This is a genomic window from Shewanella scandinavica (genome assembly GCF_031932065.1).
Lineage (GTDB): Bacteria > Pseudomonadota > Gammaproteobacteria > Enterobacterales > Shewanellaceae > Shewanella > Shewanella baltica.
In genome coordinates this window covers 173,015-230,685 of the sequence record NZ_JAUOES010000003.1, presented here as the reverse complement: position 1 = coordinate 230,685, position 57,671 = coordinate 173,015, and the positions used below count along the sequence as shown (strand labels likewise).

Below are 57,671 nucleotides of genomic sequence, written 5' to 3'. Positions count from 1 at the left end.
TAGAAGCATGGAAAATGGTAACACGATTTCTTATTCAGTTAACAAAGCGAATTTGTATATTGAGTCTATTTATATAAGTCCTGGGGCGTCGTCAGCAATGCACTTATTTGGAAATGATAGGCTCACAAGCAACTAATAAACCGTTTAAGAATGATTCGCAAAGCATGGCGTTTTTACTATGAGTTGCGTTTAGAGTTTAAGGGAGCAACGGTGTTACGTTGCTCACACTTTAAAAGGGTGTTACCCCATAGAAATTTTTATGTGAAACTCACCTGTTATAGCTGATGACCTAACACGATTTTGTCCAAAAACGAGTCACATATCTTTTTTAAAACAAACAGGCTACACCGATGTTAAACAGGAGATCCATGGTGATTAGCGAGACGACCGTCCGCCCCATGGATGGGGCGGTCGAGCATCCACGGATGGACTTGAACAACATCCGTGTTTAACTGCCAGTTCGCCCTCCATGGCTCTCGTTCATAAACTCAGAAACCCTAGGTTTCTATTCACCGTGTCGTCGAGCAAATACCATGGATCGCCCTTCTATATTTAACGTTCTTCTATCCCAAAATGAATTGCATGGGTATCCAGCCAAGGTTGTACTACATAATCAAAACTGCCCGTTCGGGTATAAATGAGTCGGCTTAATGAGATGGTGCGACAGGCGTCATCTCTATCCCACGAAACAGCTGATAGCGGTCGATATCATCATCGAGATATTGGATATTCTGCGTCCATTGCCAACCACCCGCTTGATTTTGAGCCTGAGCATCGAAGAGTAACTGGATCAACGCGGGTCTCGCATTGACAACCCCTTCCCCTAGCAGGGAATAATCCCCATTTTGTCGATATAAACTAAAGACTTGCTGTTTATCTTCTGCCACACCGTCGTAATAGGTCAGTAATACTTGATCGCCTTGTTCCCTAAACCACCAAGTTTCGCTAAAGGGCGCCCGCGTGCCGATACTCACAGATAAGATCAACTGGCGCTGATCGTGGGAGCAAAAGCCCGTAACGGCCACTTTTCTCGGAATCTCCCCCGCTTTGGCAGCATCACCCGCCCATTGCCCCACTAAATGTGGACAAAATTCCTTGAAACTGACCTTAGCGGCCATGACTGAGAAGGACGAAAACACGCTCAGTACAATGGCAAGACCCAGCATAAGGTTCAAACGGTCGATTTTAAGCGGCATATCTCTAGCACCTATCCGAAACAGATCAATACATTAGCGTTAAAAGCATCAATCGACAAATCCCCTAACGCAAACGATTCCTTTAACTACGGAATGAACGCTTTTGTATTGCAGTTAGCCTGACTGTTTACCGCCTACATCAACCTCTTTTGAGCTGAGATGCCCAACAAAGATTCACAGTTGCTTACATAACAGCTTATTCAGGCATAGCGGGGTTTCATGCTAACTTGCCACTTAGCAAAAATACGCAACATCATAATCCTAGTAACTGTTTGTATCACAAGGAGACTCATAGTGAAGAATACAGGCATTTTATTACTCTGTTTACTGATGCCCTTTAGCTCGGCATTTGCAGAACAGGGCAAACCACTCTCAGCAGAATTGCTTTGGCAACTCAAACGTATCGGTAGCCCGATTGTATCTCCAACGGGCGAACACATTATCGCGCCAGTCACAGAGTACGATCTAAAAGCCGATAAAGGCTCAACCCAGCTGTGGCATTTCGATGGCAAGCATAACCGAGCCATCACAGCCAAAGGTTTAAGGGTGAGCGAGCCCGTGTTTTCCCCCGACGGCAAAACCTTGGCATTTGTGAGTAAGCGCAATGAAGACGAGGCGAGCCAAATTTACCTGCTGCCGATGGACGGTCCGGGTGAAGCGCAGCGCTTAACCGATATTCCTACTGGCGTTAACAGCATTAAGTGGGTTGGCAAGCATCTGTATTTCATCAGCAATATCTTTCCTAATCAAAGCTGGGAAGAAATGAAAACCCAGCTCGCCACAGATACAGACAATAAGGTTTCCGCCCATCAATGGAACACCTTACCCTATTCCCAATTTGATCACTGGTTAGATGAACGTCGCCAAGCCCACGTATTTAGAATTCCGGCCAAGGGCGGTAATGTCGAAAACATCACCCAACCTGCGGGCCATGAATTACCACGCTCAGATCAAAGCAGTGCAAGCTATGATGTTTCCCCCAATGAGCGCTGGATTGCCTTCAATGCCTATGGCTCAGAGAATAAAGTCGATCCTAAAATTGATATATTTCTCGCTGCGATTGGGGGCAACAAGGCCGAAAATCTCACCGCAGATAATCAAGCGCCGGATCTGAATCCGAGCTTTAGCCCTAACGGTAAAACGCTCGCCTTTACCCGCCAAAAAATCCCCGGTTTCTACGCCGATACCTCAAGGCTGATGCTGCTGGATATCGACAGCCGTAAACTCACAACACTCACATCTGACTGGGACCGTTCTGTCTCTCAATTCAGTTGGACACCCGACAACAAGGGCTTTTATGCCACTGTGGAGGACGCAGCCACAAACCGTATTTACTCTATCGATGCCAAGAACGGCAAAGTAAAAGCCATCACAGAGGCAACCGATTTTAGCCAACCCGCCATAGGCAAAGATGGCGAACTGATTGCCACCAATCAGAGCTTCTTGTATCCCGCTCGCTTAGTCAGCATCAATCCCCGTAATGGTAAGATTGAACGCCTAGAAAACTTTAACGACGATATTCTTAAAGATGTTGACCTAGGCACTTATGAATCAGTTACCTACAAAGGCTATCAAGGTAAAGATATTCAAATGTGGGTTCACTATCCCGCAGGGGTTGATCGTAGCAAAAAATATCCATTGTTTATGCTCGTCCACGGCGGTCCACACAATGCCATTACCGACGGTTTCCATTACCGTTGGAACGCGCAAACCTTTGCTTCTTGGGGTTATGTCACTGCGTGGCCAAACTTCCACGGTTCGAGCGGCTTTGGTCAGGAATTTGCCGATTCCATCAATCCCGATTGGAAGACAAAACCCCTTGAGGATGTGCTCAAGGCGGCAGACTGGTTTAAACAACAAAGCTGGATAGACAGTGATCGCATGGTGGCGGGTGGTGCAAGTTATGGTGGTTACCTGACCTCGATTATCTTAGGTCAGCCGCATCCCTTTAAAGCGCTATTGATCCATGCTGCGGTCTACGACATGTATGCACAAATGGCGTCGGACTTTGCCGTACACAGCACCCGATTTGGCAACTATTGGGATAATCCAGAACTGTATAAAGCCATTTCGCCCCATTACTTTGCGGCTAACTTCAACACTCCAACCTTAGTCAGTCATGGCCAACTCGATTACTTAGTGCCGGCGACCCAAGGGTTCGAACTGTTCCACACCCTGCAAAGTCGACATGTTGAATCGCGGATGATTTATTTCCCCGATGAAAATCATTGGATTATGAAGCCTAATAACTCAGTCTACTGGTATAACGAAGTGAAGAAGTGGATGACCCACTTTGCCGAACCTGGCGCGCGTTAAACGCGATCCATAGATACAAAAAAGGTCTGCAATGCAGACCTTTTTAATGGGTTAACTTAAACTAAAGCGTAAGCTAACGCCTTAGTTTGAAAAGACTTAGCTTGAAATGACTGAGCTTATTGGCCAAAGCCCGTGGCTTTAATATCCACGGTTTGCACTTTGCCATACTTAGCGGCGATAGGTGCAATTTTAGCCGCGTTACCAATCAGCACAAATTGCAGGTCTTTTTGCGGGAAGTAAGTTTTCACCAGTCTTTGGGTTTCTTCTAAGGTCAAACCATCCACCTTAGCTTGGAACTCATTGATAAACTTATCATCGAAGCCATACAGATACATGCCTGACAACAATCCCGCCAGTTGGCCTGAGGTTTCAAACTTAGGTGGGAACTGGCCCTTCACATAGGCTTTAGCCGAATCTAAAGTGGTTTGATCAACGCCTTTCTCCCATAAACGAGCATAGGTTTTCAGTGCGAGATCAATCGCTTCTTGAGTGGTTTCCGTCTTAGTAAAAGTGCTGATAGTGAACACACCCGAGTCGGTATAAGGGCTAAAACCTGAGCGTGCGCCATAGGTTAAGCCAGCGTTTACCCGCAGCTCGTCGTTAAGCCAAGAGGTAAAACGACCACCTAAAATAGTGTTCACTACTGTTAAACCGACATAGTCTGGATTGTCACGACTAATGCCTAAACCGCCGATAACAAAGGTGGTCTCGATGGCATCGGGTTTATCCACCAGCAAAACTTTCGCTGCAGTTAACTGAGGCAAGCCTTGATTTAAGTCAGGCTGCACCAGCTTTTCGCTGCCTTTCCACTGACCAAAGGTTTGTGTCAGCTTGGCCTTCATCGCAGCAACATCAAAGTCACCCACGACGGTAATCGCAGTATTGACCGGTTGGTAGTAACTCTTATGGAAAGCACGCAGTTGCGACACTGTCACTTGTTCAAGCGAATCGCTTTTACCCGAAGCCGCATTACCATAAGGATGGGCACCAAATACCAGCTTATCGAAGTAACGACCAATCACCGCCCGTGGGCTTTCTTTATCTTGCTGCAATCCCGCAATCGCGCGTTGCTTGAGTTTATCGAACTCGGCGGCGTCAAAGTCCGGCGTTAACATCGCCGCACTAAATAAGCCCAGCATGACGTCAGTGTCTTTCGCCATAAAATCGGCGCTGAGATAGCTGCCTTCTTTATCCGCTTCAGCGCCTAAACTTGCACCGAGAAAATCCACTTGCTGCTCGATATCCGCCTTAGATTTACCCGCCGCCCCTAGCAACAAACCTTCTGCCGTCATTTGCGCCACGCCTGCGGTGGTGTCATTAACCGCACCCGCACGTACTACGGCATTTAAAGTGACTAAAGGCACTTCGCGCTGCGGCATTAAATACACAGTTAAGCCGTTATCCAGCACGAACTTGTCGTAACTTGGCATCACAAAGCTGCCAGTTTCGACACGTTTTGGCGCCGATGTCGTAGCACAACCCGCTAAGGCTAAAGTTGTGCCTAGGGCTAATGCGGCCATTAACTTAGAAGGTTTGCCGAGTGATGCCATCTTAAGTGATTTCATTGCTGTCGATTTCATTGCCATCGATTTCGCTGCCGTTGATTTCATTGAGAGATCTCCTCGTTTGCCGCCAGCACAGCTACAGTGCGATTCGATTTACGTAAATAGGTTTGGGCAACACGTTGAATATCCGCTGGCGTCACCTTGTTATAGGCTTCTGGCGCATTAAATAGCTTGTCATAACTGCCCAAATACATCTCATAGGTGCCTATGGTATTGGCCTTGCCATTGATGGTTTCCATCGAACGATAAAAATCCATCAACTTGATATTTTTAACTTTATCCAGCTCTTGCTGGGTAACACCCGTTGTCGCAATCGCATCGATTTGTTCAATCAGTGCCTGCTCCAGCGTCGAGGCTTTCACCTCAGGCGTGGCAACACCCATCACATAGAAGAGGTTAGGGTCGACCGACATCGGCATATAGGTTTGCGCTTCTAAGGCCACTTGTTTATCAACCAGTGATTGATATAAACGCGAGCTATTACCTTGGCTTAGAATCGAGCTTAATAAATCCAACGCATAAAAATCTGCGTGAGTCGCCGCCGGAATATGATAAGCCAGCATCACATTAGGTGTGCTCACCGATGCCTTTTGCACAAAGGTACGACGCTCGCCCTTTTGCTCAGGTTCTACGGTGCGAATCGCTTTAGGCGGAGTTTGTGCAGGAATAGGCGCAAAGTATTTGTCGGCCAAGGCTTTAACTTGGGCAACCTTCACATCACCGGCAATCACAACCACGGCATTGTTCGGCGCATAATAGGTTTTGTGGTACTGCACGAGATCTTCCAGCGTCCAAGCGGCAATATCCGACTCATGGCCGATCACCGACCACGAATAAGGATGAGCTAAAAATGCCACGCCTTTGATCTCACCTTCAAGGGCATTCCAGTTAGAGTTTTCTAAGCCAGTGGAGCGCTCCGACTGCACTACGCCACGTTCGCTATCGACCATAGTTTGGTTGATATCTAAGTTAGCGATACGGTCGGCTTCGAGATCGAACATAGTTTCAAGCGCATTGGCAGGGAACCAATCGGTATAAACCGTCATATCTTCAGTGGTATACGCATTGTTCGCGCCACCTGCGGCTTCCATAGTGCGGTCGAACATTTTCGGGCCGTACTTTTTTGAACCGTTGAACATCATGTGTTCGAAAAAGTGCGAAATACCGGTAATGCCGGGCACTTCGTTACGTGAACCGACTTTCCAAAACAAATACATGTTGGCATTGGGAATTGAGGCATCTTCTAGCACTATGATTTTCATGCCGTTATCTAGCGTGAAACTCTTAATGTCTTCTGCCGTGGTGGCCTGTGCTTGGCTTAGGGGGTTAAAAAGTCCCATGGCCAACACAAGAGCCGATAGCGTGCGCTTCATCTTGTTCGCTCCTTGCTGTAAATATCCACATATAGAGGTAAATTGTTTAACAAATCAAGCTCTGGATGCTTATCCCGCGCCGATTTTTTGTAAGCTCAAGTTATACCGAAGAGCTTACGGAATAAGGCTTGCGTGGCTTATTGAGCGTTTAACGCAGTCAGCGCCACTTTAGTCATGGCCTCAACACCCACTTTTAGCGCACTTTCATCCACATAGAATGCCGGAGAATGATTGCTGGCCGCGGTTTCTGGGTCAGTTCCCTTTGGCGTCACCCCGAGGAAGAAAAACATCCCCGGCGCTTCTAAGGCGTAATAAGAAAAGTCTTCGGCACCTGTGATTAACCCAGGTTCAATCAGCATCTTATCGCCCACCACACTGGCAAGCACTGGACGCATGCTAGCGACTAACTCGGGATTATTGACCACAACAGGATAACCTGGGTGGATCTTTGTGGTCGCACTCGCACCAAGCGTTTTCGCCGACAACTCGGCCATTTCAGCTAAACGCACTTTGATATCGGCGCGCATGGGCTGGTCGAAGGTGCGAATCGTACCAATCAGCTCGACTTCATCGGGAATAATGTTAGAGCGAATGCCACCATTAACCGCACCAAAACTCACCACAGCAGGGGCTTTAGTGATATCCACCTGACGGCTGACGATCGTTTGCACGTTGGTGATAATTTGTGCCGCAGCGACAATAGGATCGACCCCATTCCAAGGGCGCGAACCATGGGTTTGGCGACCTTTCACTTTGATCGTAAAGGAATCTTCACTCGCCATCGCCGGGCCACTGCGCACACCAATCATGCCACTCGGCATGCTGGAGGTAACATGCATACCAAACACTTGGTCAGGTTTACGCTTAGCAAACAACCCTTCTTTAAGCATTAACTCCGCGCCGCCTTCTTCCCCGTCTGGCGCGCCTTCTTCGGCAGGTTGGAAGATAAACATCACATCACCCGCGAGGCTGTCTTTCACTTTCACGAGGTTTTCAGCCACGCCCATCAACATGGCCACATGGGTATCGTGGCCACAGGCATGCATCACCCCCACTTTTTGATCACGATAGGTATCGGTCGCTTTAGAGGCAAAGGGCAAATCGACCACCTCAGTCACAGGTAAAGCATCCATATCCGCCCGAATCGCAATCAAGGGACCAGACTTGCCACCTTTCAGCTTTCCGCCTTTTAAGATAGCCACCACGCCCGTATGCGCCACACCCGTTTGTACTTCTAAACCTAATGATTTCAGATGCTTTTCAATAATCTTGCTGGTGCGAAATTCACGGTTAGACAACTCAGGATGTTGATGTAAATCGCGGCGCCAGTCGATCACCTTTTGCTCCACACCCGCCGCCAACTTAGCCGCATCCGGCATAGCACTGGTCGCCGCTTGCGCCGAACTCAAACCCGCGCCCATAAAGCTCAAGGCTAAGGCCGAAGCGAGTAAGGTCTTGGAAAAACGGGATTGGTTTGCAGAAAAGTTAAACCCAAATGATCTTGGGATCGATGATGTTGAGATAGCAGATTTTGAAATAGCAGATGGTGATACAGAGGGTAAAGTCATAGCGATAACCTATTGTTGTTTTTATAAGCTACCTAAACTACACGGACATTGAGGAATTGTTAACAGATTTAATGATGAAGGTAAAAGAGACAGTGCTTTATTGGAGACGGTCTCTAGTCGTCATTCCCGCAATACTTCTGAGCGGGAATCCAATTTAAACCATCATTCCCGCAATACTTGTGGGCGGGAATCCAACGTTGAGTAGAGCCAGCCCAAGGAAAAAGGTAAAATAGATTAGCTACTTGTCGCTCAACAGACTCAGCATTTATCTATACTTTCACCATCAACCCAGCTTTGAATGAGTTTAGTGGTATCAGACCAACTGTCTGACATACCATAAGCTTCGACAAAGGATGGACAAGTACTGAGTGCGCTGATATCAACACGCATTTGATAGAAGCGATTCCAGTTGGCATGTACTACCGAGGCTAGTGTGACTGTATTCTTTCCAGTATCTAGTTTCTCAATAAATGTATTACTTGTTCCACCAACAATTTCTTGTACTCCATGAGCAAAACAGCGATTCAATTGTTGTTCTATAATTGCAACGGTTTCTTGATGGCTTTTGCCAGAACAAAACGAATGCTTAGCCTTTCCAGCCGCTTTAATTTCATCAACAGACTTAGGGACTGATACACATCCCGCTAAGGTCATGACCAAACATATAGTCAAACACTTTCCCATGATATCTCCGTAACGTATTAATTTTTTATTGTAAAATGTATTCTCAAAGACAAGTTAAGCAACGTAACATTAACAATTTACATTGCCTACAAAAATCAATGTGATCTCAACAACTAGAGAAATAAATCAGGGCATGCATTAAAATACCCATCCCATACCTGTTCATCAAGAATAGGGCTGATAGCTCTATGCTGAAGAAGAACATGCGATATTACTTCTTTATAATCTCAGCGATTAAGCACTGCCATTACAATGACACGCAGCCAGTCCATCAATGGATAAATGACTATAACTTTAGGCGCAAATTTGCATGACCATAGGCTGATATGCATTCTCTATGTCTCGCATTGAATCAGTTCTCTAGAGATTTGATTCATCTTAAGGGAAAAAACCGCCCCAGAATAGCCGCAAACTGGGCAATAGGACGGGGTTTAGCGGCTGACGTGAATCAGTCTGGTGTAGAGTGATTCACGGGCGAGTTTTTGACGCTCAAAGCAGCTGGGCGGTACGCGTAGGCAGCCTTTGCTTATTAAATGCTGGACGCTACTGAGGAATTTTAATATTAGCCAGCTCCATTTGCTCTTTCGGGTTCCAGTTTGGCGGAATCAACTTTTTATTGCCCCACCATTTACAGTTATCTTGTTTAACCCACTTGCGACGGATCTTAGCAAGATGCTCGGGTGTAGAGTGCAGATCAAATTCTACACCTGACTCAGAGCCACAACACGCGCAGATTTCAAATGTGGTGCAGCTGAAATCATCTAGAACCGTTATATCTGCATAACCGCAGATTGGACACCCTTTCTTGTTCATACTCATGGCATTTAACGCCCTGTTAAGGGGGGGTAATGCATGGCTATAATCGTGAGGAACGAACGTCAGCCATGCGTTAGATGTCCATGCCTTAAACAGCTTGTATGGTTTTAGTAACTTACAGCCCAGATAAATATAGCTATTTGACAACAACTTACAGTGAATATTACTTTACCGACTTTTGAATAAGTTACAATCAATTGCTTACCTAAATAGGCACCCAATATAGAAAAAGGTAAAGCATAAAATGAAAAGTAAGCCACTAAAATCAACGCTTCATGCCTAAGGGAGTGTTCGGGATTTACATAAAAGCTATATACCCAAAAACCTTGAAGGGATAATACTGTGATTAAACCAAGCGCGATTATAAGTGCAATTATTAAAGAGTAATTCCGCATTCGTCCTTCTTAGTATTTATGCGCTGCGCGTTTATTACATTAGACCTATTAAAACGCGCAAACTAATCAGTTTGAAAAACACTTAAAAGCATCTACATTTCAATACGACTGTATATCCATGCATTGTAAGTCACTTTACGATAGAGCCAAACATTAGGCGCATAGATGAGATTTTGTCGGGCAACTCGTTCGTCAGTTTTCGATTCACTCAACAAGTGCTAGCAAAAATGGGTTATCCCGAAACTTCGAAAAATGATCGTGTGCAGGGCGTGAACCAGACTAGGTAAATCTGATTCACAAATTTTAACGTTCATGTATTTCAATCGCGTCCTAAAGACATTTAATAAAACCTTCAGGTCACATATTTTTATTGATAAATTTCTTCAAACCATCGGACTGGCGGCGCGCTGTTAAACAAGGCCAAGACGCTATATATCATTGGTAAAATAGACCAATTTACCTTGTCTATTTTGTCGCAATGCCATAGTCAGCACGAAAGGATTTCAACCCTCGGCTTGAAAATTGTAGGGCACGGGTGTCGAGGGCTTTCTCTGCCCAGCCTTTAGCCAAAATATCCTTAAGAACCCATTGACCTAGAACACCAGCAAGATGACTGCGACGCTCGCTCCAATCGAGGCATGACTTACATAAAGGACGGCGAGATTGACGACTTTTCGGTACATCGAATACATCATCTGGTGCACCCAGCAACGAGTGTTCTACGCCACGTTTGGCAAAAAAGGTCATCCCTGCTGCGGTGATTTTTGTTTCGCCCCCTTCATGGACGATCAAATTCTGCCGACTTAAGCTGTCGTAAAGTGCAACACCCAATTCACCCGCGAGATGGTCATAACAAACACGAGCCAGTCTCAATCTAGGGTCCGCAGGTCCATGAATGACCTTAGAGTTCGTAATGGCTGCGCTCATGTTGAGCAAACTTTCCAACAGTTCGGCCACTTGGCGGCTCTGGAGCTGAAAATACTTATGCCTCCCCTGCTTACGCACGAGCAATAGTTCACCTTCAACCAACTTAGTTAAATGGCTGCTAGCAGTCTGCGGTGTGATGTCTGCTTCAAGAGCCAGTTCTGTCGCCGTCAATGCCTGTCCGCCCATAAGAGCAATCAACATACGTGAGCGGGCGGCGTCACCAATCAAGTTGGCAATAAAGGCAATGTTAGGTTCCATGCTTGTAATCTCATTCGGGAACAGTTCGATAACCATCGAAGCATTAAGTTTTCAGGTAATTACAATGCAACTAAAACCTTTAGCACACAAGTCAATGGCGCCAAACACTATGAAAATTACCTGTTTTATCGAATACAAAATAGATCCGTTCAAATTGGAACAATTTGCCCAATATGCTGAAAACTGGGGCGATATTATTCCAGCCTACGGCGGCGAACTCCTTGGCTACTTTCTGCCACACGAAGGCACCAATGATACTGCATATGGTCTCATTAGCTTCGATAGTCTGGCCCACTATGAACGCTATAGAGACAAACTGAAGACAGAAGCCGCAGGCAAGGCAAATTTTCAGCTGGCCAAGCAAGGAGAATTTATTTTGAGTGAAAAACGCAGTTTCCTAAAGCCGATAGCCAAGACCTATCAAAGAGCTGCGGAGACAAAACTATGATGGTCGTTATTTTTGAAGTCGTGCCGAATCTCGGCTGCCAAGAAAGGTATTTAGAGATAGCCGCCGACCTGAAATCGAGCCTGAGTGAAATTGCAGGATTTATTTCAATCGAACGGTTTCAGAGCATGGTCAATCCAGAACGCTTATTATCGCTGTCATTCTGGGAGAATGAGGCTGCGGTACAGGCTTGGCGACAACAGATATATCACCGCGAGGCACAAACTCAAGGACGCGAACAATTATTCGCCGATTATCGCCTGCGGGTTGCCGAAGTTGTTCGTGATTACGGCATGTTCGACCGCGCTCAAGCACCTAAGGGCAACTGATATGCTGCGACTCGAGTAGCGTGCTTTGCAGGCACTCAGCCCTAGCAACAAAGAGTGTATTCGCCAGCGAAATTGGCCCCACAATACTAAACGCTAGGCGCCACTCTAAAAGGTTTTTTTATGTAAATACTGGGGTTGTATCTTGGCTTATATAGCCCCACACCCGAAAACAAGAGCCTTCAATCGAGTATTTAATGCCGTGTCTATTTAGAATGGTAAGAATTTCACAGCTCCTATCGGTCTCCTGAGGTGCAACTAAACGACCACGATACTCGGAAACTATTGGATTAAAGTCTAGCCACTCGATACCGGAGCTTTCTTCATAGATCTCGTTCCACCAAACGGCACTAAATCCTAAAACATCATCTGATGAAATCAGTTTGTACCTTACGCTAATAGATAGAAAATGAAGCGCTTCAAAATCATTACAAAGCTCGCGCCACTTAGTTTTATTCATCACTGAGACTAACTGGCGGTCATTAATTATTTTTCGATATCTCTCGTGCATGATTTCAAGTCCAACTCATTTTTAGGACGTGTGTATCCAGAAATGAGCCAGAACGATCCTCCTTAAATAGAAACTAAATCACAATCTCATTTTAACTGGTTAATTTTGTTTGGGTTATTCGTGGCCATTTCTGTGAGAATGTGCTGTTAATGAATGGATTAGCGCCAGCGTATTTGAATCAATTGGCAGATCATTTAACTCTCGCTCAGCTAAGGGATCGAAAGATATCTCAATGGACTCGTGACCTGTGGTAAAAAATCCGTGTAATTCATGCTGCCATGGTAAGGGAAAATCAAGTGGGGGTAGTGGCGCATTGGCCGTATGGAACCGCCACAGATTGACTAAACCATGGGCATTAACACAGTAACATTTTTCCAGTGGCGAGAACTCCTGCTGCAGCCGATTAGACTTGACCATAATGGCGATATTGTCGATAAACGAGGTCATATCCTGATTGATTATGGCGGCTAGGCTGCGCAGCATCGCCATGCTGTATTTCGAGTCTTTTAGGTTTGTAAGTTGATGGCGTAACTTATCTGTCACGGCTGTGGCACCTAAAATGGCATATACGGCATTGCAGGCCAAGAGTGTCACCTTATGCCCCGTTAAAAAAGGCGGCACAAATCGCTGTTTATAGGCTGTAATAGCGGGTAAATCATGTATGGCTAGCGCCGCCAATAAGGGCCAAATATGTAGGCTATCCGTCCCCGAATAATCCCCACCCCGCACTAATCGCGTTAAACAACCAAAGCGCCCCGCTAATGTCAGGCTGTTTATAAACTCATCGAAGTGATTAAAGGCCACCCGTTGGATTATGGCTAATTGGGTTAAATCATTTTCTATGTAGCTGATGCGATTAATCCATTCGTTAGCGACGAGATGACGACTCTCTTTTACACCCTGCTGTAGGATAGCGAGTTTGGCGACTTGAGGCTCAGTTAACTGCTCATCATTTTCAGCCAATCTCTGCAATGCGTTTAGTGCTTGGTCTCTGTCTTTTTTAGGGTAGCTTTTCACATCATACCTCACTTCATATTGCCCTGAAGTTCAAAATGTAATCATAGGTTTACTAGGCTTATCGAGTAGTGGGCGTTCATTTTCGTTACCCTTAGTCCTCAATTAATTCATCTGGATATAAACTGATTTGCGCTAAGGATTGTTCAAAAAATTGGCTTAGGTTTGGACAAATAAAGTCCATCATATCGGGGTCATGGGTGTATGCGATCACTTGCCCCATTTGGCCTAGTGCTGAGGGTGAATGATCCGCAATCAAGAGTAATGTGCCGCACCCAAATTGAGCGAAGGGCAACCAACCTTCTTGATACCATCCGGATTGGATTTTAGGATCTCGAACTTCTGGCTCGTGGTAACCCACATAGTGCTGAGCCTGTTTTTGCATTCGGTCACGATATTTAAGTGACGAGGCTAATGACAAAAAATCATATCGGCAAAAGTAATCTTTTCGGGCAAATACCGTGCTCCACTCGTTGCCACCATTGGCATATCCCCAAAGCTCCCTGAGCGGGAGAGCAAGTGTAAAACCTAATTGTTTTTCAGCTTCATCTAAGGCTGAGTTGGATAAGCCATTATTCAATGCGAATGTTTGATTCACATTGGCGTAGAGAGCGCTCAATGCCTGTAGATAGGTCTTAACGTCCATTGTATTGACTCCTTCATCCAGACACTTAGCAGCAGTGTTAATCCTTTTGGTTTATACCGCTCGCATATGCACTTTTGGAACTCATGTAATCGAATTAGACATATAAATTAAGGTGTTGCATTACAATTCTCAACTTTATGCATCTCTTTATATAAGAATACGACGTCTTTATCGATAATTTCTAATCGCCAGCCATAGTGCTGGGCGAGCCATTCGAAGGTCGCTTCGGCGTAAAAATTGATATGAGTTGGATCGTTTTTATAGTGCCAACTGGCAAATGCGGTTTGATTTTGTACGCGCTTGGTCATCACTGCCAAAATGCCATTGGGTTTTAATAGGCTATCGAGTTGGGCAAGCAAACCTGCGGCATCGCTTACGTGCTCTATCACTTCTGTTAAGGTAATAAAGTCGTATTGGCGGGCTAAAATTTCGGGGTTATTGGCGTAATAAAGGTCGTAGTTCTCTATCCGATAGCCACGCGCCTTTGCCATAAGACTCAATGCCTTGCCTTCACCGCAGCCAAAATCGAGCCCCACTGCTAATGGGCTAACACGATTCAGTAGCGGCTCGAGTGTGCGGTTTAAAAATGTTTGATAGCCTAGATCATCGGCATGGTTCTCGTGCTTATCGTACTCGGCCTTTTCTGCCTCGGCCGAAAGATAAAATTCGGGAGGCACGCTAACCAGTTGGCAGGTTTGGCATTGGCGATAGTCGCGCTTTTTATCCTGATGATAAGCGAGTAATTCTGTGCCGTGGCATAAGGGGCAGATATTCAACAACAATTCCTAGGGTAGTAAGGTGCATAGTAATGAGGATAAGGATAGTAGCAATGCCAACAAATAAGGCTAGCACTGCCTAGCTGAAATCGACTGCGTCGATAGCCCGCTTAAGGCTTTGGGATTTTACGCTCTTTTGCTGCGGCTTCTTTTGCTTCCCGTAAATATTTTTGCTCGCGACTTTCCCTCTCGTCGAACTGTTTCTGTGCCTTGAGTTTTTGCTGAGCCTCCCAATCATGGGTTTGGGACTGCTGTTTGATTTTATCTTCTCGCTCTGCTGTCTCCTTGGCGGCTTGGCGCGCCTTCTCTAATTGGGCCAGCTCTAATCGCTGGGAGTCTATACGGGCCTTATCAGCTCTTTGCTCTAGGGTTAATTTTGGCTTTGGCGCATCGGCGGCATTAGCCACGGCAAGATGAATGCTGGAAATCAGTATGAACGACATCAACATTTTAGAGATGAGCACCTTAGATAAATGTGCCATTTCCTGCCTCCTTTATTTGGTCATCGGATGGATGAACGATAACAGCCAACTCAAACACGATGCGAAAAACATAGCATAAAATCTGTCAAAGTTTGAAATATGCAGCAGGTGTTCTTAAAAAATATGCTTAAATACAAGTCTTAAACTACACTTTTTGAGTTTCTATTTGAGTGAAACAACAATTAGGTTTATTTTTAACCCCATTGGAATGATGTACTATTGGGCAACTTCGTATCAACGAAGACCTAAAAAATAGGATGTGACCTTATATGTGTCACAAGGGAGTATCCTAAATGATCAGATGGCAACACTTACTTAAGAAACTCAGTACGGATGATCCAGTACTGCAAGAAAAGCTGTCGCTCTGGCAAGCACATCCCCACAAAACTCCCCTAGCCTTAATTCAAGGCTTCAGCTTTATTAGCGCCAACCAAGCGACACTCGGTTATTTTGAGACTGAGTATGATGCGTTTGTGAATGCGACGCCCTATGACTTTTCTCCGAGAATTCAATCATCCGGCCGCAACAGTGTTGAATATGCGAGGGAAATGATCCTCGAAGCCATTGCAGGAAATAATGTTGAATTCAACTGGCTACACTTGAGTCAACTCGGCAATGAACTGCCGACTCGAGTGAACCTCTATCGCTGCTATCTGCAGCAGCAGCCCGTTGTGCTCGTGGAATTTCAAGCTCTTAATCGTCGCAATCAAATGCGCGCAAACATTTCTGATGGTTTTGCCCATATTCCCAAAGAGATTTTGTCGACGACACTCGAAGAAAGTGCAGAAGCTGTGTATATCACAGACTCAGATGATCAGATTTTGGCCGTTAATAAAGCCATGTGCCGTATTTGCGGTTATAGCGCCGAGCAGCTTATTAGTAAAACCCCTGAATTTTTAGAGTTGAAAAGCCATCATTTGGGAGAAGAAACCGAATGCCAAATTGCACTGAAGCAAAGAGGCTTTTGGCAGGGTGAGACGTGGAAAAGACGTTCAGATGGTAGTAATTTCCCTGCTTGGCAAAGTAGTCGAAAAATTATTACCGAAGATGGCGCTCATTATAATGTGAATATTTTCAGTGATATTAGCACGAAAAAGTTGTTAGAAACTCAGCTGACGACCCGTGCTATGTACGATACCTTGACTGGATTGCCTAACCGATTCCACCTTAAGCAGATCCTCAATAAAGCACTAGAGAAGCTCAAAACGGATCCTCTCACATTAGGTGCGCTGATGTTTTTAGATCTCAATGGGTTTAAAAATATCAATGACAGCTTCGGCCACTCCATGGGCGATCGGGTGTTACAACTCGTCGCCGCCAGACTCGAAGCCGGTTGTATCGAAAAAGCCGACATAGCCCGCATGGGTGGAGATGAGTTTACCTTAGTACTGCAAGACTGCAGCTGCAAAGATGAAATCCAACTGTTTGCCGAACAAATTTTAAGTCTATTTGAGAGCCCCTTTGAAATTGAAGGGCAAAAGTTCTTCCTCGGCACGAGTATCGGCATTGCGCTATTTCCAACCCACAGTGATAAAGCGGGACAGCTGATAAGTCTTGCAGATACGGCCATGTATTGTGCTAAAAAGAGCTTACCGCACCTCGTGTTTTACGATAAGGCCATGAGCCAAGCAGCAGAATTAAAGCTACAGTTAATCAATAGTCTAAGGCATGCTCATAGCTTAAAACAATTCACTCTCGCCTATCAGGCCATAGTGGATTTACACACAAATCAAACGATTGCAGCCGAAGCCTTACTGCGCTGGCAAAAATCACCTACCGAGTATTATGACGCCGCCGATTTTGTGCCATTGCTGGAAGAGACAGGGTTAATTGTCAGTATTGGTCAATGGGTATTAGAACAGGCTTGCATGCAAGCGGCACAATGGCGGGCACATAATCAGGCGGACTTTAGAATTTCAGTCAATGTGTCGCCACTGCAATTGGAACACTTAGATTTTATCGACCAAGTGATTAATGCCTTGGAAATGGCTAATTTACCTGCTGAGGCACTGATTTTAGAAATCACCGAATCGGCACTGCTACGCCAACCTGAGCAAGCACGACTCACACTCAATCGCATCAAAGCCTTAGGTGTCAGCATTGCCATTGATGATTTTGGGACTGGGTTATCTTCACTCAGTCGCTTAGGCACTTTGCCCATAGACAGTGTAAAAATTGATGCCGAGTTTGCCCTACGTTTAAACGAAGTGTCAGGACAAAAGCTCTGTAATGCCATAGTGCAACTCGCGCAGGCACTCGATATTCACTTCGTCGCCGAAGGCATAGAGACTCAACAACAAAGGGACATAATGACAGACATGGGCCAAGGTTTTGCCCAAGGATTTCTTTTTGGCTACCCGAGTTCAGTCGATAACTTCACCCAAACCTTTCTTACGGAAAAACATATAGCTTAAAGCTCGATAGCCCTGCCAGCACGCCATTAACTAATTGTGATTAACAATGGAATCACTCCCCTGCAAAGCAATTGGCTGGCAAAGCTATCTCATCATTTGCTGCGCAAATGAATCCTTGTTATTAAACCGTATTTCACACTAAGTTAGCGTGATCTGAATAAGATTTTGACTAATTTAATTCGTACGCAGTATCAAAACTGCAATAACTTAAAAGCATTAATTCAGACCTAAAACCTCTAAGACTAAATAATGTCAAAACATTCACTTAGTCTCGCAGTTAGGTTTGTTTGAGTTCTGATAACGAGCCTGCACAGTGCTCGGCATCGCCTTAATCCGCAGTTCAACCATAGCATCAAATGCCGTCATTAAGGGTTGAACATCAAGCCGAGGATCAAGGGCGCTTAGCATATAAGCACAAGCTTCTAAGGTCGATAAACTGTCGCTACGACTCGACTTACGGATCCGGTAGCGCGACTCATAACCTTCAGCCAAATGCACCGCAGGATACTGGGTTAACCAAGGATTCAGCTGCAACATCTTAAACGCCTTGCGCCAAGTACCATCGAGTAAGAGCAATACACAATCTGGATTGATAGGCTGCTGTTCAACACTCACACTTTGCTCAGAGGGATAGACGAGATAAATCGGCTTATTACACGCCGTTAAATGTTCCCGTAAACCATTGAAGTCGGCCTCGCTTTCGCCCACATAAACTTGCGTTTCAGCGACCACAAGACTCAATACCCGCACACTATTTTTTTTATGTTCGACTTCACTCGGGTGCTGTAAAACCACCAACTGAGTCATTGGAGAAATAGGCTGAACACTCGCGCACAGGCAAGCATTCAGGGGATAACGACAAATAGCACAATAGTGACGGGACAAGCTTTACCCTCGGTTTGAGTAAGTTATTTTACGAGTATACCAAAGGATAAAGGGGTATTAGGCACAATAAAAAATACCCACAGTTCGCGGTCAAACAAACTGTGGGTAAAGGGTGTGCTCTGTAATTAACGACTTTGTAATTAACCTGTGCCGCGAACTAATGCTCGCCAGCTAACTGCTCTTGATGCCAGTGGTCAAATCGACTCAGCGCCATCATCAACAATAAACCAATAGGAAATACGCCCATCACTAAGGCCACTGCATAAGGTGCGGTTAAATTCGTTTGCTGTACGAGTCCAGCGAGCACGGATGCACCGCTCATCTGAATAAAACCTAACATAGCCGCCGCCGTTCCAGCTCGTTCACCGAAGGCCGACAGGGCCATACTGGTCGCAGGGCCAAGTAAGAAGGAAAATCCCACGCCTAACATCAACATGGGCAACATAAAGGCAAACGCTGCCATCATTCCAGTGCTCGGACCGAATTGCTGACCCGCCACAGTGATAGCGGCAGACAGAACGAGTATGGACAGCGCCAAAATCGTTGTCGGACGATTGCCGAGTTTGCGAATGACCAGCGGCGCCGTAAAACAGGCCACGATATTAAACACGGCATTGAAACCGAATAGACCACTAAACATGAGCTCAGAAAGCCCTAAATGCCCAATCAGCCACACAGGCGCATACGACACGTAACACAAAATCGCCGCCATCGCCGACATACAAGCAAAGGCATAAAACAAAAAGTGAGTGTTACCCAGTACAGGCTTGTATCGACCCCAACGGTAAAGTGGCCCTGTGGTAACCGTATTAGCAGGTCGAGTCTCGGGTAAGCGATACCCGACAACGAGCAACATCAACATGGCATATAACGTCATGAAAACGAAGGTTGAGCGCCAACCAAATTGCATTGCCAATAAACCGCCTAAGGTCGGCGCTAATGCAGGAATAACGCAAATGGCACCATTTAAGTAACTGTAAATCTTAGCGCCTTCTTTTTGATCGTAGCAGTCACGCACCGCGCTAAACACCACGATAGAAGTCGAACAGGCAGCTAAACCTTGCAGCAAACGGGCAATCTGTAACCAATGGAACTCGATAGCCGCAGCGGCTAAAAGGCTGCTCGCACCGTAGAGTAAGACCCCAAAGATTGCCACAGGACGGCGGCCATAACGGTCGGCTAATGGCCCGATCAACACTTGGCCTAAGCCCATGGCAAATAAAAATAATACGATCGTAGATTGCACATCACTGGCAGATACGGCGAATTCTGCCGCCATAGTTGGCATTGAAGGTAAGTAAATATCGATTGCCAATGGGCTGAGAAGCACCATAGACATCAGGATAGGTAATAGATTGCGCCGCATAAATAATCTCAGTTGATCAGGAAAAGGTATTTCAGTGGGCGCTATTTTAATTAACTCAAGGTATGAACAGAAATGGTATAATTTCCAAAGTAAATTTCCTCTGAGGAATATCTGTGAATATCGACAACTTAGCCAGAATCGATCTTAACTTGCTGGTCATACTCAAAGTTCTGCTAGAAGAGCAAAGCGTGACTCGCGCCGCCAGCCGATTACATATAAGCCAGTCAGCTCTCAGTAAGAGCTTAAATCGGCTCAGAGAAACCTTAGATGATCCCCTATTTCAGCGCACGGCCCACGGCTTAAAACCGACGGCGCACGCCCTAATTCTTGGGCAAAAACTGCCGAATATTTTGCAAGACTTATATCAACTCACCCAGCCTCCGACCTTCAATCCCGCCAGTAGCAATCGACAATTCTCCTTTGCCATGGTGGAAAGCGCCTATGAAACCTTAATCCCGTATTTTATTGGCCCTATGCTAACCACGGCGCCCAACGTCAAACTTGACTCCTATGTCTGGACCGAAAAGTCGATGCAGGATTTGCAACAAGGGCAAATTGATTTTGGTATTTCAGGGCGGGATTTGCATCCTTTGTCCGATTTTCAGGTGGATCGCCTACCTGAAGGGATTGCCTATCAAACACTATTTACCGATCAACAAGTGTGTTTAGTACGTGAAGATCACCCATTGATGGCTGCGCTGACTTCAGACCAATGGGATCTCCCACTCTACCTCGACATGGCCCATGTGCAGGTTCGCTGTGAAGGCAGCGATTGGTGGGCGTTGGATTACTTTCTTGCCGATCTCGGCCATCGACGCCGGATCAGTACAACAGTACCCGATTTTTATGGTGCCGCCAGTGTGTGCGCCCACAGCAATTTAATTTTCACTCTGCCTTCGAGCTTTGCACGGCACGCCTGCCAGCTCTATCCGCTTAAACTACTGCCCTTACCCTTCGAATTTATGCCCATGGCCTATGTATTGTTATGGCATCAAAGAAATGATGAAGATCAAGGGCATAAATGGATTAGAGAAACGATTTGTCAGAGTGTGGCTAAGTTATTTACTCCCGCAGAAATGCTTTAATACCAAATCACTATCAATAAAAAAGCCCGATAAAGCAAAGGCGTTATAGGGCTCTTATCAAAGTGAAGCGCTACAAATAGTGGCTACAGAATAAAGGTCGCGACTTGTGCATTAAGATCATTAGCACGGGCTTTCAACCCACGCGCCTGTGCCAAATCAGCCATGGCCGATGCGGTGATCTCATCGGTCACATCTTTAATCGCAACAGTATTTTGGGTGATTTCACCCGTCACTTGAGTCTGCTCTTCCGCTGCGGTAGCAATTTGGCCTGCCATATCTGAAATCACGTTGACCGCTTGAGTAATTTCTTCAAGGGCTTTTGCCGCCGCATTCGCATCTTCAACACTGTGACCCGCTAATGCTTGGCTGCTTTCCATCAAGCTGACGGCTCTGGCGGTTGTGCGTTGCAGTGTTTCAATCGTGGTATGCACTTCTTGAGTCGAATCTTGAGTACGGCGCGATAACACGCGCACTTCATCCGCGACCACGGCAAAACCACGGCCCTGCTCACCAGCACGCGCCGCCTCAATGGCAGCGTTAAGCGCCAACAAGTTGGTTTGTTCTGCAATCCCTTGAATCGTCGCTAGAATGCTTGAAATTGATTGAGCGTGACGGCTCAAATCCCCAATGACATCGGTCGCTTGAGTGACTTCATCGGCCAACGAATTAATCGAGTTACGGGTTTTATTGACTAACTCTTTACCCTGTAAACTGCTGGCTGCAGATTGTTGAGCGGCCGTCGCTGTGTTTTCAGCATTGGCCGCAATCTCATTGGTCGCACTCGCCATTTCAGTTACTGCGGTCGCGACCATAGCCACTTCCTGTTGCTGACGTTGCAGTTCAGCCACCGAGGTTTGCGTGGTGGTAAGACTACGTTCAGCATCAGCATCTAATTCATTCGCTAACTGACGGATATGGCTGATCAACTGATGTTGACTACCGACAAAACGGTTAAAGCTATCGGCAAGTACGCCCACTTCATCTTGAGTATCGACGGAAATACGCTGAGTTAAATCACCGTTACCATCGGCGATACGCGCCAGTGCCTGCGATACTCGGCTCAACGGGCCCAGTAACATGCCAACTAACCAAGAAATCGCTAACACACTCAAGAGCAATACAAGTGCCGATAGCCCCAGTTGGGTAAGTAACAGGCTCGTGAGTGGCGCTTCTAGCGTTTCCTTATCAAGCACTAACACTAATTCCCAATCTGTATTAGGAATATCAACGCTCCAAACTAACTTGTCGCGTCCTTCATTTTCAAAATACATAGGTAACAGAGTGCCAGATGCACGACTCTGTTCAGGCAAGTTACGATTCAGCTCATTGTCGATATCACCTATAGGTTTCATCGTCTTAGCTTGATCTTTATAAGCGATAACCGTGCCGTCTTTGTGCATCATGATGGCATAACCGTTGGCCGGTAACTTCATCCGGTTAACACCGTCCACTAGGCTTGCGATAGATAAGTCACCACCGACAACACCTTGTGCGGTAGGCTGCGCCATAGTCACAACCAGAATGTTATAAGCTACATCCACGTATGGTTTTGTCAAAATAAGACCGCGCTCACTGGTGGCTTGTTGATACCAAGGGCGGCTACGGGGATCATAGCCCGTTCGGTCTATACTCGGATCAGAATCCAGCATTTGCCCCGCTTGACTCCCAAAATAAGTTAACTGGAAACGGCCCGACGCTTGTGCTTGTTGTAATGTATTTAGGCTATCACCCTCAACTTTACTCGCCAGTGCCCCCATAATATCTTGGCGGCCAGCCAACCATTCTTGAATACGCTCTGCCTGCTGCTCACCTAAGCGTTGCACTTGTTCTAGGCTGTTTTGTAACAGCTGGGACTTTTGGCTGGAATAACTTTGCCATGACAACAAACCAATCACGAGTGAAAGGGCTACCACGACGGAGAACAGAATTTTTTGCTTGAGCGAATATGAGTTCATGTTGGCGTCTAATTTATTAACAAAGCAGTGAAATAAGAGGGTGTCTGAGCGAGTTGAACAAACATTTACATCCAATGTAATAAGGCGGCTAACTGAGTTAAAACTGCAGCTTAATCTGAACTGAATTTTCTCATACTCTGTACAGTTCGCAAAGAAGTTGCTCAGATTTACATCAAAAAGATTCTTGTTAAAACATATAATTAACCGACTGTTATTCGATGAACAACATGGGCGACCTCGAGATCACATCTCAAGATGATACGTAACAGCTCAATAGCCTCAGAGGTAAAATAAAGTAAATTAATCAAGATTAACGTGACCTAGACACACTCGCTATTGCACACTAAATGTCCACTGCCTATCGAGGAGTTCTTATGATTTATCACCAGTTCCAACAGAGCCCGCTGCAGACCCGAATTTCTGGCCCACGGGCTTGGTTAGCCATGGCGCTTAGCGTTAGTCTGATCTGTTTATCGCTATTTTTATTGCCCTTCGTGCTTTTATTTGGCGCTATTGCGCTCGGTTGTTTAGTCCTGTTTAGCCGTTTTTACATGGCACGTCAGTTGGCTAAATTTAATCAAGCACAGGCAAACGCCAAGCAACATGCCCATGCTGCAGAAGAGCCACAGAGCCAAGTTTATGGTTCAGAGACAATTGTTAGGGAAACGAATGCAACGCGCTATCAAGGGCGAACTTTTGAGCATAAAGAGGATGAACACTAGCAGCGATAGCATACTCCCCTTAAGCGAGTAATGTCTGTGCGCGATTAAGGCTATGAATTTCCGCGGGATCTTGAGTGACTTTAAGTACATTTTCAATCTGTAATGCAAGAGAACGCCAAAGAGGCTCGATAATATCAGCCTCTTTTTTATTGGCATTTTGTCGCGCCAGCTTCAGCAAAGCGGCGGCTCCCACAACATCAACTCGCCCTAAGATACCGTCGGCCAGCGCCATACTCAGCTCGATCATCGCGGGCACACTGTGGCCATATTTAATCACTTGGCGCAGATAATCCTCAGCCTGAGTCAAGTCACTACCAAAGGCATTATCATCATTAAGCATATGCTGTGCCCGCGTCAGCATGGCATCGAGTTGTCCTTGCTCGGCAGCTTCTGCCATCCAATACTCGCTGGCAATCATATCTCGAGTACAACCGTCACCATTGGCGAGCATTAATGCCAAATGATACTGAGCGTGGGGATAACCCGCTTGTGCGGCTTTGCTTATAAAATGATAGGCTTGGGCGAGATTTTTTTGCTGATAATACAGCACACCTAAATTTGCCATTGCTTCGGTTTGCTCACCCTCTGCGGCGCGTTGTAAGTATTTCAGTGCCAACTGACTATCGGGTCGAAACGACTCACTGCCGACAAGATAAAAATATCCCAATAACGCCATCGCATTGACGACCCCAGCCTCGGCCGCCGTCGCAATAAGTTGCTCACCTTTCGCCACCTCTGGCACACCTTGATAACCGTGGATCAAGGCTACGCCGTGCTCATGCAACGCTTCCATATGTCTGGGCGCCGCAAGGGCAAACCAATAGGCGGCACGGGCAAAACTGTCAGCGGCGCTAATGTGGGAAGTAAGAGGTGAAACGCCAGAAGATTCTGAATTAGAAGTAGCTTCAGCTGAATTGGCAAACTCTTGATCTTGTTGCAGCTCTTGCTCTTTCAGCATCAAGGCCTTGGTCTTAAAGGATATACCCACCAGATACTGAGCTTCGGCGTCATCTTCCATCACAGCGCGGTAGCATAAATCCTTCGCGGTCATGGCGTCAGACGCTTCATAACGATAATCAGGTGCGGCTTGGCCTTTAACCTTGGGATACAAGTGTTCGACTAGCGCCAAAACATCTTTAATAGATTTTTGCGCCAGCGCGAGCAACTGCGCTTGAGTCAGGTGATATTTTTCAGGATGAGCGCCGCGGTTACCGTCGGCCCGTAATCGATGCAGCGCGCGAGTCGTCTTAACATCGATAACGCGCTGCTGATTTAGTTGCTCGATCCTATCGTACAGATTCGGACTCGAAAACGCGATTTGCTTATCTTGCCCCAGTAACTCGGTGAGCTTATGGGTAAAACTGCGAATGTGCAGTAGCGACTGAGTCGGCACATCCTGCACATAGCTTTTTGCCTTGAGGTAGTCATCACTCAAGGAGGCCGAAAAATCTTGGATAAACTCACTATCCTTAATGACCGTTTTCGTCCCCATGAGTGATTCCCTGCAGGCTGAATTGAGTTTGCGCTATTCGACGCTTGGTTTTTTCGACACCATATATAAGCGGAACAAAGCCACGTTAACGAATAAGCCAATGAAAGACATAAAGGTATCCGATAGCATTTGCAGCGGTAATCCGCCCATAGAGGCAGCACCTGACAGCAGATTACCCACCACTGAAAGCGGCAAATAGAGCATTAATAGTGCAATAGTTCTCAGCACGATAGGACCACTAAAGCTAAAACTGCCCTTGATGGCTTCCAGCGGTGTTAAACGCTCAACCACGACCATAAAGTTCACATAGGCCAAACGGGCGAAGAGATAGAAGCTAATAACCAACCCCACCAGCCACAAAGGACCGAAGGCGGCAAACAGCATCACTGGCGCTAAAATCGCTAAACCAGAAAACACCCCAGCTAATAATAGTGGTGGAACGAAAGGTAAACTGGCCTTCAACACCATGCCAGCAGAAGGGCCATGCCCTTGAGAACGCAGCTCTAAAAACAGTGTCAGGGCGGCGATTAATACCGAAAAGGTGAGCAGTAACAGCATCATGGCGACCATGTGTGGTGCGCCAAACTGTGGATTTTCAAGATCGACTTTACTCATCTCTACGCCAAGCCACAACTGGATCCCTACTTGGATCAAAAGTAATGGAATCGTCAGCATAGCGAGTTGCGCCAGATGATTACGGAAGAAGTTATAGGCTTCTGACAAAATTGCGGACAGTGACATGCGACTTTCCAAATAATTGAAATGAATTAACACTTAGAATTGCGCTAAGGATACCGAAAATCCCGTAGCAATGCACAGCAGAAATCACCAGTGTGAATCGTAAATCACAGAAAACTACTGCAACAAAAGTTGCAAACCCGCTAAACTGTCCTGCGAACACGTGCGCAAACCATCAAAGGACGCTTCCATATGAAACACACTCTTACCCTCTCTATCTTCCTCGGCACTTGTATTTTAGCGGCGCCAGCCAGTGCAGGATGGTTAGATAACTTGGCCGGAACGCAAGCCAAAACTGAAAAAGCGGCCACGACGGCGACTGCAACTCAGTCAAATAATTTGGTTGGCAGCGTCATGTCACAATTGGGTTTAAACCAAACTCAGGCCGAAGGTGGCTTAGGCAGTCTATTAGGCTTAGCGCAATCTAGCCTAGGGACAACTGACTACTCAAAACTGGCTGCCAGCATTCCTAATGCCGATAGCTTGTTAGCAGCAGCGCCTAAATTGGACTCAAAATCAGGCGTTTCTGGCTTGTTATCCAAAGCGGGTGATTTAGGTTCATCACTGCAAGGCAGTGCGATGGTGTTCGACGCCTTTGAAAAATTGGGCATTTCTAAAGATCTTGCGATGCCGATGATCAACATCGCTAAGTCTTACTTGGATACCAATGGCACTGAAGGCACCTCAGACTTACTGATGAAAGGTCTGAACTCGCTACTGTAATCCCGTTGTATCTCACCCTAAGCAATACAGTGCTTAGGGTGAACTTTCGCCCCCCAATCGACTCTACCTTAACATTCCCTCCAACATGAGAACCGCCAAATATGATTGCGAAGTTAAGACGATTCTTTGAAGCACATACGCAAGCAGTCTCCCCAGAAGACAAGGCGCATCAACTTAAACTCGCCGCGGCGAGTATGTTACTTGAAGTGGTGTTTGCCGATGATACCTTAACGGCAGAGGAAGAAGCCTTATTGCCTAAGTTGCTGACAGATACGCTATCAATGTCAGAAGCTGACGCTAAGATACTGATTGATGAAGCCAAAAGCGTGCAAGGTAGCGCGACCTCACTGTTTGAATTTACCTCAGCCATTAACGCCGAATTTAGCCTAGCGCAAAAGCAGCAATTATTGCTCGCGATGTGGCAACTGGCCTATGCTGATGGGCAGTTATCCCAATATGAAGACCAAATCATTCGCCGTACCGCTGATTTGCTGTACCTCAAACACAGCGAGTTAATTCAAATGCGCAATCTTGCCATCGCCGCCAATCGACATACTGATCAAGCGCCTCAGTAATTCCACGGTTAAATCAAGGTACCAATCGATTAATCCGTCGCATAAAAAAGCGTGAATGCAAAACGCTATCTCGTTTCACATTCACGCTATAGTCTCAAGACTCTATTGATATCGCCTTTGACTAAAAATGATTTGTCCTGCCGCGCGATTGACTTAAACCCAACTCACTTAAACCCTAAGCTAAGGCTCTACCGATTTCGAACCCTGAGCCGCGTAACTCAGTCAACTTAGTCCGCAATCCCCCCATCTCCATCCTTAATCCTTTCTTGGTGGCTAACTGAGATAACCAACTGGTTTTCTCATCATCCTCAATCGTGTCCCACTCATCCAACACTTTGTAAGATAGGCATAATAATGCGGCAAGTTTTGAAAATGGGTCCGAATCCTTAGGGTGATCTTGATATAAAATACCTTCTACCAGCGCTGTGGTGAATTTCCAATTTTTAGCCAGCAGTGCGCCAATATCGGGGGAGTCATATCCAAGCAACTCACGTTCAAACTCATGCTTATCTTTACCCTGAGCCACAGCTTCAGCTATTTTCGCCGCATCTTCAGGTGACACGGCCGCAATGAGTAAGTCGCCAATTCGATGCAAGATACCGCAGGTAAATGCTTCTTCAGGCATAGCACCACAACGTTTCGCCATTTCTTGACTATAAAGGGCAATCTCAAAGGTTTGTCCCCAAAATAGGGCTAAGTCGATTCCTTCACACTTAGGAACCGCGCCAATTACAGCCGATGCAAGCACTAAGGTACGCAGGGTTTGCATCCCAAGACGCACCACGGCTTCGTCGATCGTGCCCACCTCTCGACTGCGTCCGTAGTGAGCACAGTTGGCAAGGCGTAATACCCTAGCGCTGATTAAGGGATCGTGTGCAACCTTAGTGGCAATACTTTTTACTGTCGCATTGTCGTCATTGACTGCGTCTAATAGCTCACTGATCGCCTTGGGTAACCTGGGTAATTCATCCACTCGATTGAGTAACGCAGCTGAATCCATTTTTATGCTCCTTCTGTATGAATGATCAAAATATAGAACACAAACTAGCGCCTCGCTCGCGAGATATAATTAAATATCAGTAATGTGCAGTCCTTCTGCGACACCTATTACCGGCCATCAAACTTAAGGTTTACTCCTCGATTTCGCTCAGTATTAGTCACACTCCAACATATTCAGCATCGAGATCCACAAAGCTATGCACAGGCTGACGCTGAGCGAAATCAGGTTAGAAGCCCTAACGCTAAAGGAGCAACCTTAGTTAAATTGTAAATAAATATTTCAAAAATTCAGTAAAGAGTGATATTGATAAAAGGCCATTAACTCACTGTAAGGAAGCAATATGAGCCAAAACGCACTCGTTAGCCGCACTGGTCTTATCTTAGCTAGTGCTTTAATCACCTTAGGGCTGTTCGTCTTTATGGCGCAGCTCATCAACAATCCACAAACTGTCGCAGGACAAGCCTCGGATGCGCCGCAAATCAATATACTGATGGCAGAACGCACGCCGATACCGCCAAAAGAAAAAACTAAGCCCGAACCACCAAAGCCCATTCCTGCGCGGGAGCGTGTGAGTGTCCCCGGTGAAAACAGCGAGTCGTTAACTTTTACTCCTGAGACATTCATGCCCGAAATGCCAACGCAAACCACCCTCTATACACAATCTGCGATGACAGCCGAAGCTCTGCCAGTTGTGCAAGTGTCGCCTCGTTATCCCATAGATGCGGCGCAAAGTGGTAAAGAAGGTTATGTGGTTGTGGGGTTTGATATTACGGCCGACGGCACTGTGAGTAATGTGCGGGTATTGGATGCGAACCCTAAGCGTGTTTTCGATAAGGCGGCGTTATCAGCGGTGCAGAATTGGAAGTACAAACCGAAATTTGATGCAGGCAAAGCCGTTGCGCAACTCAATCAGCAAGTGCAGTTAGACTTTAAATTAGATCAAAAGATTTAATCCGCAGACGAATCAAAACGCACAAAAAAGCCCTGCAATCTCTTTCGAATTAAAAGAGTTCAGGGCTTTTTGATTGAACTTTTTTCAGGATTACTCAGGAATCGCTAAACCTTGTTTGCGGCTGATATGGGTCTTTTGCCACCACAGAAATGGTGCCACCACTAATATCAGTACCAATACATAGGACATGCTCGCACCTAAGGCAAAACCTAACGCCAAGCAAAACGCGCAACCCAGCGCGACGAGTGGCCAATTATGGCGCGGTAATAACTTAGCGGCCGCTAACATGGCCATCAAATAGATCACCACAAATACACCGTTGCTCCATGCAATAAGGTGTTCTAACTCTTGTCCAGTAAGATAAGTCAGCACTATCACGCTCGCCATCACAGATAACAGTGCAGCCAGTGCGCGAATAGGTACGCCATGGGCGTTCTTCACCGCAAAGAAACGCGGCAAAATACCTTCACAGCTAAAACTCCACACTAAACGTGCCGCACTGGCCGCATACACGTTCACAGTGGCCAATCCACTTGCGATCCCTAACACGCCGATCACTTGTGCACCGTAACCACCGAGCAACTGGTCAAATACGCCGATCATGGCGACGCTTTTATCCGTCGGGACTAATAGTAGTAATAGTGTACAAGCCACATAAATTACCCCCACCAGCACAGTGCCCATCATCATAGCGGGGATCATATCCTGCTGCGGACGGCGAAAATCATCAGCCAAATGCGTCATCGCTTCTATGCCCAAGAAACTCCAAAAAGCGATGCCAGCGGCAATCATCACGGTTGGCATTTCAGGCATACCATGGCTGGCGAGTGTTGTCAGGTGACCTGGCTGAAAACTGCTTGCGCCAAATAAGAGGACCACGACGGCCACTATGCACAGCGTTAAGCCAAATTGCAGCTTGGCCGACACTTGAATCCCCCTTAAATTAATCAGGAACAGGCCAAAAATCACTAATACTTCAACACCGACCTTGGACCAACCCGATATCGGCATTAAGGCATTCACAAACTGAAAGGTCATCAAAATCGCGGCCGGCGCCCCCATGGGCACAACCAGTAAAAAGATCAGTCCAATTGTTCGACCAGCGGTGCGACCAAAGGCTTTTTCGACAAAGTAAGCAGGGCCAGCGGCATGGGGAAATACACTCGCTAAACGACCAAAAACCAGCGCCACAGGAATAATGGCTAAGGTGAGCAATATCCACGCGACTAGGGCGCCAGACTGCGCTTTTTCAATTGTCATCTGAGGCAAAATAAACACCCCAGTACCAAGCAAAGTGGTCGCCATTAAACCCGCACCTTGCCAACGACCTATAGTTCCGCTATTTGAATTCATCTGATAATATTCTGTGGTATTTGAGCTGTCAGTATAGTGAGATTTTGCCCCACAATCTGCCGTTAATTTCAGTGTTCTCCACGCCCAATACCGGCAAAATCACGGAATGTAGCGTTATTTCCATCAAAATGACGGTCAACTTAAGATGTGGCTAAATAACCAGCCAAAATACTCAGTAAATTTTGTTACTATTCAAAACAATGGCAAAACTTTACACAGATATGATATAGCCATTTTCACTGGAGTCACTCTTGGATAAATTCGATACCGCCATCATTCATAGTTTGCGTCAAGATGCACGCCAGAGCGTGTCGAATATTGCCGAACAAGTGAACCTTTCCCGCAGCGCGGTAGCCGAGCGGATTAAAAAACTCGAACAGACTGGGGTGATCCGTGGCTATCAAGTACTCTTGAGTGAGTCGCAAAAAGAAGGGGTGTCGGCTTATTTCGAAATCCAGCATCAATGTCCACGTTGCGCCGACGTGGTACACGTATTTCAAGCGATTCCCGAAGTGATAACCTGCCGTGGTATTTCCGGAGATATGGATTTACTCGTGTACGTGCATGCACCTTCAATGCGCCGCCTGCATGAGATCCGTGAGTACATCGACACGCACACAGATATCATCAAGATCAAAACCCATGTGGTGATGAGTGAGTGGATTAATAATCTAGGCGAGTAAAGGACAGTTGCCCTAAAACAAGAAACGCCACCCTAAGGAATAGAGGTGGCGAGGCCCATTTGGAGGCAGGGCAAAATATTGAAGTGTAAAATATGGCATCCTTGCCCAGCGACCTCCCTGTTACACAACCAATCACGACTAGACTTACCCCTTGAGAGCTCAGCCAGCGCCGCAAGGGCCTCATCTACAATGTTTTCCTTTGACATTGTTTCCGCGATCCGTCGATTTCCTTGATTCTTATCACCTTGTTCATTATGAATGAAGTGTCGCGCCTTAAGCGATCGTCATTTGTCCTGTGTACAGAATGAAGTTACGCAGCAATAAAACCCCGATTAAACTCAAGCATGCCGTCCCTGCAACATAAGCCCATTTGCGTTTCGACGTCGTAGTCATAAACAGGTTCATCGCTAAGGGGCCTGATAAACCGAGCCCGATAATCCCCACCCAGAAAATCCAGCCCCAGAAGCCATAACCTAGCGCATTAAAGGCGGCCATCTTACTCTGTCCTCCGGTAAGCACTAAGCCCATAAAGAAGGTAAAAATCAGCACAATTTCGACTAAAATCAGTGGAATTTCAACCTTGTGGATAAAGTGCACCTCTTTGTCATTCGGTTTGCCATTCATCAACACGCCACCAAGTAATGAAGATGCCGCGCCGGAAGACAATCCAGATGCCAAGAACAGTAAAGGCAGCACAGGATTTTTCAGCATGGGATAGCCGGGTAATGCCGATAACAAGAAGCCGGTATATGCGCCTAATGCTAAGGATAGAATCACCAGTAACCCCGTAATCGTCGCCTCAAACCGAGCGAGTAAAGCCGTCAATTTAAGGACGATAGGAAAATGCGATTCACACCAAGCATCGACAGGTTTACGAAAGATCAACCCAATCCACATAAACATAAAAACTTGGTAAATCAACAGAATAAGTACACCCATCGACATCACAGATTTAGGATTGTAAAACACCAAAATCTTCCAGAAATCGAGGGGTTTAGTTAAATCTGCCACCAATATGCCTAAGCCCGCCATTACGGCGACTGGGGCGACAATACAGGCGGCACGTATAAAACCAGACTGATAGGCGTTTTGCTTCAAAACAAAATGTTTCAACAGTACGGCAAAGAACATAGCCCCTGCTGATACACCCGCTAAAAACAGGTAAATTGCAATCGGCCAATGCCAGACTAAGGTATCAAAATGTAGGGCACTCATAGTATCACCTCCCCGGATTTTGCCAGGATACGGAACAACTTAGGTCGCGTTCCGAGGGCGACTTTCGCGCGTTGAGTTGGATTAGCACGCAGCACTTGTACTAACTCAGACGTTGGATCTTTTAAATTACCGAACACTAACGCCTTAGTCGGACAAGCCTCAACGCAGGCAGGCTGTTTACCTTGCGCAAGATTCGTCTCACGGCAGAAATCACACTTATCCGCCGCGTGGGTGACTGGATTAATAAAACGAATTTTGTAAGGGCAAGCCGCAATACAATATTGGCAGCCGACACATTTCCACGCATTGACTGACACTATGCCGGTTTCTTTATCAATAAAGGCAGCCCCCGTTGGGCAGACGTTGACACAAGGTGCATCTTCACAATGCTGGCAAGAAACACGGCTAAAGTGATAATACTCATTCGGATACTCACCGAACGGTCCTGTTTGCTCAATCCTGACCCGGGAAACCCCTTCTGGCACTTGATTGGTTTCACGACATGCCACTTCACATGCGCGGCAACCAATACACTTAGCTTCATCATGAATCATCGCATATTTAATATCTGACTCTGCTTTAACACTATCAGATGCATTCACTGTGGCGAGCAGTGATGCGCCCGTAGCGCCAGCAAATAAGGCACATGTGCCTTTTAGAAATCTTCTTTTTGAATTTTCCATAACCTACCCCTACTGGCCACTATGGCAATTGCGGCACAGCTCACTGCGAACTTTTGGCGTCATATCCGCCATAGGTTCGGTTGGGCTATGTAATTTATGACAGGCGGCACAGGGCACTTTTTGTGCATGCACATTATGCGTCCACTCGGTTTCACCCAGTTTTCGCTGTGTATGGCACTTGTGACAAACGGCGAGCTGAGTATCAAGCTCCGAGCCATCTTTCAGACCAAACACTACGATATCATTCGGCTTTTTAGGGTGGTCGCCTTTTTCGCCATGACAGGTTGAACAGGTCATTTTCATCGCATCTTGGCCGTGATGCCCTAACATTTGACCGTTACGTTTGTGGCACTTCATACAAGTCGTGTCACTGTTAATTTGAAGGGCCGACTCGGCACTTGTCGCACCAAAGCTTAAAAGCAATGCAATTGCACCCAAGCGAATCGACCACAGCCATTGTCTTTTGGACATAGGGAGTCCTCACATTTATTTTGGGAAGGGAGAAGAGGAGTGTCAGGGTTCGGAGTTACCCGAACCCGACGGTCGGATCAGACGGCTAACGCTTGCTTTAGGCTCTGTGTATCCCACTGTTTATGTTGGTTCATTTCAATAAAGTTGATATTGAACTTACTAAACAGCTTTTTCATTGGCGAGTTGTGTTCTTTGCCAAAATCACTGATCACCATTTTCACTTCAGATGAGTCATGATCTATTAACACATAGTCTAGTCGGCACTCGTGATTTAAATCAGCGTCATGCTGGTCCATTTCAAATACGGTGTCTAGCGGGACATTACAGCAAACATCGTATTTGCCTTCCACTACGGTTTTTAACGATTTAAAAAAGTTAAAACTTTGTTTATCGAACAGTACTGGTTTAAGTTTCATTTCATGATGTTCTGCCTCATCGGGGCCTGCTTTAAAAAACTTAATGCAGGTCATGACGAACATGACAAAAACAAATGGCACTGCTACAAACAGCACGAAATACATAAACGCATAGCTGAGAATGACTGAAGTATTCATAACGCCTCCAATAACCTATTTATTTTTTGTTATCTCTTTTAAAGCAACTTTAGTATTAACGTGAAGCGTTTTATTTTTTTTGAACACGATCACATTTAACAATGGCAATTTAATAATAAACAATAAGTTAAGAATTCGATCTCATTGCCATTTAGCGCAAATCTTGAATATAAAAATAGATAATTGATAATCGCCAATGTGAAATTCAATTAAATGAATTTCACCTTTTAAAATTCCAAATTTATCTTTATCACATTTTGAAATATAAAAAACATTAAATCTAAAAACGACACTAGCAGACTGCGATATTATAGTTTTGAAGTTGAGATATGTTTCACATTAAATTTATTTAATGACGCCATAATTAATCGTTCTTTAAAGTATTTGCTCGATAAAAGGGATATAAAAAATGCACATTAGTAACATGGATGGCCTGGATATTCTGAGTTTGAAAATACTCGTTTCATTATATGAGAACAAGTCTGCAACTTATGTCTCTAAGGCTCTTGATATTCCGGCTCCTAAAATAAGTCGTAGCCTTAAAAATCTACGGGAAATTTTTGGTGATGAACTTTTCATTCGTCGTAAATACGGACTATTCCCCAATGAGTTTGCGACCCATTTATATCCAATCGCGAAAGAAGCCATTGAATGTACTGATAAGTTTCATAAGGCAAGAGCCGCAAATGCTAACTTAGTGAAAACGCATATCGAGATTGCTGCTCCCGGCTTGATTGCTTACGCTTTTCCTAAAGCCTTAATGCAGGCCATTAAAGATGAACAGAAGCTGATGCACATTAATATCACCCCTTGGTCTATGCATACGACCCAAGACATTATTAACGGTGATACTACGCTGGGCATTTGCTGCAATAAAAGCACGGCTGATGTGGCCGCCTTTGGCGATAAACTCCTGACGACCACTCTGCAACGCATGGATAAGGTTTACCTTCTTGCGAGCCGTAATCATCCGATTTTCAAACGGGAAATCACTTTAGAGACGATTGCAGAATATCCCTATGTGAATACCGACCTCGGTAATCCCAGTTCTAAGCTCAGTCCTTACCAAGAGTTTTGTCTGAAGAGCAACATTAAACTCAATACTGAAATTACTATTACCAGTATTTCAAGTTTGTTTGAATACCTAGGAGAGAGTCAGGCACTGTCGTTATTGCCCTACCGCGTGGTTTACGAGATGGTAAGTGATGTGGCTGAACTGCACACATGCCAGCTATCGCAACTCGAAGCCGAACGTTTATATGCTCATGCCGAAGCGCCAACCATTTTCTTAGTGCAAAAAAATCAGCCAAGCAAAGTGAATGATGATTTAGTGTGGCTAAGTGGACAGATTAAAAAGGTTGTTGACCATATTATTTAGCCCAAAGCAGCTTACACAACCCATAGACTAGCCACTGTACAGAGGTGATAGGCATCCCTTGCCTTAGCTTAGGCTCCACCTCAGCCCCCATACAAACCCGCCGAGAATTGTTAAGCCAAGCATACATCTTGGGGCATAAACACGTTACACTAAGCCCATCTTTATCCTAATAGATTCAGCTATGCGGACCGAAAATACAGCCACTCTTAATCTTATTTGGGGCGCCCTTATTCTTGAGGAGTTAGCACGTCTTGGCGTGCAACATGTGTGTATGGCACCGGGCTCGCGCTCGACGCCGTTAACCCTCGCCGCCGCCCAGCAAACTAAACTCCAGCGTCACCTGCATTTTGACGAACGTGGACTCGGCTTTATGGCCTTAGGTCTGGCAAAAGCCAGCCGCGCACCGGTCGCTATCATCACCACCTCGGGCACCGCCGTCGCTAACTTGTATCCTGCGATTGTTGAAGCTTGGCTAACCCACGTGCCTTTGATCGTCTTAAGCGGCGATCGTCCACCCGAATTACTCGGCTGCGGCGCCAATCAAGCCATAGTCCAACCGGGCCTTTTTGCGAATTACGCCACCCAAGTGAATTTGCCAACGCCGGATGCGCATATCGCACCGCAGGCATTGCTCACCACAGTGGATGAGGCAGTGGCGAATCAAACTCGTCCAGTGCACATCAACTGCATGTATCGCGAGCCCTTGTACCCGAGTGAACTCAGTGGCGTGATTCTCGATGCCGAATCGCCTTACCTCAAACCATTGCAAACTTGGCTGCAGCTCGCCCGCCCGTATACCCAATACGGCAAGTGCAAACAATTGAGCAGCCCCAGTGACGATGCCATTATGCGGTTCGTCCACGGTAAAGGCGTGATCGTTGTCGGCACTCTCACGCCTGAGCAAGATCCACAGCAGCTTATCGCCCTGTCGCAAAAAATTGGCTGGCCTTTGCTAACCGATGCCCAATCGCAACTGCGCCAACATCCCGCGGCAATAGGCAACATAGACCAACTGCTGCAACATCCCAGGGCGCGCAATCTATTACAGGAAGCGGATCGCGTACTCGTGTTCGGCGGGCGTTTATTGTCAAAACGCGTCATCGGTTATCTCGCCGAGCAGAATTGGCACAGTTACTGGCAGGTGTTACCCGAGCAAGACAGGCTAGATCCGAGTCACAATGCGAAGCACATTTGGCATGCTAATGCAGAGCAGTTTGCGGCCTTGAACTGGTATCGTTCATCCTCGGCGAACTGGGCGAATACCTTAATCACCTATAACGATGAATTGCATAACTTATTTGTGCGCAATATCGATCAAGGGGAATTTGGTGAAGCGCAGGTGATACGCGCTATCGCCAACACTCGTCCATTAGAACAACAGCTTTTTATCGGCAACAGCCTGCCTGTACGCTTGTACGACATGTATGCGCCTGTTAGTTGCTGCACAGCGACCACTTATACCAACCGTGGCGCTTCGGGTATTGACGGCTTACTCGCCACCGCCTGCGGCATTGCAGCCCACGAAGGCAAACCCACCAGTTTGATCATAGGTGATTTATCGCAACTGCACGATCTTAACTCGCTGGCTATCGCCAAGGGCTTAACAAGCCCGCTGGTGATCGTGATCCTCAATAATGATGGCGGTAATATCTTTAACTTATTGCCGGTTCCGAACGAACAAGTTCGCAGCGATTATTATCGACTCAGCCACGGCTTAGAATTTGGCTATGCCGCTGCCATGTTTAATTTGCCCTATAATCAGGTGGATAATTTAGCCGATTTTCAAGATAGCTATAATGAAGCGCTGGATTTTCAGGGGGCTTCAATCATTGAAGTCAATGTGAGCCAAAACCAAGCCAGCGACCAAATCGCCGCGCTCAACCTTTGGGTGAAACAAAGCTAATGCCAAACATGGCCCGTTACGGCGATCCTTCACTACCGACCTTAGTGCTACTGCACGGCTTTTTAGGCACTAAGGCCGACTGGTTGCCGTTAATGCCTGCGCTAAGCCAGCACTTCCATTGTATTTGCTTAGATCTGCCGGGCCATGGAGATAATCAAGCTGAAGGGCCGACTGAGGCTAAGCTCGATTTCGACTTTTGCGTCGAAAACATAATGACGCGGCTCGATAGCCTTAATCCAAGTCCCGAACCGTTTCATCTCTACGGTTATTCCTTAGGCGGGCGTATTGCCTTGCACCTTGCAAAAGCCTATCCGCAGCGCTTGTTAAGTCTGAACCTCGAATCCTGCCACCCAGGGCTGGTAGACCCGCAAGAAAAAACGGCCAGAACCAAGAATGATACCCAGTGGGCCGAGCGTTTATTGCATCTGGCTAGCAAAGATTTTTTAAACTTGTGGTATCAGCAGCCCGTGTTTGCCGACATGACTGCGGCCAAACGTAAAGCCTTAATTGAGCAGAGATCTGCCGTCTTAGGTCTGCATCCTAAACAGCTGCTTAAAGAGGTATTCTTAGCTACTTCACTTGCACGCCAAGCATCGATGTGGGATGTGCCTTCACAACTTGCCTGTGAGTGCCATTTCTTTGTGGGTAGCCAAGATGCCAAGTTTTACGCCCTCGCCCAAGAGTGGCAATTACACGCGCCTATTCTCGTCCACTGTATTAGCGGCGCCGGACACAACATACACCAAGCAGCTCCCGAGGCATTAATCGCAACAATAGTTAAGCTGCTTGGGTAAATAACAGAATTAAAATGTAGGAAATATATGATCTTAACTTCGCTTAACCTGTATCAATATCGACTACCGCTCGATGTATTATTGCCCGTAGGCAAGCAACGCATCGACCACAGGGCTGGATTAGTATTGCAAGCCTGCGCCAGCGCTAATGTTGGTGGCGAATACAGACAAGTCGAAGTTGAAATCGCCCCACTATCTGGCATAGATGTCGATGAACAAGTTTTAGTGGGATTTAGCCGCGAAACACTGGCTCAAGTGCAAACGGCGTTAACTGAGTTATTACCCCTACTCTGCGGTCTGCATATCGATACCCTGCTGGATTACGCCGAGCAAAGTCCTTACCCTTCCTTGGCCTTTGGTTTAAGTCTGTTGCATGCCAAGTTAATGGGTAAGCTCGATGCTATCCGCCCACAAACCGCCACAGTCCCTTTGATTTATCATCCAACGGATGCGGGCAAAGACTTGCTCGATAACAAAGTTGCGGCGCTCGGCATGCATGTTCATTCGGTGAAAGTTAAAGTCGCGCAGACCTCAATCGAAGACGAACTGAGCCTGATTTATGGCATTTTACGCACCCGCCCCGATCTCAAACTACGTTTAGACGCAAACCGAGGGTTTACACTGGAACAAGCGATCGAATTTGCTGCTTGCCTACCCCTGGACACCATCGAATACATAGAGGAACCTTGCCAGAATCCACAGGATAATCTGGCATTTTATCAAGCAATTGGTATGCCTTACGCCCTCGATGAATCACTCAACGATCCCGATTATCAGTTTGCGATGCAAAATGGCCTGACTGCGCTCATCATCAAACCTATGCTGCTCGGCAGTATTGAAAAGCTAGCTAACTTAATCGATACGGCGCAAAGCTATGGTGTGCGTTGCATTATCAGTTCAAGTCTTGAAAGCAGTTTAGGCATTAGCGATCTGGCCCATTTAGCCGCGATTCTCACGCCCGATGAAATCCCAGGACTCGATACCCTCAGCGCCTTTAGCCAAGATTTAATCGTGTCATCGGGTAAAAAACACTGCCTCACACTCGCCCAACTTGAACTCATTGCACAACACGCCATTGATTCAACGCAGCAAAGTGATTTGGGTGCAGCCAAGCGTGAGGAAAACTAGTTTGTCTGACACCCGCCTATCGCAGTCGCTAGCACTGTCCCCCGTGCACCAAGCCGCGCTGGCGTTTCCACAGCAGACGGCCAGCAAGTTGGCGGGACAAGACATTCGTTACTCCGAGCTTAGCCAACGTGTTATCGCACTGGGTCAGCAGCTAAGAGCAGCAGGCATTGCAGAGGGTGAGCCACTAGCCTGTATTGCTGTGAATAACCTCGAGATGATTTGCCTCTATTGGGCCTGCATCGATATCGGGGCGATCTTTTTCCCTATCTCACCCCGTTTTCCTCTCGCGCAGATCCAAGGTTTAATTAATGAACATCAGATCCGCTATGTTTGGAGTAATGAGGTTTGCGAACTACAGAATTGTCATCACTTGCGCTTAAATTTCAATCGCGTTAGCAGTGACTTAGCCCTGCCTGTCGACTTTACTCGTCCAGCTAATGTGATTTTAACTTCAGGCTCTAGTGGCTTTCCCAAAGCGGCGGTGCATTGCTTAGCGAATCATATTGCCAATGCCGAAGGTGCCCGCAGCTTAATCCCACTCGAACAAGGTGATGCCTGGCTACTCTCCTTGCCCTTATTCCATATTGGCGGTCTTGCGATATTAAACCGCTGTGCCTTAGTCGGTGCTAGTGTTGTCATGCCAGATCAAGCGCTTAGCCTTGGTCAGCAGATTGACCAAGATCAGTTGACTCACATATCTCTCGTTCCCACACAACTGAGCAAGTTACTAACCGATACGAGCAGCAAGCTTAAAAGTATCAAAGCCCTATTGCTGGGCGGCGGCGCAGTCTCGCTAGACTTACTCGCCGAGCTTAAGCAACGCAATATCGCCAGCTATACGAGTTACGGCATGACAGAAATGGGCTCGCAGATCACCACAGGTCCCGCATTAAGCGACGGCAGCAGTGGCAAATTACTCCCCAAGCGTGAGCTTAAAATCGAAAACGGTGTGATTTTGGTGCGAGGCGAATGCCTGTTTATGGGCTATCTCACCGCGGATGGAATACAAAAGTACGTTGAACAAGACGGCTGGTTTTACACCAAAGACAAGGGCGAATGGGACGAAAATGGTAATCTGCGCATCCTTGGCCGCGTCGATAACATGTTCATCTGCGGCGGTGAAAATATCCAACCAGAAGAAATCGAAGCCGCGCTTAAACAGCATCCACAAATAGACGATGCTATCGTTTTCGCTATCCCCGATGCCCAATTTGGCAATCTCCCCGCCGCTATCCTTCGCGGCAGTTTAACTCATCACACTGAGTCGATTGCCAATGAACTCGAACGGTTTCTCGCCGACAAAATCGCCCGCTTCAAACGCCCAAGACAATATTATGTATGGCCAGAAAATAATGAGCAGACAGGGCTGAAAGTAAACAGAAAAGCCTTGATAGCTAATCTTGTTAAACACTGATTTATCACCAACGTCATCAAGCCAAATTGCAGCCATAAAAAAACCTGCCGTAGCAGGTTTTTTTATGGCTAAATCACTGTCACCTTAAACGTGATGCGACTTAGGCTTCCATGCAAGCTTTCAGCTTGTTCATGGCATTTTTCTCAAGTTGGCGAATACGTTCGGCCGACACTTGGTAAGTCTCTGCAAGTTCTTGCAGTGTGGTTTTATCGTCATCTAACCAACGGGCGCGCAGAATATGCTGGCTGCGTTCGTCTAAGGTTTTGATGGCCGATAATAAACGACCTTGGGCATTCGATTCCCAGTTGTCGTTTTCAATGTTTTCCGCTAAATCCGATGAATGATCTTCCAAGTAATGGACTGGGGCAAAATCATGCTCCTCATCTTGATCATTGGTTAAATCAAATGCCGGATCTTGCGCTGCCATACGTGATTCCATTTCGGTCACATCGGCCTTAGATACACCTAAATTTTCAGCCACCATAGTGACTTCTGCATCGCTGAACCAACCTAAGCGTTTTTTCGCTTTACGGATGTTAAAGAACAACTTACGTTGCGCTTTAGTGGTCGCGACTTTAACAATGCGCCAGTTTTTCAGCACATATTCATGAATTTCAGCTTTGATCCAGTGCACAGCAAAAGACACGAGACGCACGCCAACATCGGGATCGAAGCGTTTAACCGCTTTCATCAAGCCTATGTTGCCTTCTTGGATCAGATCTGCCTGTGGCAAGCCATAGCCTGAATAGCCTTTAGCAACGTGCACTACAAAACGTAAGTGCGACATAATCAGTTGCTTCGCAGCTTGTAGATCACCAGTTTCCTGTAAACGCTTGGCCAACTCATACTCAGCCTCAGCGTCCAGCATGCTGATGCTAGTCACTGAATGGATATAAGCTTCTAGACTACTGGCGCCCTGTGGGACTGTCAGTGCCATTGATTGCGTTTGAAAGGTCATTCGCTCTCCTACATTTATCAGACTACTTAACGAGTGCATTCTTAGGTTCAACAACAAAATACCCTAAGAATAAGCTCACGAACTATCGGCTAATTGACAGAGTATGTCAACCTCAGCTCGTTTGCAGATACCCTTTTACCTCGCTGAAGTAGACATTGCAAGTGAATAAAAGTTCATTACTCAGCATTTTTTTCGTCACTTTTTTTAGTTTAATCGACTGATTATTATGAAGGTTCAATCGACCGTAAATGCTGACGTACAGACAAATACGAACCTAACCAACCTAAAAATGAGGCAAGTCCAACCAATTGCAGCAGTTCAATAAAAGTGAGTGATTTCATTTCAAGCTGACTGCCATACAAGCCTAAAAGTTCGGCAAGGGCGGAATCGAGATACCACACTAATAAGTTGATGATAAGCCAAGCCAATATGCCGCCAATAACTCCGTACCAAATCCCTGTGTAGAGAAATGGGCGCTGGATAAAGGCTTCCGTTGCCCCGACGAGCTTCATCACTTCAATTTCGCTGCGCCGATTCATAATTGCCAAGCGAATCGTATTACCTATCACTAAGACCACAGCCAGCACAAGTAATGCAGCAATCGCCATCACAGTGCGTTCGAGTAGACGCACTACTGCCTGTAACCGTTCTAACCATTCAATATCTAAGCGGCCAAAGCTAATCTCAGGCTCGCGCTCTAGTTTAGTTAAGAGTTCACGGGCGCCCACCGGCGTTGAGTAACGCGGCGTAGGTGTGACGGTAATGACCGCTGGCAAAGGGTTTTTATCTAAATAGGCCAAGGCCTCACCAAAACCAGATAAGCGTTGAAACTCTTCTAGGGCTTGGTTTCTATCTATGTACTGCACTTTATCCACTTCGGAATAAGTCCGAATCCGCGTCAGCAGGCTCTGAATGGTTTGCTCGCTGCGATTATCCTCGATAAACAAGGAGATCTCCGCTGCACTGTTCCACGAGCTGGTAATGGTCTCAGCGTTTTTAACTAACACTTGCAATGCCGCAGGCAAACTCAGGCTCACACCCAATACCGCCATAGTCATCACGGAAGACACTGGGTTGCGCCAGAGTTCTCCCATACTCGCCATCGCTTGCTGTACGTGGCGAATAAAGAACATCACAATCCGCCCAGATAGAGGTAACTTACTACGGGTTAATTTAGCGCTGTCGCTCATTGCCCTTCACCTCTATTCGTCGGCGCGCGCGTATGCACGCTAGGATGCAACTCCTGTGCGCCTAGCATACGACCCTGTTTGAGGGTGAAAGTGCGATATTTCATCCGCGCGATTAAGCCTAAATCATGGGTAGCGATTAACACGCTGGTTCCTGCATCGTTGAAGGTTTCAAACAGACGCAAAATATCCATCGATAATTTAGGATCTAAGTTACCCGTTGGTTCATCGGCGAGCAGTAAGGGCGGCTTGTTGACAATCGCACGGGCAATGCCGACGCGTTGCTGTTCACCGCCGGACAACATAATCGGGTTATGGCGCTCTTTGCCATACAAACCCACCATGTCGAGGGCGCCAGCCACTCGCTTACGGATTTCACCATGGGAGAAACCTTCAATCACCAGCGGCAAAGCCACATTGTCGAACACGCTTCGGTCCATCAATAGGTGATGGTTTTGGAAAATCATGCCGATATTGCGACGCAAATAAGGCACATGCTTAGGGCTGACTTTGGCGATGTCGTGGCCATTGATGGCGACACGACCGGTCGTCGCCCGCTCGATAACCGTGATTAATTTCAACAGCGTACTTTTACCCGCACCCGAGTGGCCGGTTAAAAATGCCATTTCACCTTGTTGTAGATGAAAATTCACATCTTCCAGCGCCATTTGGCCGCCAGGATAAATCTTACTGACCTGCTGAAAATCAATCATAAATTAGCTATCCGCTTTTTCTTGAGTGAACAAGGCATCGATAAATTCTTTCGAATTGAAGGTTCGCAAATCGTCAATTTGCTCACCCACACCTATGTAACGGATCGGAATATTAAACTTATCAGCAATCGCAAAGACCACGCCGCCCTTAGCCGTTCCATCTAACTTGCTGATGGTAATACCCGTTACACCTACGGCTTCCTGAAATAATTGTGCTTGGCTAATCGCGTTTTGCCCTGTGCTCGCATCTAGTGTCAGCATGACCTCATGTGGCGTATCTGGGTCGAGTTTCTTCATCACTCGCACGACTTTCTTCAATTCTTCCATCAAGTGCGCTTTGTTTTGCAAACGACCCGCTGTGTCGGCGATCAACACATCCACTTTACGGGCTTTAGCCGCTTGCAAAGCATCGAACAGTACAGAGGCACTATCGGCACCTGTATGCTGGGCAATCACTGTAATATCATTACGTTGACCCCAAACCTGTAGCTGCTCAACCGCTGCAGCACGGAAAGTATCACCCGCGGCTAACATCACTGACTTACCTTGGCTCTGATATTGTTTGGCCAATTTACCAATAGTGGTAGTTTTACCCACGCCATTAACGCCAACCATTAAGATCACAAATGGGCCATTTGCATTGTCTGGCACTAACGGAATTGCGACTGGGTCGAGCGTCTTCTGCATTTCTTCCCGTAGCAAGTCATATAAAGCTTCAGCATCTTTCAATTGCTTACGCGACGCTTGCTCGGTCAAATTTTTGATCAAACGCGTGGTTGTTTCGACGCCAACGTCGGCGATTAGTAACTGTTCTTCGAGTTCTTCAAACAGATCATCATCGATTTTCTTGCCGCGGAATAGGCCGATAAAACCACTGCCAATATTCTCGCTGGTACGCATCAAGCCGCGTTTCAGACGAGCAAATAGCCCTTCTTTAACGGGTCTAGCCTGCGGCTCTGGCTGTAATTCAGTCACGGGCCCAGCGGTTTGCGTAGCTTCGGCCTGCTGTTGCGCTAACGCTTCAGCTTGCTCACGTGCTAATGCTTCAGCAGCGAGTTGCTCCGCAGCTAGCGCTTCAGCGGCTTGTTCGGCGGCAACACGAGCACGTTCAGCTTCTAACTGAGCTGCCGCCAGTAGTGCCGCTTCGGCTTGTTGCTCGGCTAAACGTTGAGCTTCGATTTGTGCTTGTTCGTGGTCAATTCGCTCGGCTTCAGCCTTGGCTTGCGCTTGGGCTAATTGCTCTGCAGCGGCTTTTTCAGCGGCTAAGTTATTTGCAGCAAGTTGTTCAGCTTCTAACTGAGCTGCCGCCAGACGCGCTGCTTCGGCTTGTTGCTCGGCTAAACGTTGAGCTTCGATTTGTGCTTGTTCGTGGGCAATACGCTCGGCTTCAACCTTGGCTTGGGCTTGAGCAAGTTGTTCTGCAGCGGCTTGTTCAGCGGCTAAGTTATTTGCAGCAAGTTGTTCAGCTTCTAGCTGCGCTGCCGCCAGTCGTGCCGCTCCGGCCTGTTGTTCTGCTAAACGTTGAGCTTCGATTTGTGCTTGCTCTTGAGCAACGTGCTCGGCTTGCACTTTCGCAAGCTGTTCGGCCTCTAACTGAGCAGCCACCAGACGCGCTGCTTCGGCTTGTTGCTCGGCTAAACGCTGAGCTTCAATTTGCGCTTGCTCTTGGACAATACGCTCGGCTTGCGCCTGCTCGGCAGCTAACTGCTCTGCTGCCAGCTTTTCTGCGGCCGCTTGAGCCTCTGCCTCAGCAGCTAAACGTTGCGCCTCTGCGCGTTCCAGTTCTAAACGCTCTGCTGCTTCAGTGTCTTGTGTTGGAGTAACAACTGGAGTTTCAGCGACGACCTCATCTTGGGACTTATCTTTACGAAACCAGGAGAAAAAACCTTTCTTTGCCATGTGTGATTCCAGCGCTCTACTTCAGTGTTGAATTTTGAATAAGACCCTGATGTTATACCAGATTGCCTCGGCAATTACGCCCAAAAAGTCGGCAATTAGCTAAGCTCACTCAGCCTTCTCACCTTTTAGTGAGACTTTGATATAAAATAGTGGCCTTTATTAAGGTGGCATAGTCTACCACTTTCTTTCTTCAGGCAAAATCACGGGGGCACTTTGGTTAAGAATCGAACGGTCAAAAATAATGTGACCAAAAGTCCAACAGCCAAAAATAAACCCGGAAGCGGTCAAGTGCGGATCATCGCGGGCCAATGGCGTTCGCGTCGTTTACCTATTCAAGATCTCGAAGGTTTACGCCCGACAACAGACAGAGTGCGCGAAACCCTGTTTAACTGGCTTGCCAATGACTTAGTTAATGCGCGAGTACTCGACTGTTTCGGCGGCAGCGGCGCTCTAGCCCTCGAAGCCCTATCTCGCTATGCCAGTTTCGCCAAGATTATCGAGTTGCAACGCGGCGCAGCCATGCAATTAAAAGAAAATCTGCAAACCCTTAAATGCGATAAGGCCGAAGTGCTCAACGCCGATACCTTAGTGGTGTTGCAAAGGGGCTGCGAGCAAGGTTTCGATGTAGTGTTTATCGATCCACCCTTTCGCAAAGGATTGGCAGAAAAGACCATTCAACTGCTCGATACTCAAGCTTGGCTCAATGATGGCGCGCTGATTTATGTCGAGATCGAATCTGAATTAACCCAACTGGCCATTCCATCTAGCTGGCACGCCTTGAAAGAAAAGAATGCGGGGCAAGTGAGTTACCGCTTATATCAATATCAAGCCGACAACACTGCCGAACCTATCGAAGATGAAAGCCATGCCCTTGCTGATTAACCTAGGTAAAGCCATTACCCTCATCGCTTGGTTGATGATGGCCTACAACTTGGTTATGCCATTTGAAGGTAATGTGGCGATTATTTTGAATATCCTGTTTGGCATAACCTGCATGATGCACTGCTTCCAAGTGGCCATTTTCCACATGCTATTTAAGACCTTACTGCCATTAACAAAGCTTGATTATCTGCAAGTATTTATCTTCGGTATTTTTAGCCTGTTAGCTTATCGACAAAAAGTGATGACTCCAGCGAGTTAACCTAACATTTAGGCACCGTCAGGTACTCAGACACGGACAGCAAAAAGCCCTCAACAGAGGGCTTTTTAATGACTAACGATAACGTAAGTTAACCGTTAAACCTTATCCTTTAGGGTAAGGGTGAGCGACGCCTTTGTGACAGTCGATACAGGTTTTTCTGTCTTCTGGGGCTTTCTTGAAGTTATTGCTGTGCATTCTCACTGCCATTTTGCTCATATTTTCTGATTGGTTTTCATAAATACGGTTGTGACAGTTTTGACAGGTTGAAGAATCGATTGCACGAAGGTAATCACGCGCTAACTCAGCTTGTTCTTTACGGTTTTCATCTAACCATGCTTGCGTGTTAAAGCCATCGATAGTTAAGAAACCAATAACGTCCTTAGAAACGATGATCTTTTTCTTCAGGTATTGGAATGGTTCCTGTGCGATGTGACATTGCTGACACTGAACCACGATACCCACACGGTTGTTACCGTGGGCAGACGCCATCACTTCATCTTTCAATGAATGTTGGCTGTGGCAGCTCATACAGAATGCGTCTTGGCTGGTTGCATGTAAGGTTGTTTGGGTTGCGAAGTAGCCCACAACACCGATAACAATACCGACGACCAGTAGCGCCAGGATTGAATATTTTGCGCTAGGTTTAAATAGTGCACGCCAGTTCATCACTCTATCTCCAAAAATTGTCAAAATTAGTTTTTATAAGACTAGTTTATGTTCTTTCATTTATTAGAAATTTGATTTTAAGCCGAAATTTGCCGATTAAATTAACCTTAAAAGCGCAAAATGAGACTTAGCTCTAACTATTAGGACGACATTTGGTAAAAACCGCTAGCTGAGCTGCAATGCACTTTAACTAAAGCTAATGCAATCACCCCATAATCGCAAGTTAGCGATTATCGCGATGAGATTTCCCCTTTGAGAATCAATAACTATCAAATCATTTCTAGAAAATAGAAATGTGATCTAATCGACGTTTTGTTTAATTATTAGAAGTGGTCAGGAAATAAATCATTAGAAATTAGAAATTAAAAATTGAACGCGATATGAAACTTTATCGGGTTAGCTAAGGTCTCTAAGGGTAAGCAATCAATTTTCCGAGTTATCATGGCTAAATTTTGGATCACCATAGCAGTGCTATTTTCGCTAATCGCCCAATCGGCGATGGTGAGTGCTATGCCAACTTCAGCCAATACCAATGGCCACAGCAGTCAAACCATGTTGATGATGGATGCAGAAATGAACTGCACCATGCCAGATTGTTCTGCATCCGATTGCTTGCAACACTGCCAAGATAGTATGACAAGTCATTGTCAAACCCATTGCCTATCATCACTTTACCTTGAGCCTGCAGTGCTAGAACTGGCCTTCGCCAACCCAGCAAGCAAGCGTATTGCCATCCAAGGCTGGGCGATGCAAACTGCCGATCTTGGACTCACTACGCCGCCTCCCACCTCCAATTCACTGTAACGTCTTTCGTTTTTTACAACGTAAAACCGACTAAACACCTTTGATTGCGCCGCTGCATATTCGCACCGCAACGAGGTACAGAGAATTTTTGGAGTTTATTATGAAAACCACTTTATTGAACAAAAGCTTACTAAGCCTTACTTTCGTTATCGGTGCCTTGTTAAGTAGCGCGACTGTCACAGCCGCCAGCTTAAAAAGCACAGATGCGCTCAGTGTTATCAGTATCAATGGTGTGCCAGCGACACCCTTTAAGCCTATCCAACTCTCCGCCGGGAAAGTACTGCTCGAGCTAAAATATCAGGATATTTTTAATTATCGCGCCGATGATAGTGGTAACTGGGTTAAATCAGCGCCGCTTTACTTAGTGCTGGATGTGAAGGCGAGTGATAGCTACCAAATCACCCAGCCCAAAATAATGACTGAAGCTGAAGCGCGCCAATTTATTAAATATCCAACGATTCAACTCAGTATTAATGGTGACAAAGCGGGCGAATATCCACTGCAAAGCCACAGCCAGCTGATGGCGAAAATGTTAGTCAGCAATCCCGCTTTCTAATTTAGAAAAGCAAAATATTTAATTTGAGGCATGTGCTGAAATGTGAGTTAAATCATTACAGCATAATGCCTCTATGCTAGACTCGAGCCGTTCATCATTTGGAATACTTATGCATCACACACTCGGTCGTTACTTTTTAGTCATGTTCACTTTACTCGCACTCGTCGGGCAAAGTGTTGTGTCTAATGGTCACGCCATGGTGCCACACACTATGGATATGAGTGCGATGAATCATGAAGCTTCCCCCCAAATGCACCATGCTGCCATGATGCAGATGAACACAGAGAACCCTTCTGACTCACATTCAATGGCCAACGCGGATTGCTGCAACGATAAAATGCTTCCCGGCGCGAAACAGCATTGCTGTGATGGCACCACATCATGTTCAAATGATTGTGGTCATTGTTTGACGATTTCAGTTGCTGGCACTCTATTCAGCCCACACCTCTGGCCCAGTGTGAGCATGAGCGATACTGCAATGGCCACTCCTATGCCTCATTTCCACTCGATCTCTTTGTCTTCGGCCTTTAAACCACCGATAGCCTAGGCCTACTTTGCGCTTAATGGGCAAATCGCCCTAAAGAAGCCAAGCTAAAACGACAATCCAGTTAGCCCTAAGCTAACACCCAAATTAGCCGTTTATTGTGGTGCCTTATCATTAAATCGTGCACCCGAGTCTAGCAAAACGTTGATAACTGAGCCGAATGCCAAGTTGTGGCATTAATCCGTCTATCGAAGCGAACCGCTTTGATCTGCTGTGCTCACTGACGTTTATGCGCTCATATTCGGCCGTTAATCCGATGGAGTGAATAATATGAAAACCCTAACTAATCTCGCCTTAATTGCATTCTTGCTGACCAGCACTAACGTGTTTGCCACGGCTACGCCGCACGAACATCAACACGACAATGCAAATCCACAGCAACAAGCACAAACCTATGTTTGCCCTATGCACCCCGAAGTGACTGGTAATAAAGGCGATACTTGCCCTAAATGTGGCATGGACTTAGAGCCAAAGGCGACGGAAGTAAAAACGGCTGAAGGTACGATGCACAACGCGCACGAACACCACTAAGCTAGGCTGGAGATGAGGCATATGAACCAATTTAATACAGTAAAAAAGCAGGCCCCTAAGGCCGTACTGATCTTGAGTAGCTTACTCATCAGTACGCCTTGGTTGAGTCATGCCCAGCTGGCGAACACACAAGAGCACACGGCGACCGAAGCGGCAGCAAATTCTGCAACTGCGCCTAAGAATAATCCGTTAAATCAAGTGAAAACCTACACTTGCCCTATGCATCCCGAAGTGCTCAGCCATGAGCCCGGTCGCTGCCCTAAGTGCAATATGTTTTTAGTTGAGAAACTCGATGCCGCGAATCCTGCGGCCGAGCATGCACAGCATCAAGTCGCAGATCACCAAGCCTCTGAGCATGCGCAAACCTCTGCCGCCAAAGCTTCGAGTCAGGTATTCGATACCCCAACACCTAAGGCCGACAGTTTAGTTAAAGCCCAAAATCATGTGACAACAATCAAGTACGTTTGCCCTATGCATGCCCACATTATCAGTGATGTACCCGGCACTTGCCCTATCTGCGGTATGAACTTAGAAAAGGTCGAAACGGGCGGCAATACCCAAGAAATCAACATCAATGTATCCGGCAGCATGCAGCAAGCGTTGGCGTTAAAGGTGGCCAAGGTTGAACGCGACACACTGTGGAAATTTGTCGAAACCGTCGGTCAAATCGACTATGACGAAAGCCAAATCACCCATATCCATGCCCGCGTTACTGGCTGGATTGAAAAACTGATGATCAAATCCGTGGGTGATACCGTAAAGAAAGACCAGCTGATCTACGAGATCTATTCCCCCGATTTAATCAACGCCCAGGATGACTATCTGCTCGCTATGGACACCGCCAAAGCAAACGGCCAAGGCCGCTACAAAGATTTGGTGCGCAATGCGGGCTTACGCTTATCCTTCCTTGGTTTTAACGACAGGCAAATCAAACAATTAGCCGAGTCACATCAAACCCAATATCGGGTACCTTTCTACGCCAAAGAAGACGGCATAGTGAAAGCCCTCGACATTCGCGATGGCATGTATATTCAGCCTTCGACCGAAGTCATGTCTGTGGTGGACCTCTCCAAAGTTTGGGTGATTGCCGACGTCTTTGAGAACGAGCAAAGCTGGATTGCCAAAGGTCAGAAGGCCGAAATTGCCGTTCCCGCCATGAATATCAGCGGCATCGAAGGCACGATCGATTACATCTATCCTGAGCTTGATCCTGTCACTCGCAGCCTGCGAGTACGAGTAGTGCTCAACAATACCGAGATAGATTTAAGACCTAAAACCCTCGCCAAAGTCTCACTATTCGGTGGCCCGAATAAAGATGTGCTAGTGATCCCGCAGGAAGCCTTAATCCAAACGGGCAAAGAAAACCGCGTGATCGTCAAGCAAACCGACGACAGCTTTACCGCCAAGGCCGTAACCGTCGGCATGATGAGCCAAGGTAAGGCCGAGATTATTTCAGGCCTGAATGAAGGTGAACGTGTGGTGATTTCGGGGCAATTCTTACTCGACTCCGAGGCTAGCCTCAAGGGTAGTTTAATGCGTTTAAGCAGCGGTCATCAGCACTAGGAGCGCGTTATGTTGAAATATATTATCGAGGCGTCCATCAGGCAGCGATTTATGGTGTTGATTATCGCCATCATGATCACTGTTTGGGGCGTACAGGAGCTGCGAAAAACGCCGCTCGATGCGCTGCCGGATTTATCCGATGTGCAAGTGATCATTAAAACCCCTTATCCGGGTCAAGCGCCAAAATTGGTTGAAGAACAAGTGACTTATCCCTTGTCGACCGCCATGTTAGCCGTACCTGGTGCTAAAACCGTGCGTGGTTATTCCATGTTCGGCGACTCTTACGTGTATGTGATTTTTGAAGATGGCACCGACATTTACTGGGCTCGCTCACGGGTGCTCGAATACCTGAGTCAGATCAGCAGCCGTTTACCGCAAAATGTGCAACCTTCCCTCGGCCCAGATGCATCTGGTGTTGGTTGGGTGTATGAATATGCGCTAGTCGATCGCTCCGGTAATTTAGATTTATCGCAACTCAAGAGTCTGCAGGATTGGTATCTCAAGCTAGAGCTGCAAAGCGTGGCAGGCGTGTCTGAAGTCGCCACCGTCGGCGGCATGGAGCAAACCTATCAGATAGTGCTTGAGCCCGACAAAATGGCGATCTATAAGCTCGATATCGCCACCATTAAACAAGCCATCGATAAAGCCAACAGCGAAGCCGGCGGCTCAGTGATCGAAATGGCCGAAGCCGAATACATGGTACGCGCCAAAGGCTATCGCCAGACGCTAGAGGATTTTCGTGAAATCCCCCTTGGTATCACCAGTCCTTCTGGCACAGGTTTAACGCTCAAAGATGTTGCTACTGTGCGTAAAGGCCCAGCCTCACGCCGCGGCATAGCCGAACTCGACGGCGAAGGAGAAGTCGTTGGCGGAATTGTGGTGATGCGTTACGGCGAAAACGCCTTAGCGACAATTGATGCGGTGAAAGCAAAACTCGAAGAACTCAAAGCCGGCCTGCCCGATGGGGTTGAGATTATCCCAACCTACGACAGATCTCACTTGATCCTTAAGTCCGTCGACAACTTATTTAGCAAGGTCGTCGAAGAAATGTTGGTGGTCGGCTTAGTCTGTTTGCTGTTTTTGCTGCATGCGCGCTCCACACTCGTGGCCGTGATCACCCTGCCGCTATCTATCCTAATCGCCTTTATTGTGATGAATAAGATGGGTGTTAACGCCAATATCATGAGCCTTGGCGGCATCGCCATTGCTATCGGCGCCGTGGTGGACGGCGCGATTGTGATGATCGAAAACTTGCACAAACATTTAGAGCATTTTAAAGCGGATCATGATCGCGAACCCGATACGAAAGAACATTGGCGCATCGTCACCGAAGCGTCGATTGAAGTCGGCCCTGCGCTATTTTTCTCATTGATTATTATTACCTTAAGCTTTGTACCTGTGTTTGCACTCGAGGCGCAGGAAGGTCGATTATTCGCGCCACTGGCCTACACTAAAACCTTCGCCATGGCAGCGGCGGCCTTTTTATCCATTACCTTAGTGCCGATTTTGATGGGTTACTTTATTCGCGGCAAAATCCCCAGCGAACGCAGCAATCCCATCAGCCGTTTCTTGATCGCGATTTATCAACCTTCACTAAAACTGGTGCTGAAATTCCCTAAAGTCACCCTGATGTTAGCGTTAATCGCGCTGGCCAGCGCTTGGTATCCTATGACCCGCATGGGCAGCGAGTTTATGCCCGCACTCGAAGAAGGCGATTTACTCTACATGCCAACGGCATTGCCCGGCATCAGTGCCAGTAAGGCCGCCGAAGTGTTACAGCAAACCGACCGTTTAATTAAAACCGTGCCCGAAGTAGCCCGCGTGTTTGGCAAGGTAGGCCGCGCCGAAACCGCGACCGATCCGGCGCCGCTGACCATGCTTGAAACCACTATCATGCTTAAACCCCATGACGAATGGCGTGAAGGCATGACCTTAGATGGCATCATTGCCCAGCTGCAGCAAACCGTAAAAGTACCGGGACTCACCAATGCATGGGTGCAACCCATCAAGACCCGTATTGACATGCTCTCGACAGGGATCAAAACCCCTGTCGGCATTAAGATCACTGGGGCCGATGTCAACGAACTGCAAAGTATTGGCACTAAGATTGAAGCTATCTTAAGCAAAGTGCCACACACCAAATCGGCCTACGCCGAACGCAGTGGCGGCGGCCGTTATATCGATATCAGTCCGAAACTGGATGTGGCCGCACGTTACGGTATGACGCTGCAGGATATTCAAGATGTGGTGCGTTACGCCATCGGCGGTATGGATATTGGCGAATCAGTACAAGGCGCCGAACGTTATCCTATCAACCTGCGTTATCCCCGTGAGCTGCGCGACAATATTGAGAAGCTGCGCGAGCTACCTGTAATCACTAAGTCGGGGCATTATCTGCCGCTACGCAACTTGGCCGACATCGAAATTAACGATGGCGCGCCTATGTTAAAGAGTGAGAATGGCCGCTTAATCTCTTGGGTGTTTATCGATATCGAAGGCACATCTATCGGTGAGTATATCGCCAGCGCGAAAACGGCCTTAGACGCCGAACTCATCGTCCCGCCCCGCTACAGCTATAGCTTTGCAGGCCAGTACGAATATATGCAAAGGGTCGATGCTAAGCTTAAACAAGTGATCCCTATGGCATTAGCCGTCATCTTCATCCTGCTGATGATGACCTTCGGCTCCACCATTCAGGCCAGCATTATTATGCTCAGCCTCCCCTTCGCACTGGTCGGCAGCACTTGGTTGTTGTATCTGCTGGATTACAACATCTCAGTGGCCGTTGCTGTCGGTATGATTGCTTTAGCGGGTGTCGCAGCCGAGTTTGGGGTGGTGATGTTGGTGTATCTCAATAACGCCATCAAACACAGGCAAGAAAAAGATAATTACCACAGTGTCAATGACCTGAAAGAAGCCTTGATTGAAGGCGCTGTCATGCGGATCCGTCCCAAAGCGATGACAGTAGCGACCATCTTCTTCGGCCTACTGCCCATAATGTGGGGCGCGGGTTCGGGTAACGATGTGATGCAAAAAATCGCCGCACCTATGGTCGGCGGCATGGTCACAGCGCCCATACTGTCGCTGTTTGTCCTGCCCGCACTCTATCTACTGATTTACTCGCGTAAATTAAACAAAGACGCTGCGCACGTAAGTTAGCAGCAAGAGAGCACCCATAAAAATCCCCTCAAGCTATTAGGGTTTGAGGGGATTTTTCATTCAATCAGATTAAAAATCTAATTTAGCAACCGTGCCACACAACACTCTGAGTAAAATAAGCCTCTTAGTTTATAACGCTTATGTGTACCATTAACTTAGCGCACCACAGGATTGACCCGACTTACTGCAGCAGAAAGGATTCCATCACATGACCAAGCCATTGTGTTTAACCATCCGCCGGATATGGCCGCAAGCACTTTCCCTTAAAAGCCTATCGCGTACGTTACTTGCGGCGTTCGGTTTATGCGCTGCGCTAATTATTACAGCACCCGCCGTTGCCGCGCCCGCAACCGGTGAGTTCGTTGCCGATAAACGTTGTGAGCTATTTCAATCGAAAAATAAGCAGACGAATCCAGATCAATGGCAGAGCAATATTGGTGAGCGCTATCCGGTACTCGAAATCCTCGGCAACAGCGCCAAACCTGATTGGCTGCGAGTGCGCACCAACGCAGTAAAGTCTCCCATGCGGTGGATCAGTGGCGCTTGTGGTCAGTATCTTTCCAATGTTGCAGGCAGTAATGTATCGACACCTGCAACAGCGGTAGAACCCGCGCAAACCACTACAGCATCGGATATCAAAGCCAAAAGCCGAGACGGCCTTAAAGAGCATGGCACACCAGAAAAACGTCAAGGGGATCAATGCCGAATCGGCGGTGAATTTGACGCCAACGTGCTGGCATTAAGCTGGCAAAGCACCTTCTGCGAACTCTATGGCCGCCGCAAAGCCGAATGCCGCGCCCTAAGCCAAACGCCAGAATCGAGCCAATGTCAACACTTCAGCCTGCACGGACTGTGGCCGAACAAACAACAATGCGGCACACGTTATGGCTATTGCAGCACAGTCAAACTGCAACCAAATGATTTCTGTACTTATCCTGAGCTTGAACTTAACCCATCGGTGCGCAAAAATTTAGAAGAAATCATGCCAAGCGCCCAATATGGCACCTGTTTAGAACGCCACGAATGGTGGAAACACGGCACTTGCCGTAGCCAAGACCCTAACGAGTACTTTTTATTGGCAACCCAACTGACCCAAGCGGTCAATGCATCGGCATGGGTACAAAAATTTATTCATGACAACATAGGTAAGAGTGTCAGTAAAAGTGAGTTAAACCAAAGTTTTGATGGCAGCTTCGGTCAAGGCGCTCACACTAAAATGAGTCTTGAATGTGGCAAGGGATTACTGAGTGAAATCCGCATTAACTTGCCCGAAGTCATTAAAACCTCTGACTCCTTACCTAGCCTACTCGCCAAAGCCAATAAGGCCTCAAAAGGCTCCTGCCCTGAAACAATCATGATTGATAACGCTAATTAAACAAATAGTTAGACAAATAAAAACGGCGATTTAGCGTCGCCGTTTTTAACCTTAATGACAGTCCTTAATATGCCAGTCACATCTGATTAAGCTTAATCACCGCAAAGGTGGCGCCTTGGGCGTCGGCTATCACAGAGAATCTACCCACATCGGGGATATCACTGGGCGGAATGCACACTTGCGCGCCTAACGCTTGGGCTTTTTCTGCAAATGCATCGCAATCGGCTACTGCAAAATAAAGCAGCCAATGGGGAGATATATCGCCCCATTCGGGCATGATGGTCATCATGCCGCCGATGGATTGACCATCAACTTGCCACTCAGAGTATTCGATGTCCGGCATGTCGCTGGGCGAGTTAGTCCAAGGGAATATTGTGCAGTAAAAGGCTTCTTCAGCGTGAGGTTCTTTACATGCCAGCTCAACCCAGCAAAGGGTATTGAGTTCGCCCTGACGGCGAGCACCGATATGATTCTTCGCTTGCCACAGCGCAAAACGTGCGCCTTGTGGATCGCTCACCTGCGCCATCACGCCCGCGTCAGCAACAATATGCGGCCCCATGTGCACTTGGCCACCCGCATCTTGAATCGCTGCAATGCTGGCATCCATATCATCAACGGCAAAGTAGACTCGCCAATGGCTAGGGATCTGCGACTCTGACTCGGGGATTTGGTACATGGCACCTAAATCATCCCCCGCTAAATTGAATAGCGAAAAATGACCTTCGGGGATCGGCATGTCAACTGAGTCCCAACCAAATAACGCTTGGTAGAATGCCTTAGCAGCTTGCCAATCGTGGCTTGCGAGTTCAACCCAACATGCATGTCCTTGTGCGTACTGAGTAATTTTCATCATTGGCTCCTTCGTTTTTACAATCATTCGAGTTAAGCCTGAGTTTGTATTTCTGTCCAGTATTCAGGTTAAAAAGATCTGTAAGACAAAACTCAATCGCTAAATACAAAAAAGCCCTCACGCAGAGGGCTTAAATCATCGAAACAAATTAGGAATATTGCGGCAGTAAATTTGCCATCGCGAGCAGATGACAAGCCCCCGTGACTATGCCAAATAACACCACAAGAATGATCAGCGGCGTACCGCCTATCACTCTAAAACCTGTGCTCTCGGGGAATAGCTGCCGCGATTTATAGGCCATCAGCGCCGGGACGATTACCGCCCACACAGTCGCCGCTAATGCCGCAAAGCCAATCGCCACCAAGAAGCCGTCGGGGAACAGTAATCCTAAAATCGTCGGCGGCACAAAGGTCACTAACGCGGTTTTCATCCGGCCAGAGCGCGAATCATCAAAACCAAACAAGTCGGCGAGATAATCAAACAGACCTAAGGTCACCCCTAAGAAAGATGAAGCCACGGCCAAGTTAGCAAACAGGGTCAACATACTGTTCAACCAGCTACTCGCCATCACCTCGGACAAAGCGCCCACCAAGACGCCCATATTGCCGCCTTGGGCAATAATATCGATAAACTGGCTGCGGGGAATATTGCCCATAGTCGCCACTAACCAACAGGCATAAATCACCAGCGCGATAAAGGTGCCGACGAAAATCGCCTTGATAATGGTGGAAGAATCTTTGCCGTAATACTTCACTAAGCTGGGGACGTTACCATGGTAACCAAAGCTGGCAAGACCAAAGGGTAGCGCCGCCCACAGATAAGGTGAAAAGCTACTATTACCATCGGGTTCGAGCAACTTAGTCACATCGATTTCGATCAGTAAATTGCCAATAGCGAGGAAGAAGGTAATGATCATACCGCCGAGCATAATCGTGGTAATGCGA

General features: G+C 46.9%; 55 protein-coding genes (2 of these 55 running past the window's edge). 25 read left to right on the top strand and 30 right to left on the bottom strand.

From position 1 onward, the window contains the following. Positions 1 to 136, top strand: partial view of a hypothetical protein gene (locus tag Q4Q50_RS03765; RefSeq protein ID WP_311898464.1) — the final stretch only. The gene continues 1,187 nt to the left of window position 1, outside the view; only the last 136 of its 1,323 coding nucleotides appear in the window; its start codon lies beyond the left edge, outside the window; it ends in the stop codon at positions 134 to 136. Between the two features lie 511 nt (positions 137 to 647). On the opposite strand, the gene Q4Q50_RS03760 is transcribed toward Q4Q50_RS03765, so the two are convergent. Continuing rightward, positions 648 to 1,196 carry a hypothetical protein gene (locus Q4Q50_RS03760; RefSeq protein WP_311898463.1) on the bottom strand — a complete coding sequence of 183 codons (549 nt, stop codon included), beginning with the start codon at positions 1,194 to 1,196 and terminating at the stop codon, positions 648 to 650. A gap of 294 nt (positions 1,197 to 1,490) precedes the next feature. Between Q4Q50_RS03760 and Q4Q50_RS03755 the strand changes: the two genes are divergently transcribed. Further along, positions 1,491 to 3,512, top strand: a complete 2,022-nt coding sequence (locus Q4Q50_RS03755; protein ID WP_311898461.1) for a S9 family peptidase — start codon at positions 1,491 to 1,493, stop codon at positions 3,510 to 3,512. Positions 3,513 to 3,628: 116 nt separating this feature from the next. Here the strand turns inward: Q4Q50_RS03755 and Q4Q50_RS03750 are convergent, their stop codons facing one another. The 6 genes from Q4Q50_RS03750 to Q4Q50_RS03725 all read right to left on the bottom strand — a co-directional run bounded on the left by Q4Q50_RS03750 (position 3,629) and on the right by Q4Q50_RS03725 (position 11,098). Next, positions 3,629 to 5,092 (bottom strand): M16 family metallopeptidase, encoded by a 1,464-nt coding sequence (locus Q4Q50_RS03750; RefSeq protein WP_371830294.1) that lies wholly within the window; start codon positions 5,090 to 5,092, stop codon positions 3,629 to 3,631. A 26-nt stretch (positions 5,093 to 5,118) separates the two neighbouring features. Further along, positions 5,119 to 6,450, bottom strand: a complete 1,332-nt coding sequence (locus Q4Q50_RS03745; RefSeq protein ID WP_311898458.1) for a M16 family metallopeptidase — start codon at positions 6,448 to 6,450, stop codon at positions 5,119 to 5,121. A 137-nt stretch (positions 6,451 to 6,587) separates the two neighbouring features. Then, positions 6,588 to 8,018: an amidohydrolase gene (locus Q4Q50_RS03740; RefSeq protein WP_311898457.1), complete on the bottom strand. Its 1,431-nt coding sequence runs from the start codon at positions 8,016 to 8,018 to the stop codon at positions 6,588 to 6,590. A 258-nt stretch (positions 8,019 to 8,276) separates the two neighbouring features. Next, the gene (locus tag Q4Q50_RS03735; RefSeq protein WP_311898455.1) at positions 8,277 to 8,702 is read right to left on the bottom strand and encodes a hypothetical protein; all 426 of its coding nucleotides are present in this window, start codon (positions 8,700 to 8,702) and stop codon (positions 8,277 to 8,279) included. A 543-nt stretch (positions 8,703 to 9,245) separates the two neighbouring features. Beyond that, positions 9,246 to 9,521 (bottom strand): hypothetical protein, encoded by a 276-nt coding sequence (locus Q4Q50_RS03730; RefSeq protein ID WP_311898454.1) that lies wholly within the window; start codon positions 9,519 to 9,521, stop codon positions 9,246 to 9,248. Positions 9,522 to 10,378: 857 nt separating this feature from the next. Then, positions 10,379 to 11,098, bottom strand: coding sequence for an ArsR/SmtB family transcription factor (locus tag Q4Q50_RS03725; RefSeq protein WP_311898452.1), 720 nt, complete (start codon positions 11,096 to 11,098; stop codon positions 10,379 to 10,381). Positions 11,099 to 11,162: 64 nt separating this feature from the next. On the opposite strand from Q4Q50_RS03725, the gene Q4Q50_RS03720 reads away from it, so the two are divergent. Together Q4Q50_RS03720 and Q4Q50_RS03715 are read left to right on the top strand one after the other, a co-directional pair. Beyond that, the gene (locus tag Q4Q50_RS03720) at positions 11,163 to 11,546 is read left to right on the top strand and encodes an NIPSNAP family protein (protein ID WP_106651737.1); all 384 of its coding nucleotides are present in this window, start codon (positions 11,163 to 11,165) and stop codon (positions 11,544 to 11,546) included. Beyond that, a complete protein-coding gene (locus Q4Q50_RS03715) occupies positions 11,543 to 11,872 on the top strand; it encodes an antibiotic biosynthesis monooxygenase family protein (protein ID WP_311898449.1) in 330 nt (109 codons plus the stop codon). Before Q4Q50_RS03720 ends, Q4Q50_RS03715 begins: the two co-directional genes overlap by 4 nt. Positions 11,873 to 11,990: 118 nt before the next feature. Here the strand turns inward: Q4Q50_RS03715 and Q4Q50_RS03710 are convergent, their stop codons facing one another. From Q4Q50_RS03710 to Q4Q50_RS03690, 5 genes are all read right to left on the bottom strand, one after another. Next, positions 11,991 to 12,380, bottom strand: coding sequence for a DUF6678 family protein (locus Q4Q50_RS03710; RefSeq protein ID WP_006084571.1), 390 nt, complete (start codon positions 12,378 to 12,380; stop codon positions 11,991 to 11,993). A gap of 114 nt (positions 12,381 to 12,494) precedes the next feature. Beyond that, complete coding sequence (locus Q4Q50_RS03705) at positions 12,495 to 13,397, bottom strand: hypothetical protein (RefSeq protein ID WP_311898447.1); 903 nt, start codon at positions 13,395 to 13,397, stop codon at positions 12,495 to 12,497. 91 nt (positions 13,398 to 13,488) lie between these two features. After that, on the bottom strand, positions 13,489 to 14,040 hold the full coding sequence (locus Q4Q50_RS03700) for an SMI1/KNR4 family protein (RefSeq protein ID WP_311898446.1): 552 nt from the start codon (positions 14,038 to 14,040) through the stop codon (positions 13,489 to 13,491). A gap of 107 nt (positions 14,041 to 14,147) precedes the next feature. Continuing rightward, on the bottom strand, positions 14,148 to 14,816 hold the full coding sequence (locus Q4Q50_RS03695) for a methyltransferase domain-containing protein (RefSeq protein WP_311898445.1): 669 nt from the start codon (positions 14,814 to 14,816) through the stop codon (positions 14,148 to 14,150). A gap of 110 nt (positions 14,817 to 14,926) precedes the next feature. Next, positions 14,927 to 15,298: a hypothetical protein gene (locus Q4Q50_RS03690; protein ID WP_006084576.1), complete on the bottom strand. Its 372-nt coding sequence runs from the start codon at positions 15,296 to 15,298 to the stop codon at positions 14,927 to 14,929. A gap of 293 nt (positions 15,299 to 15,591) precedes the next feature. Between Q4Q50_RS03690 and Q4Q50_RS03685 the strand changes: the two genes are divergently transcribed. Next, on the top strand, positions 15,592 to 17,712 hold the full coding sequence (locus Q4Q50_RS03685) for a putative bifunctional diguanylate cyclase/phosphodiesterase (RefSeq protein ID WP_311898440.1): 2,121 nt from the start codon (positions 15,592 to 15,594) through the stop codon (positions 17,710 to 17,712). 261 nt (positions 17,713 to 17,973) lie between these two features. Here the strand turns inward: Q4Q50_RS03685 and Q4Q50_RS03680 are convergent, their stop codons facing one another. Beyond that, a complete protein-coding gene (locus Q4Q50_RS03680) occupies positions 17,974 to 18,597 on the bottom strand; it encodes a tRNA-uridine aminocarboxypropyltransferase (protein WP_006079663.1) in 624 nt (207 codons plus the stop codon). A 157-nt stretch (positions 18,598 to 18,754) separates the two neighbouring features. Continuing rightward, the gene (locus Q4Q50_RS03675) at positions 18,755 to 19,963 is read right to left on the bottom strand and encodes a multidrug effflux MFS transporter (RefSeq protein WP_006079661.1); all 1,209 of its coding nucleotides are present in this window, start codon (positions 19,961 to 19,963) and stop codon (positions 18,755 to 18,757) included. Between the two features lie 113 nt (positions 19,964 to 20,076). Between Q4Q50_RS03675 and Q4Q50_RS03670 the strand changes: the two genes are divergently transcribed. After that, the gene (locus tag Q4Q50_RS03670) at positions 20,077 to 21,048 is read left to right on the top strand and encodes a LysR substrate-binding domain-containing protein (protein ID WP_311898435.1); all 972 of its coding nucleotides are present in this window, start codon (positions 20,077 to 20,079) and stop codon (positions 21,046 to 21,048) included. Between the two features lie 83 nt (positions 21,049 to 21,131). On the opposite strand, the gene Q4Q50_RS03665 is transcribed toward Q4Q50_RS03670, so the two are convergent. Next, positions 21,132 to 23,003 (bottom strand): methyl-accepting chemotaxis protein, encoded by a 1,872-nt coding sequence (locus Q4Q50_RS03665; protein ID WP_311898434.1) that lies wholly within the window; start codon positions 23,001 to 23,003, stop codon positions 21,132 to 21,134. A gap of 374 nt (positions 23,004 to 23,377) precedes the next feature. Between Q4Q50_RS03665 and Q4Q50_RS03660 the strand changes: the two genes are divergently transcribed. Then, positions 23,378 to 23,725 carry a hypothetical protein gene (locus tag Q4Q50_RS03660; RefSeq protein ID WP_106649060.1) on the top strand — a complete coding sequence of 116 codons (348 nt, stop codon included), beginning with the start codon at positions 23,378 to 23,380 and terminating at the stop codon, positions 23,723 to 23,725. Between the two features lie 19 nt (positions 23,726 to 23,744). Here the strand turns inward: Q4Q50_RS03660 and Q4Q50_RS03655 are convergent, their stop codons facing one another. Both Q4Q50_RS03655 and Q4Q50_RS03650 read right to left on the bottom strand, forming a co-directional pair. Then, on the bottom strand, positions 23,745 to 25,217 hold the full coding sequence (locus Q4Q50_RS03655; protein WP_311898433.1) for a DUF4145 domain-containing protein: 1,473 nt from the start codon (positions 25,215 to 25,217) through the stop codon (positions 23,745 to 23,747). A gap of 33 nt (positions 25,218 to 25,250) precedes the next feature. Then, positions 25,251 to 25,958 (bottom strand): hypothetical protein, encoded by a 708-nt coding sequence (locus tag Q4Q50_RS03650; RefSeq protein WP_311898431.1) that lies wholly within the window; start codon positions 25,956 to 25,958, stop codon positions 25,251 to 25,253. Positions 25,959 to 26,147: 189 nt separating this feature from the next. Here Q4Q50_RS03650 and Q4Q50_RS03645 point away from each other — a divergent pair, with 189 nt between their 5' ends. After that, a complete protein-coding gene (locus tag Q4Q50_RS03645; RefSeq protein WP_311898429.1) occupies positions 26,148 to 26,678 on the top strand; it encodes a DUF2780 domain-containing protein in 531 nt (176 codons plus the stop codon). Positions 26,679 to 26,779: 101 nt separating this feature from the next. Continuing rightward, a complete protein-coding gene (locus tag Q4Q50_RS03640) occupies positions 26,780 to 27,253 on the top strand; it encodes a tellurite resistance TerB family protein (protein ID WP_311898427.1) in 474 nt (157 codons plus the stop codon). A gap of 175 nt (positions 27,254 to 27,428) precedes the next feature. On the opposite strand, the gene Q4Q50_RS03635 is transcribed toward Q4Q50_RS03640, so the two are convergent. Then, positions 27,429 to 28,253 (bottom strand): HDOD domain-containing protein, encoded by an 825-nt coding sequence (locus Q4Q50_RS03635; RefSeq protein WP_259582049.1) that lies wholly within the window; start codon positions 28,251 to 28,253, stop codon positions 27,429 to 27,431. A 340-nt stretch (positions 28,254 to 28,593) separates the two neighbouring features. On the opposite strand from Q4Q50_RS03635, the gene Q4Q50_RS03630 reads away from it, so the two are divergent. Further along, a complete protein-coding gene (locus Q4Q50_RS03630) occupies positions 28,594 to 29,205 on the top strand; it encodes an energy transducer TonB (RefSeq protein WP_259483594.1) in 612 nt (203 codons plus the stop codon). A 90-nt stretch (positions 29,206 to 29,295) separates the two neighbouring features. On the opposite strand, the gene yjeH is transcribed toward Q4Q50_RS03630, so the two are convergent. Next, positions 29,296 to 30,558 (bottom strand): L-methionine/branched-chain amino acid transporter, encoded by a 1,263-nt coding sequence (gene yjeH, locus Q4Q50_RS03625; RefSeq protein ID WP_311898424.1) that lies wholly within the window; start codon positions 30,556 to 30,558, stop codon positions 29,296 to 29,298. 251 nt (positions 30,559 to 30,809) lie between these two features. Here yjeH and Q4Q50_RS03620 point away from each other — a divergent pair, with 251 nt between their 5' ends. After that, on the top strand, positions 30,810 to 31,241 hold the full coding sequence (locus Q4Q50_RS03620; protein WP_006079646.1) for an Lrp/AsnC family transcriptional regulator: 432 nt from the start codon (positions 30,810 to 30,812) through the stop codon (positions 31,239 to 31,241). A gap of 273 nt (positions 31,242 to 31,514) precedes the next feature. Here Q4Q50_RS03620 and nrfD read toward each other — a convergent pair whose 3' ends face one another. The 4 genes from nrfD to Q4Q50_RS03600 all read right to left on the bottom strand — a co-directional run bounded on the left by nrfD (position 31,515) and on the right by Q4Q50_RS03600 (position 34,164). Beyond that, positions 31,515 to 32,456 (bottom strand): cytochrome c nitrite reductase subunit NrfD, encoded by a 942-nt coding sequence (gene nrfD / locus Q4Q50_RS03615; RefSeq protein WP_311898423.1) that lies wholly within the window; start codon positions 32,454 to 32,456, stop codon positions 31,515 to 31,517. After that, positions 32,453 to 33,139, bottom strand: a complete 687-nt coding sequence (locus Q4Q50_RS03610; protein WP_220591421.1) for a 4Fe-4S dicluster domain-containing protein — start codon at positions 33,137 to 33,139, stop codon at positions 32,453 to 32,455. The genes nrfD and Q4Q50_RS03610 overlap by 4 nt, the downstream gene beginning before the upstream one ends. A 9-nt stretch (positions 33,140 to 33,148) precedes the next feature. Further along, entirely contained in the window at positions 33,149 to 33,610 is a 462-nt protein-coding gene (locus tag Q4Q50_RS03605; RefSeq protein WP_261272359.1) for a nitrite reductase, read from the bottom strand. A 77-nt stretch (positions 33,611 to 33,687) separates the two neighbouring features. Continuing rightward, entirely contained in the window at positions 33,688 to 34,164 is a 477-nt protein-coding gene (locus tag Q4Q50_RS03600) for a DUF2726 domain-containing protein (protein ID WP_006079641.1), read from the bottom strand. A gap of 409 nt (positions 34,165 to 34,573) precedes the next feature. Here Q4Q50_RS03600 and Q4Q50_RS03595 point away from each other — a divergent pair, with 409 nt between their 5' ends. The 5 genes from Q4Q50_RS03595 (at position 34,574) to menE (ending at position 40,781) form a co-directional block, all read left to right on the top strand. Further along, on the top strand, positions 34,574 to 35,542 hold the full coding sequence (locus Q4Q50_RS03595) for a LysR family transcriptional regulator (protein ID WP_311898422.1): 969 nt from the start codon (positions 34,574 to 34,576) through the stop codon (positions 35,540 to 35,542). Between the two features lie 181 nt (positions 35,543 to 35,723). Next, the gene (gene menD / locus Q4Q50_RS03590; protein ID WP_311898421.1) at positions 35,724 to 37,445 is read left to right on the top strand and encodes a 2-succinyl-5-enolpyruvyl-6-hydroxy-3-cyclohexene-1-carboxylic-acid synthase; all 1,722 of its coding nucleotides are present in this window, start codon (positions 35,724 to 35,726) and stop codon (positions 37,443 to 37,445) included. Further along, on the top strand, positions 37,445 to 38,239 hold the full coding sequence (gene menH, locus Q4Q50_RS03585; RefSeq protein WP_311898419.1) for a 2-succinyl-6-hydroxy-2,4-cyclohexadiene-1-carboxylate synthase: 795 nt from the start codon (positions 37,445 to 37,447) through the stop codon (positions 38,237 to 38,239). The genes menD and menH overlap by 1 nt, the downstream gene beginning before the upstream one ends. 27 nt (positions 38,240 to 38,266) lie before the next feature. Beyond that, entirely contained in the window at positions 38,267 to 39,367 is a 1,101-nt protein-coding gene (gene menC, locus Q4Q50_RS03580; RefSeq protein ID WP_311898417.1) for an o-succinylbenzoate synthase, read from the top strand. A 1-nt stretch (position 39,368) separates the two neighbouring features. Continuing rightward, the gene (menE, locus tag Q4Q50_RS03575) at positions 39,369 to 40,781 is read left to right on the top strand and encodes an o-succinylbenzoate--CoA ligase (protein ID WP_311898416.1); all 1,413 of its coding nucleotides are present in this window, start codon (positions 39,369 to 39,371) and stop codon (positions 40,779 to 40,781) included. A 100-nt stretch (positions 40,782 to 40,881) separates the two neighbouring features. Here the strand turns inward: menE and rpoH are convergent, their stop codons facing one another. The 4 genes from rpoH to ftsY all read right to left on the bottom strand — a co-directional run bounded on the left by rpoH (position 40,882) and on the right by ftsY (position 45,538). Next, positions 40,882 to 41,739, bottom strand: coding sequence for an RNA polymerase sigma factor RpoH (gene rpoH, locus Q4Q50_RS03570; RefSeq protein WP_006079635.1), 858 nt, complete (start codon positions 41,737 to 41,739; stop codon positions 40,882 to 40,884). Between the two features lie 224 nt (positions 41,740 to 41,963). After that, positions 41,964 to 42,929 (bottom strand): permease-like cell division protein FtsX, encoded by a 966-nt coding sequence (gene ftsX / locus Q4Q50_RS03565; RefSeq protein WP_311898415.1) that lies wholly within the window; start codon positions 42,927 to 42,929, stop codon positions 41,964 to 41,966. Then, on the bottom strand, positions 42,926 to 43,639 hold the full coding sequence (gene ftsE, locus Q4Q50_RS03560; RefSeq protein WP_006079632.1) for a cell division ATP-binding protein FtsE: 714 nt from the start codon (positions 43,637 to 43,639) through the stop codon (positions 42,926 to 42,928). The genes ftsX and ftsE overlap by 4 nt, the downstream gene beginning before the upstream one ends. A gap of 3 nt (positions 43,640 to 43,642) precedes the next feature. Beyond that, complete coding sequence (ftsY, locus tag Q4Q50_RS03555; RefSeq protein WP_311898414.1) at positions 43,643 to 45,538, bottom strand: signal recognition particle-docking protein FtsY; 1,896 nt, start codon at positions 45,536 to 45,538, stop codon at positions 43,643 to 43,645. Positions 45,539 to 45,751: 213 nt separating this feature from the next. Between ftsY and rsmD the strand changes: the two genes are divergently transcribed. Both rsmD and Q4Q50_RS03545 read left to right on the top strand, forming a co-directional pair. After that, entirely contained in the window at positions 45,752 to 46,420 is a 669-nt protein-coding gene (gene rsmD, locus Q4Q50_RS03550) for a 16S rRNA (guanine(966)-N(2))-methyltransferase RsmD (RefSeq protein ID WP_115335787.1), read from the top strand. Next, positions 46,395 to 46,679 (top strand): DUF1145 domain-containing protein, encoded by a 285-nt coding sequence (locus Q4Q50_RS03545; protein WP_012588824.1) that lies wholly within the window; start codon positions 46,395 to 46,397, stop codon positions 46,677 to 46,679. Before rsmD ends, Q4Q50_RS03545 begins: the two co-directional genes overlap by 26 nt. Positions 46,680 to 46,781: 102 nt before the next feature. Here Q4Q50_RS03545 and Q4Q50_RS03540 read toward each other — a convergent pair whose 3' ends face one another. After that, on the bottom strand, positions 46,782 to 47,345 hold the full coding sequence (locus tag Q4Q50_RS03540) for a NapC/NirT family cytochrome c (RefSeq protein ID WP_006079625.1): 564 nt from the start codon (positions 47,343 to 47,345) through the stop codon (positions 46,782 to 46,784). A 441-nt stretch (positions 47,346 to 47,786) separates the two neighbouring features. On the opposite strand from Q4Q50_RS03540, the gene Q4Q50_RS03535 reads away from it, so the two are divergent. From Q4Q50_RS03535 to Q4Q50_RS03505, 7 genes are all read left to right on the top strand, one after another. After that, positions 47,787 to 48,149 carry a hypothetical protein gene (locus Q4Q50_RS03535; protein ID WP_014620549.1) on the top strand — a complete coding sequence of 121 codons (363 nt, stop codon included), beginning with the start codon at positions 47,787 to 47,789 and terminating at the stop codon, positions 48,147 to 48,149. Between the two features lie 100 nt (positions 48,150 to 48,249). Beyond that, on the top strand, positions 48,250 to 48,705 hold the full coding sequence (locus Q4Q50_RS03530; protein WP_311898411.1) for a DUF2057 family protein: 456 nt from the start codon (positions 48,250 to 48,252) through the stop codon (positions 48,703 to 48,705). Between the two features lie 109 nt (positions 48,706 to 48,814). Next, entirely contained in the window at positions 48,815 to 49,252 is a 438-nt protein-coding gene (locus Q4Q50_RS03525) for a hypothetical protein (RefSeq protein ID WP_006079621.1), read from the top strand. Between the two features lie 267 nt (positions 49,253 to 49,519). Next, positions 49,520 to 49,780 (top strand): heavy metal-binding domain-containing protein, encoded by a 261-nt coding sequence (locus Q4Q50_RS03520; protein WP_311898409.1) that lies wholly within the window; start codon positions 49,520 to 49,522, stop codon positions 49,778 to 49,780. Positions 49,781 to 49,801: 21 nt separating this feature from the next. After that, positions 49,802 to 51,343: an efflux RND transporter periplasmic adaptor subunit gene (locus Q4Q50_RS03515; RefSeq protein ID WP_311898407.1), complete on the top strand. Its 1,542-nt coding sequence runs from the start codon at positions 49,802 to 49,804 to the stop codon at positions 51,341 to 51,343. A 9-nt stretch (positions 51,344 to 51,352) separates the two neighbouring features. Continuing rightward, positions 51,353 to 54,502, top strand: coding sequence for an efflux RND transporter permease subunit (locus Q4Q50_RS03510; protein ID WP_311898406.1), 3,150 nt, complete (start codon positions 51,353 to 51,355; stop codon positions 54,500 to 54,502). A 208-nt stretch (positions 54,503 to 54,710) separates the two neighbouring features. Then, positions 54,711 to 55,877, top strand: a complete 1,167-nt coding sequence (locus Q4Q50_RS03505) for a ribonuclease T2 family protein (protein WP_311898405.1) — start codon at positions 54,711 to 54,713, stop codon at positions 55,875 to 55,877. A gap of 76 nt (positions 55,878 to 55,953) precedes the next feature. Here the strand turns inward: Q4Q50_RS03505 and Q4Q50_RS03500 are convergent, their stop codons facing one another. After that, positions 55,954 to 56,727: a VOC family protein gene (locus tag Q4Q50_RS03500; RefSeq protein WP_311898404.1), complete on the bottom strand. Its 774-nt coding sequence runs from the start codon at positions 56,725 to 56,727 to the stop codon at positions 55,954 to 55,956. 148 nt (positions 56,728 to 56,875) lie between these two features. Then, on the bottom strand, positions 56,876 to 57,671 hold the 3' portion of the coding sequence (gene mtr, locus Q4Q50_RS03495; protein ID WP_311898402.1) for a tryptophan permease. The gene runs 461 nt beyond the window's last position; 796 of the gene's 1,257 nt are visible here — the last part of the coding sequence; its start codon lies beyond the right edge, outside the window; it ends in the stop codon at positions 56,876 to 56,878.

What these genes read in the sequence shown, in the direction of transcription:
- Q4Q50_RS03760 (WP_311898463.1), bottom strand. Translation starts at nt 1,196, where the DNA reads ATGCCGCTTAAAATCGACCGTTTGAACCTTATGCTGGGTCTTGCCATT.
- Q4Q50_RS03750 (WP_371830294.1), bottom strand. Translation starts at nt 5,092, where the DNA reads ATGAAATCGACAGCAATGAAATCACTTAAGATGGCATCACTCGGCAAA.
- Q4Q50_RS03745 (WP_311898458.1), bottom strand. Translation starts at nt 6,450, where the DNA reads ATGAAGCGCACGCTATCGGCTCTTGTGTTGGCCATGGGACTTTTTAAC.
- Q4Q50_RS03740 (WP_311898457.1), bottom strand. Translation starts at nt 8,018, where the DNA reads ATGACTTTACCCTCTGTATCACCATCTGCTATTTCAAAATCTGCTATC.
- Q4Q50_RS03735 (WP_311898455.1), bottom strand. Translation starts at nt 8,702, where the DNA reads ATGGGAAAGTGTTTGACTATATGTTTGGTCATGACCTTAGCGGGATGT.
- Q4Q50_RS03730 (WP_311898454.1), bottom strand. Translation starts at nt 9,521, where the DNA reads ATGAGTATGAACAAGAAAGGGTGTCCAATCTGCGGTTATGCAGATATA.
- Q4Q50_RS03725 (WP_311898452.1), bottom strand. Translation starts at nt 11,098, where the DNA reads ATGGAACCTAACATTGCCTTTATTGCCAACTTGATTGGTGACGCCGCC.
- Q4Q50_RS03720 (WP_106651737.1), top strand. Translation starts at nt 11,163, where the DNA reads ATGCAACTAAAACCTTTAGCACACAAGTCAATGGCGCCAAACACTATG.
- Q4Q50_RS03715 (WP_311898449.1), top strand. Translation starts at nt 11,543, where the DNA reads ATGATGGTCGTTATTTTTGAAGTCGTGCCGAATCTCGGCTGCCAAGAA.
- Q4Q50_RS03710 (WP_006084571.1), bottom strand. Translation starts at nt 12,380, where the DNA reads ATGCACGAGAGATATCGAAAAATAATTAATGACCGCCAGTTAGTCTCA.
- Q4Q50_RS03700 (WP_311898446.1), bottom strand. Translation starts at nt 14,040, where the DNA reads ATGGACGTTAAGACCTATCTACAGGCATTGAGCGCTCTCTACGCCAAT.
- Q4Q50_RS03690 (WP_006084576.1), bottom strand. Translation starts at nt 15,298, where the DNA reads ATGGCACATTTATCTAAGGTGCTCATCTCTAAAATGTTGATGTCGTTC.
- Q4Q50_RS03685 (WP_311898440.1), top strand. Translation starts at nt 15,592, where the DNA reads ATGATCAGATGGCAACACTTACTTAAGAAACTCAGTACGGATGATCCA.
- Q4Q50_RS03675 (WP_006079661.1), bottom strand. Translation starts at nt 19,963, where the DNA reads ATGCGGCGCAATCTATTACCTATCCTGATGTCTATGGTGCTTCTCAGC.
- Q4Q50_RS03665 (WP_311898434.1), bottom strand. Translation starts at nt 23,003, where the DNA reads ATGAACTCATATTCGCTCAAGCAAAAAATTCTGTTCTCCGTCGTGGTA.
- Q4Q50_RS03660 (WP_106649060.1), top strand. Translation starts at nt 23,378, where the DNA reads ATGATTTATCACCAGTTCCAACAGAGCCCGCTGCAGACCCGAATTTCT.
- Q4Q50_RS03655 (WP_311898433.1), bottom strand. Translation starts at nt 25,217, where the DNA reads ATGGGGACGAAAACGGTCATTAAGGATAGTGAGTTTATCCAAGATTTT.
- Q4Q50_RS03650 (WP_311898431.1), bottom strand. Translation starts at nt 25,958, where the DNA reads ATGTCACTGTCCGCAATTTTGTCAGAAGCCTATAACTTCTTCCGTAAT.
- Q4Q50_RS03645 (WP_311898429.1), top strand. Translation starts at nt 26,148, where the DNA reads ATGAAACACACTCTTACCCTCTCTATCTTCCTCGGCACTTGTATTTTA.
- Q4Q50_RS03640 (WP_311898427.1), top strand. Translation starts at nt 26,780, where the DNA reads ATGATTGCGAAGTTAAGACGATTCTTTGAAGCACATACGCAAGCAGTC.
- Q4Q50_RS03635 (WP_259582049.1), bottom strand. Translation starts at nt 28,253, where the DNA reads ATGGATTCAGCTGCGTTACTCAATCGAGTGGATGAATTACCCAGGTTA.
- Q4Q50_RS03630 (WP_259483594.1), top strand. Translation starts at nt 28,594, where the DNA reads ATGAGCCAAAACGCACTCGTTAGCCGCACTGGTCTTATCTTAGCTAGT.
- yjeH (WP_311898424.1), bottom strand. Translation starts at nt 30,558, where the DNA reads ATGAATTCAAATAGCGGAACTATAGGTCGTTGGCAAGGTGCGGGTTTA.
- nrfD (WP_311898423.1), bottom strand. Translation starts at nt 32,456, where the DNA reads ATGAGTGCCCTACATTTTGATACCTTAGTCTGGCATTGGCCGATTGCA.
- Q4Q50_RS03610 (WP_220591421.1), bottom strand. Translation starts at nt 33,139, where the DNA reads ATGGAAAATTCAAAAAGAAGATTTCTAAAAGGCACATGTGCCTTATTT.
- Q4Q50_RS03605 (WP_261272359.1), bottom strand. Translation starts at nt 33,610, where the DNA reads ATGTCCAAAAGACAATGGCTGTGGTCGATTCGCTTGGGTGCAATTGCA.
- Q4Q50_RS03600 (WP_006079641.1), bottom strand. Translation starts at nt 34,164, where the DNA reads ATGAATACTTCAGTCATTCTCAGCTATGCGTTTATGTATTTCGTGCTG.
- Q4Q50_RS03595 (WP_311898422.1), top strand. Translation starts at nt 34,574, where the DNA reads ATGCACATTAGTAACATGGATGGCCTGGATATTCTGAGTTTGAAAATA.
- menD (WP_311898421.1), top strand. Translation starts at nt 35,724, where the DNA reads ATGCGGACCGAAAATACAGCCACTCTTAATCTTATTTGGGGCGCCCTT.
- menH (WP_311898419.1), top strand. Translation starts at nt 37,445, where the DNA reads ATGCCAAACATGGCCCGTTACGGCGATCCTTCACTACCGACCTTAGTG.
- menC (WP_311898417.1), top strand. Translation starts at nt 38,267, where the DNA reads ATGATCTTAACTTCGCTTAACCTGTATCAATATCGACTACCGCTCGAT.
- rpoH (WP_006079635.1), bottom strand. Translation starts at nt 41,739, where the DNA reads ATGACCTTTCAAACGCAATCAATGGCACTGACAGTCCCACAGGGCGCC.
- ftsX (WP_311898415.1), bottom strand. Translation starts at nt 42,929, where the DNA reads ATGAGCGACAGCGCTAAATTAACCCGTAGTAAGTTACCTCTATCTGGG.
- ftsE (WP_006079632.1), bottom strand. Translation starts at nt 43,639, where the DNA reads ATGATTGATTTTCAGCAGGTCAGTAAGATTTATCCTGGCGGCCAAATG.
- ftsY (WP_311898414.1), bottom strand. Translation starts at nt 45,538, where the DNA reads ATGGCAAAGAAAGGTTTTTTCTCCTGGTTTCGTAAAGATAAGTCCCAA.
- Q4Q50_RS03545 (WP_012588824.1), top strand. Translation starts at nt 46,395, where the DNA reads ATGAAAGCCATGCCCTTGCTGATTAACCTAGGTAAAGCCATTACCCTC.
- Q4Q50_RS03540 (WP_006079625.1), bottom strand. Translation starts at nt 47,345, where the DNA reads ATGAACTGGCGTGCACTATTTAAACCTAGCGCAAAATATTCAATCCTG.
- Q4Q50_RS03535 (WP_014620549.1), top strand. Translation starts at nt 47,787, where the DNA reads ATGGCTAAATTTTGGATCACCATAGCAGTGCTATTTTCGCTAATCGCC.
- Q4Q50_RS03530 (WP_311898411.1), top strand. Translation starts at nt 48,250, where the DNA reads ATGAAAACCACTTTATTGAACAAAAGCTTACTAAGCCTTACTTTCGTT.
- Q4Q50_RS03525 (WP_006079621.1), top strand. Translation starts at nt 48,815, where the DNA reads ATGCATCACACACTCGGTCGTTACTTTTTAGTCATGTTCACTTTACTC.
- Q4Q50_RS03520 (WP_311898409.1), top strand. Translation starts at nt 49,520, where the DNA reads ATGAAAACCCTAACTAATCTCGCCTTAATTGCATTCTTGCTGACCAGC.
- Q4Q50_RS03515 (WP_311898407.1), top strand. Translation starts at nt 49,802, where the DNA reads ATGAACCAATTTAATACAGTAAAAAAGCAGGCCCCTAAGGCCGTACTG.
- Q4Q50_RS03510 (WP_311898406.1), top strand. Translation starts at nt 51,353, where the DNA reads ATGTTGAAATATATTATCGAGGCGTCCATCAGGCAGCGATTTATGGTG.
- Q4Q50_RS03505 (WP_311898405.1), top strand. Translation starts at nt 54,711, where the DNA reads ATGACCAAGCCATTGTGTTTAACCATCCGCCGGATATGGCCGCAAGCA.
- Q4Q50_RS03500 (WP_311898404.1), bottom strand. Translation starts at nt 56,727, where the DNA reads ATGAAAATTACTCAGTACGCACAAGGACATGCATGTTGGGTTGAACTC.